Origin of the sequence: Marinimicrobium agarilyticum DSM 16975 (genome assembly GCF_000423345.1) — a bacterium.
Classification (GTDB): domain Bacteria; phylum Pseudomonadota; class Gammaproteobacteria; order Pseudomonadales; family Cellvibrionaceae; genus Marinimicrobium; species Marinimicrobium agarilyticum.
In genome coordinates this window covers 57,672-115,342 of record NZ_AUHU01000008.1, presented here as the reverse complement: position 1 = coordinate 115,342, position 57,671 = coordinate 57,672, and the positions used below count along the sequence as shown (strand labels likewise).

General features: G+C 58.9%; 41 protein-coding genes (2 of these 41 cut by a window edge). 29 read left to right on the top strand and 12 right to left on the bottom strand.

Annotated elements, in window-relative coordinates; translation table 11 throughout:
• From atpG to G547_RS0110100, 9 genes are all read left to right on the top strand, one after another.
• Positions 1-220, top strand: partial view of a F0F1 ATP synthase subunit gamma gene (gene atpG, locus G547_RS0110140; RefSeq protein ID WP_027329766.1) — the final stretch only. It extends 647 nt beyond the left edge of the window; the window shows 220 of its 867 coding nt (coding positions 648-867); the start codon falls outside the window, past its left edge; its stop codon occupies positions 218-220.
• A 123-nt stretch (positions 221-343) separates the two neighbouring features.
• Positions 344-1,729 carry a F0F1 ATP synthase subunit beta gene (atpD, locus tag G547_RS0110135; RefSeq protein WP_027329765.1) on the top strand — a complete coding sequence of 462 codons (1,386 nt, stop codon included), beginning with the start codon at positions 344-346 and terminating at the stop codon, positions 1,727-1,729.
• 55 nt (positions 1,730-1,784) lie between these two features.
• Positions 1,785-2,216: a F0F1 ATP synthase subunit epsilon gene (locus tag G547_RS0110130; protein ID WP_027329764.1), complete on the top strand. Its 432-nt coding sequence runs from the start codon at positions 1,785-1,787 to the stop codon at positions 2,214-2,216.
• Positions 2,217-2,331: 115 nt separating this feature from the next.
• On the top strand, positions 2,332-3,702 hold the full coding sequence (gene glmU, locus G547_RS0110125; protein ID WP_027329763.1) for a bifunctional UDP-N-acetylglucosamine diphosphorylase/glucosamine-1-phosphate N-acetyltransferase GlmU: 1,371 nt from the start codon (positions 2,332-2,334) through the stop codon (positions 3,700-3,702).
• 153 nt (positions 3,703-3,855) lie between these two features.
• A complete protein-coding gene (locus G547_RS0110120) occupies positions 3,856-5,184 on the top strand; it encodes a phospholipase D family protein (RefSeq protein ID WP_245573458.1) in 1,329 nt (442 codons plus the stop codon).
• A gap of 80 nt (positions 5,185-5,264) precedes the next feature.
• On the top strand, positions 5,265-7,364 hold the full coding sequence (locus tag G547_RS0110115) for a glycoside hydrolase family 9 protein (RefSeq protein WP_036188002.1): 2,100 nt from the start codon (positions 5,265-5,267) through the stop codon (positions 7,362-7,364).
• Between the two features lie 154 nt (positions 7,365-7,518).
• Positions 7,519-10,086, top strand: coding sequence for a family 20 glycosylhydrolase (locus tag G547_RS0110110; RefSeq protein ID WP_027329760.1), 2,568 nt, complete (start codon positions 7,519-7,521; stop codon positions 10,084-10,086).
• Between the two features lie 261 nt (positions 10,087-10,347).
• Positions 10,348-13,437 (top strand): TonB-dependent receptor, encoded by a 3,090-nt coding sequence (locus G547_RS0110105; RefSeq protein ID WP_027329759.1) that lies wholly within the window; start codon positions 10,348-10,350, stop codon positions 13,435-13,437.
• Positions 13,438-13,577: 140 nt separating this feature from the next.
• Positions 13,578-15,098, top strand: a complete 1,521-nt coding sequence (locus tag G547_RS0110100) for a tryptophan halogenase family protein (RefSeq protein ID WP_027329758.1) — start codon at positions 13,578-13,580, stop codon at positions 15,096-15,098.
• Here the strand turns inward: G547_RS0110100 and G547_RS0110095 are convergent.
• Positions 15,067-16,560, bottom strand: coding sequence for a tryptophan halogenase family protein (locus G547_RS0110095; RefSeq protein ID WP_027329757.1), 1,494 nt, complete (start codon positions 16,558-16,560; stop codon positions 15,067-15,069). The genes G547_RS0110100 and G547_RS0110095 overlap by 32 nt on opposite strands.
• A gap of 298 nt (positions 16,561-16,858) precedes the next feature.
• Between G547_RS0110095 and G547_RS23960 the strand changes: the two genes are divergently transcribed.
• The gene (locus tag G547_RS23960; protein ID WP_027329756.1) at positions 16,859-19,582 is read left to right on the top strand and encodes a rhamnogalacturonan lyase family protein; all 2,724 of its coding nucleotides are present in this window, start codon (positions 16,859-16,861) and stop codon (positions 19,580-19,582) included.
• 67 nt (positions 19,583-19,649) lie between these two features.
• On the opposite strand, the gene G547_RS0110085 is transcribed toward G547_RS23960, so the two are convergent.
• Positions 19,650-20,114 carry a hypothetical protein gene (locus G547_RS0110085; protein WP_051235207.1) on the bottom strand — a complete coding sequence of 155 codons (465 nt, stop codon included), beginning with the start codon at positions 20,112-20,114 and terminating at the stop codon, positions 19,650-19,652.
• 213 nt (positions 20,115-20,327) lie between these two features.
• Between G547_RS0110085 and G547_RS0110080 the strand changes: the two genes are divergently transcribed.
• The 3 genes from G547_RS0110080 to G547_RS0110070 all read left to right on the top strand — a co-directional run bounded on the left by G547_RS0110080 (position 20,328) and on the right by G547_RS0110070 (position 24,447).
• Complete coding sequence (locus G547_RS0110080; protein WP_027329754.1) at positions 20,328-21,092, top strand: DeoR/GlpR family DNA-binding transcription regulator; 765 nt, start codon at positions 20,328-20,330, stop codon at positions 21,090-21,092.
• A gap of 358 nt (positions 21,093-21,450) precedes the next feature.
• A complete protein-coding gene (glmS, locus tag G547_RS0110075; protein ID WP_027329753.1) occupies positions 21,451-23,280 on the top strand; it encodes a glutamine--fructose-6-phosphate transaminase (isomerizing) in 1,830 nt (609 codons plus the stop codon).
• Between the two features lie 159 nt (positions 23,281-23,439).
• A complete protein-coding gene (locus G547_RS0110070) occupies positions 23,440-24,447 on the top strand; it encodes a GNAT family N-acetyltransferase (protein WP_027329752.1) in 1,008 nt (335 codons plus the stop codon).
• Positions 24,448-24,460: 13 nt separating this feature from the next.
• Here the strand turns inward: G547_RS0110070 and G547_RS23800 are convergent, their stop codons facing one another.
• Entirely contained in the window at positions 24,461-24,628 is a 168-nt protein-coding gene (locus tag G547_RS23800; RefSeq protein ID WP_245573457.1) for a hypothetical protein, read from the bottom strand.
• 4 nt (positions 24,629-24,632) lie between these two features.
• Here G547_RS23800 and G547_RS0110065 point away from each other — a divergent pair, with 4 nt between their 5' ends.
• The 7 genes from G547_RS0110065 to G547_RS0110035 all read left to right on the top strand — a co-directional run bounded on the left by G547_RS0110065 (position 24,633) and on the right by G547_RS0110035 (position 33,037).
• A complete protein-coding gene (locus tag G547_RS0110065) occupies positions 24,633-25,442 on the top strand; it encodes an EamA family transporter (RefSeq protein WP_245573456.1) in 810 nt (269 codons plus the stop codon).
• A gap of 98 nt (positions 25,443-25,540) precedes the next feature.
• A complete protein-coding gene (locus G547_RS0110060; RefSeq protein WP_027329750.1) occupies positions 25,541-26,332 on the top strand; it encodes a 3-keto-disaccharide hydrolase in 792 nt (263 codons plus the stop codon).
• 499 nt (positions 26,333-26,831) lie between these two features.
• Complete coding sequence (locus G547_RS0110055; protein ID WP_211224539.1) at positions 26,832-28,880, top strand: TonB-dependent siderophore receptor; 2,049 nt, start codon at positions 26,832-26,834, stop codon at positions 28,878-28,880.
• A gap of 153 nt (positions 28,881-29,033) precedes the next feature.
• Complete coding sequence (locus G547_RS0110050; protein ID WP_027329748.1) at positions 29,034-29,999, top strand: zinc-binding metallopeptidase family protein; 966 nt, start codon at positions 29,034-29,036, stop codon at positions 29,997-29,999.
• A gap of 73 nt (positions 30,000-30,072) precedes the next feature.
• The gene (locus G547_RS0110045; protein ID WP_027329747.1) at positions 30,073-31,671 is read left to right on the top strand and encodes an L-lactate permease; all 1,599 of its coding nucleotides are present in this window, start codon (positions 30,073-30,075) and stop codon (positions 31,669-31,671) included.
• Between the two features lie 46 nt (positions 31,672-31,717).
• Positions 31,718-31,990 (top strand): TFIIB-type zinc ribbon-containing protein, encoded by a 273-nt coding sequence (locus tag G547_RS0110040; protein ID WP_027329746.1) that lies wholly within the window; start codon positions 31,718-31,720, stop codon positions 31,988-31,990.
• A gap of 132 nt (positions 31,991-32,122) precedes the next feature.
• Complete coding sequence (locus G547_RS0110035) at positions 32,123-33,037, top strand: TlpA family protein disulfide reductase (protein ID WP_157209832.1); 915 nt, start codon at positions 32,123-32,125, stop codon at positions 33,035-33,037.
• A 68-nt stretch (positions 33,038-33,105) separates the two neighbouring features.
• Here G547_RS0110035 and G547_RS0110030 read toward each other — a convergent pair whose 3' ends face one another.
• The 7 genes from G547_RS0110030 to G547_RS0110000 form a co-directional block, all read right to left on the bottom strand.
• Positions 33,106-33,456 carry a DUF3325 domain-containing protein gene (locus G547_RS0110030; protein ID WP_051235205.1) on the bottom strand — a complete coding sequence of 117 codons (351 nt, stop codon included), beginning with the start codon at positions 33,454-33,456 and terminating at the stop codon, positions 33,106-33,108.
• On the bottom strand, positions 33,456-35,102 hold the full coding sequence (locus tag G547_RS0110025; protein WP_036187999.1) for a PepSY-associated TM helix domain-containing protein: 1,647 nt from the start codon (positions 35,100-35,102) through the stop codon (positions 33,456-33,458). The genes G547_RS0110030 and G547_RS0110025 overlap by 1 nt, the downstream gene beginning before the upstream one ends.
• Positions 35,103-35,106: 4 nt before the next feature.
• Positions 35,107-35,376: a hypothetical protein gene (locus G547_RS0110020; RefSeq protein ID WP_036187996.1), complete on the bottom strand. Its 270-nt coding sequence runs from the start codon at positions 35,374-35,376 to the stop codon at positions 35,107-35,109.
• Positions 35,377-35,483: 107 nt separating this feature from the next.
• Entirely contained in the window at positions 35,484-37,643 is a 2,160-nt protein-coding gene (locus G547_RS0110015) for a TonB-dependent siderophore receptor (RefSeq protein WP_027329741.1), read from the bottom strand.
• Positions 37,644-37,794: 151 nt separating this feature from the next.
• Positions 37,795-39,123 (bottom strand): glycoside hydrolase family 5 protein, encoded by a 1,329-nt coding sequence (locus tag G547_RS20900; RefSeq protein ID WP_245573455.1) that lies wholly within the window; start codon positions 39,121-39,123, stop codon positions 37,795-37,797.
• A gap of 103 nt (positions 39,124-39,226) precedes the next feature.
• Positions 39,227-39,682: a hypothetical protein gene (locus tag G547_RS0110005; protein WP_027329740.1), complete on the bottom strand. Its 456-nt coding sequence runs from the start codon at positions 39,680-39,682 to the stop codon at positions 39,227-39,229.
• A 190-nt stretch (positions 39,683-39,872) separates the two neighbouring features.
• Positions 39,873-41,048 (bottom strand): helix-turn-helix domain-containing protein, encoded by a 1,176-nt coding sequence (locus G547_RS0110000; protein ID WP_027329739.1) that lies wholly within the window; start codon positions 41,046-41,048, stop codon positions 39,873-39,875.
• A gap of 244 nt (positions 41,049-41,292) precedes the next feature.
• Between G547_RS0110000 and G547_RS0109995 the strand changes: the two genes are divergently transcribed.
• The gene (locus G547_RS0109995; protein WP_027329738.1) at positions 41,293-42,588 is read left to right on the top strand and encodes a hypothetical protein; all 1,296 of its coding nucleotides are present in this window, start codon (positions 41,293-41,295) and stop codon (positions 42,586-42,588) included.
• A 63-nt stretch (positions 42,589-42,651) separates the two neighbouring features.
• Here G547_RS0109995 and G547_RS0109990 read toward each other — a convergent pair whose 3' ends face one another.
• Together G547_RS0109990 and G547_RS0109985 are read right to left on the bottom strand one after the other, a co-directional pair.
• Positions 42,652-43,737 carry a transporter substrate-binding domain-containing protein gene (locus G547_RS0109990; protein WP_211224538.1) on the bottom strand — a complete coding sequence of 362 codons (1,086 nt, stop codon included), beginning with the start codon at positions 43,735-43,737 and terminating at the stop codon, positions 42,652-42,654.
• A 61-nt stretch (positions 43,738-43,798) separates the two neighbouring features.
• Positions 43,799-44,020, bottom strand: coding sequence for a hypothetical protein (locus G547_RS0109985; RefSeq protein ID WP_027329736.1), 222 nt, complete (start codon positions 44,018-44,020; stop codon positions 43,799-43,801).
• Between G547_RS0109985 and G547_RS0109980 the strand changes: the two genes are divergently transcribed.
• The 8 genes from G547_RS0109980 to G547_RS0109945 form a co-directional block, all read left to right on the top strand.
• Positions 44,019-45,020, top strand: coding sequence for a metal-dependent hydrolase (locus tag G547_RS0109980; RefSeq protein ID WP_027329735.1), 1,002 nt, complete (start codon positions 44,019-44,021; stop codon positions 45,018-45,020). The two genes, G547_RS0109985 and G547_RS0109980, sit on opposite strands and share 2 nt — an antisense overlap.
• Before the next feature lie 8 nt (positions 45,021-45,028).
• Entirely contained in the window at positions 45,029-45,784 is a 756-nt protein-coding gene (locus G547_RS0109975; protein WP_027329734.1) for a TlyA family RNA methyltransferase, read from the top strand.
• Between the two features lie 187 nt (positions 45,785-45,971).
• Positions 45,972-49,469, top strand: a complete 3,498-nt coding sequence (locus G547_RS20895) for a HEAT repeat domain-containing protein (protein WP_051235204.1) — start codon at positions 45,972-45,974, stop codon at positions 49,467-49,469.
• A gap of 187 nt (positions 49,470-49,656) precedes the next feature.
• Positions 49,657-52,065, top strand: a complete 2,409-nt coding sequence (locus G547_RS20890; RefSeq protein ID WP_051235200.1) for a putative bifunctional diguanylate cyclase/phosphodiesterase — start codon at positions 49,657-49,659, stop codon at positions 52,063-52,065.
• Positions 52,066-52,121: 56 nt separating this feature from the next.
• Positions 52,122-53,147: a response regulator gene (locus G547_RS23995; protein ID WP_027329733.1), complete on the top strand. Its 1,026-nt coding sequence runs from the start codon at positions 52,122-52,124 to the stop codon at positions 53,145-53,147.
• On the top strand, positions 53,144-54,106 hold the full coding sequence (locus G547_RS0109955; RefSeq protein ID WP_027329732.1) for a GGDEF domain-containing protein: 963 nt from the start codon (positions 53,144-53,146) through the stop codon (positions 54,104-54,106). Before G547_RS23995 ends, G547_RS0109955 begins: the two co-directional genes overlap by 4 nt.
• A gap of 116 nt (positions 54,107-54,222) precedes the next feature.
• Positions 54,223-56,421 carry a DNA helicase II gene (uvrD, locus tag G547_RS0109950; protein WP_027329731.1) on the top strand — a complete coding sequence of 733 codons (2,199 nt, stop codon included), beginning with the start codon at positions 54,223-54,225 and terminating at the stop codon, positions 56,419-56,421.
• Positions 56,422-56,535: 114 nt separating this feature from the next.
• A protein-coding gene (locus tag G547_RS0109945) for a TRAP transporter substrate-binding protein (RefSeq protein ID WP_036187989.1) crosses the window boundary here: on the top strand, positions 56,536-57,671 show its 5' portion. 28 nt of this gene lie beyond the right edge of the window; the window shows 1,136 of its 1,164 coding nt (coding positions 1-1,136); the start codon lies at positions 56,536-56,538; its stop codon lies off the right edge, out of view.

The window sequence follows — 57,671 nt, the reverse complement described above, 5'->3', positions numbered from 1 at the left end:
CGGGCTGTTGACTCGCTATATCGAGTCCCAGGTTTATCAGGCCGTGGTTGAAAACGGTGCCTGTGAAATGGCCGCGCGGATGGTAGCGATGAAGAGCGCCACCGACAACGCGGGCGATTTGATCAGCGATCTTCAGCTGGTATACAACAAAGCACGTCAGGCAGCGATTACCCAAGAGCTGTCGGAAATCGTGGGCGGTGCCGCCGCTGTGGCGAACTGATGATTCAGTGGCCAACGTTGGGCCTAAGCTGAGCAACCTTTTTTGAGTTAAAACCTTCAGTCCCAGGCTGTCCTCAGTGTCTCACTGACAGTCGGCCGGATCTGAAACCAAGAGGAACCGGAAATGAGTAGCGGACGTATCGTACAAATTATCGGCGCCGTGATCGACGTGGAATTTCCGCGCGACGCCGTGCCGCAAATCTATGATGCACTGAATGTCACCGAGCAGAACCTGACTCTGGAAGTGCAACAACAGCTGGGCGACGGCGTGGTACGGACCATTGCCCTGGGCTCCTCTGAAGGTCTGAGTCGTGGTCTGGATGTGACCAACTCCAAGGAGCCGATCAAGGTTCCGGTGGGCGCCAAGACTCTGGGCCGCATCATGAACGTATTGGGCGACCCCATCGACGAAGCCGGTCCCATCGGTGAAGACGAGCGCATGCAGATTCACCGCGAAGCGCCCGCCTATGAAGAGCTGGCCGCCTCCAACGAACTGCTGGAAACCGGCATCAAGGTGATTGATCTGGTGTGCCCGTTTGCCAAGGGCGGTAAGGTTGGCCTGTTCGGCGGTGCCGGTGTGGGTAAGACCGTCAACATGATGGAGCTTATCAACAACATCGCCAAAGAACACTCCGGTCTGTCGGTATTCGCCGGTGTGGGTGAGCGGACCCGTGAAGGTAATGACTTCTACCACGAAATGACCGACTCCAAGGTTGTGGACAAGGTAGCGATGGTTTACGGCCAGATGAACGAGCCACCGGGCAACCGTCTGCGTGTGGCACTGACCGGTCTGACCATGGCGGAAAAATTCCGCGACGAAGGCAAAGACGTACTGCTGTTCATCGACAACATCTATCGTTACACCCTGGCCGGGACCGAAGTATCCGCCCTGCTGGGTCGTATGCCTTCAGCGGTGGGTTACCAGCCCACGCTGGCGGAAGAGATGGGCGTTCTGCAGGAACGTATTACCTCGACCAAGACCGGCTCCATTACCTCCGTACAGGCCGTATACGTGCCCGCGGATGACTTGACGGACCCGTCTCCGGCGACCACCTTTGCGCACTTGGACTCGACCGTTGTACTGAGTCGTGACATTGCCTCCAAAGGTATCTACCCGGCGATTGACCCGCTGGACTCCACCTCCCGTCAGTTGGATCCGCTGATCATCGGCCAGGAACACTACGGCGTGGCCCGCGGCGTGCAGACCGTTCTGCAGCGCTATAAAGAACTGAAAGACATTATCGCCATTCTGGGTATGGACGAACTGTCCGAGGAAGACAAGCTGACCGTGGCGCGCGCCCGTAAAATCGAGCGCTTCCTGTCTCAGCCCTTCCACGTGGCGGAAGTGTTTACCGGTTCTCCCGGTACCTATGTATCGCTGAAGGACACCATCCGCAGCTTCAAGGGCATTCTGGAAGGCGAATACGACGACTTGCCGGAGCAGGCTTTCTACATGGTGGGCACGATTGAAGAAGCCATCGAAAAAGCCAACAAGGCCAAGAAGAAGTAAACCCGCCGGCCCGGCAATGCCGGGCCACTGACCCTGAAGCGTTAGAGGCAGATCTATGGCTATGACAGTTCACTGCGATATAGTCAGTGCAGAGCGGGAAATCTTCTCCGGACTGGTGAAGATGATCGTGGCGACCGGTTCCCTCGGGGACCTCGGTGTTACCTACGGTCACGCTCCCCTTCTGACTGGCCTGGAGCCGGGTCCGGTGCGGATCGTCAAAGACAGTGGCGAAGAGGAGATCTACTACGTCTCCGGTGGCTACCTGGAAGTTCAGCCCTACCACGTCACCGTCCTGGCCGACGAAGCACTGCGAGCCGGTGACATGGACGAGGCCGCTGCCCTGGAGGCCAAAGAGGCCGCTCAAAAGCAGCTGACCAACCAGTCCGGCGAAATCGACTACTCCAGAGCCGCCATCGAGCTGGCGGAAGCGGCCGCGCAGTTGCGCACGCTGCAGTCGATCCGCAAGCGCCTGGGCAGCAACAAGTAATTGTTGTGCCCGGTACCGGCAACGAAAAAGGGTGGCTGAACGGCCGCCCTTTTTTGTGTTCATACCCCTGTGTTTTTAAGATGCGACATTCGTGCATCCTTGAAGGAGCATTCTCATGACCGCCCCCCTCGATATCGTCATCCTCGCCGCCGGCAAAGGCACCCGCATGCGTTCCGATTTACCCAAGGTTCTGCACCCTATCGGCGGTCGGCCGCTGGTCCAGCATGTGGTGGACAGTGCCCGCGCCCTGGGGAGTGATCGCATCATGCTGGTGGTAGGCCATGGCGCCGAGAAGGTCGAAGCCCGTCTGGCGGCCGACGACGTTCGTTTCGTCCCTCAAACCGAACAGCTGGGCACTGGTCATGCGGTTCAACAGGCGCTACCCCACTTTCGGGATGACGCCACCGTCTTGATTCTCTATGGGGATGTGCCCCTGACCAGCGCCGACACTCTGCGCAAGCTGGCGGAGGCAGTCACCGATACCACCATCGGCCTGCTGACGGTCGATTTGCCTGAACCGGGCGGTTACGGCCGCATCCTGCGGGACGCCAACGGCCGGGTGGAAGCGATTGTCGAACACAAGGACGCTACGGAGGCTCAAAAACGCATTACCGAAATCAATACTGGCATCATGGCCGCCAAGGCCAAGCATCTGCAGCAGTGGCTGCCTACCCTGAGCAACGACAACGCCCAGGGCGAGTACTACCTGACCGATATTATCGCCATGGCCCGCCGTGATGGCCTGGGTGTTCACGCCGCCCATCCGGACCACCCGGAAGAAGTCGAAGGCATCAACAATCGCCAGCAGCAGGCCGCTCTGGAGCGTTATTACCAGCGCCGCCAGGCCGAGCAACTGATGGTTCAGGGCGTCACCCTGATGGATCCGGCCCGCTTCGACTGCCGAGGCCGACTCACCACCGGTCGGGACGTGGTCATTGATGTGAATTGCGTGTTCGAGGGGGAAGTCATGCTCGAAGATGGCGTGACCCTGGAGCCCAACTGCTACCTGAAGGACTGCGTCATCGGCGCGGGCACCCAAATCAAGGCCAACTCGGTGATCGAAGGCGCCCGCATCGCCTCCGGCTGCGCCGTGGGTCCTTTCGCCCGGCTGCGTCCCGGCACCCAACTGGCGGACGGCGCCAAGGTGGGCAACTTTGTGGAAATCAAAAAAGCCACCATCGGAGCCGGCAGTAAGGTCAATCACTTGAGCTACATCGGCGACAGCAAACTTGGCGCTGGTGTAAACGTCGGTGCGGGGACAATCACCTGCAACTACGACGGCGTCAACAAATTCCTGACCGAAATCGGCGACAATGCCTTCATCGGCTCCAACACCGCGCTGGTGGCGCCGGTCAAGTTGGGTAATAACACCACCATCGGCGCCGGCTCGATCATCACGAAGGATGTGCCCGACGAAGAACTGGCCATCGCCCGGGGTCGCCAGCGCAACATCCAGGGCTGGCAGCGTCCCACCAAAAAATCCTGACGATGGATAAGACCCAAAAAGGACTGATTCGCTATGGTAAAAACAAAAAGGCCTATTCTCCGCTACGGTCTGGCACTCCTGGGATTGCTGTTTGTTGTCCTTTTGGGGACTGGCCTTTACGGTGTTTTTAAGCCCTTGCCAGAGGGTGTTGGCATGGAAGCGCCACCAAGACCCGCCACTGATGTGCGGTTCTTGGCAGATCGGACCTATGTGGATGAACAGGGAACACGCCACACCGAACAGGTAATATTTGACGAAGTGTTTCGGTTGATCGGTCAGGCCGAACGGTTCGTGTTGGTGGATATGTTCCTGTTCAACGCTTACCTGGGACAGTTGACGGACACCCACCGAGCCCTGTCGTCCGAATTAACCGATCGGCTGATCGCCCAGAAAAAGCGCCACCCCGAACTGCAGGTTCTGGTCATTACTGACCCTCTGAACACCCTCTACGGTGGACTGCCCTCCCCTCATTTCGAGCGACTGAAAGCGGCCGGCATTTCCGTGACGCTCACTGACCTGACCCAGCTTCGGGACAGCAACCCGCTTTACTCATCCTTATGGCGCCCCTTTGTTCAACCCTGGGGCAATTCGGCGGGCAATACGCTTCCCAACCCCTTTGGTGAGGGTCGGGTGTCTTTGCGCAGCTATCTGACGCTCATCAATTTCAAAGCCAACCACCGCAAGCTGCTGATGGTGGATGAAGGGGGCGACTTAACCGCTCTGGTTACTTCCGCCAACCCCCACGATGGCAGCAGCGCCCACGGCAACGTGGCCCTTCGCTTCAGCGGCCCGGCGACGGGGGATCTGTTGCAGAGCGAGGCCGCGGTTCTGGAGTTTTCCGATGGTCCGGCGCCCTCACAGGCGCCGGACCCCGCCGGCGCCCCTGTTTCATCCGAGCTGACCGTGCAGGTAGTCACGGAGCGTGCCGTAGAGCGCGCGGCGCTTGAACTGATTAATGGCGCGGATGCCGGGGAACAGCTGGATATGGCCATGTTCTACCTGTCCGATCGGCATCTGGTACGAGCACTGCAACAGGCCGCCGAGCGGGGAGTGAACGTGCGAATACTGCTCGACCCCAACAAGGATGCCTTCGGTCGAGAGAAAAACGGCGTCCCCAATCGTCCCGTCGCCCACGAATTGGTCAGTACCGGAGTGGCGGTCCGTTGGTGTGACACCCACGGTGAGCAATGCCACTCCAAATGGTTGATGCACCGCGATGCCGATGGTACCGCGCGTATGCTTCTGGGCTCGACCAACTTCACCCGCCGTAATCTGCACAACCTGAACCTGGAGACCAGTGTGGTGCTTCGGGGCCCGCTGAGTACGGAACCGTTGACCAGCGGCGCCCAGTGGTTCGACGAGCGCTGGCACAATCGCCTGGGACGCCAATATAGCGTGGACTACGAGGTCTACGCGGATGAAAGCCTCTGGCCCCGAATCCAGTATCGTGTCATGGAGGCGACGGGGTTGAGCACTTTTTAACCGTTGTAACCGTTTACAGTACCAGCGAAATTGTTTAGGCTGCATACCTTCAAATACAAAAAAATAATTGAGGTATGAAAATGCGTTCGACGCTCATTACCCGTTCTCTATTGGCAATGTTACTCGGTGTTGGTTTAAGCGCCTGCGGCGGCTCCTCTTCCGGCGGCGAGACAGGCGGCTCAAGCCAGAGTAGGGTTGCTCAAAGCAGCGCCAACTCCAGCGAGGCCGACTCTGAATCTTCCTCCGAATCGAGCGACCTCTCCTCTGCCGCGAGCAGCACCTCGAGTGCGCAATCGAGCAGCGAACCCGACACCGCGCAGGTTTGCGACCAGTCTCCTCCCGAGACTCTGGTGGCCGCCGAGGTGGAAAATGCCCCAGTGGCGGTCTGCCTTGTGGTGGACCAGTTTGGTTATCTTCCCTCTGCTCAAAAAGTCGCGGTATTGCGCGACCCGCAGGCCGGATTCGATAGCGGTTTGAGCTTTGCGCCCGGTGAAGACTACGCTCTGGTTAATGTCGATTCCGGCGAAGTCGTCCACACCGGCTCGCCCAGTACCTGGAACGAGGGCGCCATCAGTGATATTTCCGGTGACAAGGCCTGGTGGTTTGATTTCAGTGCCGTGACCGATCCGGGTCGCTATGTGGTGTGGGACCGAAGCCAAAATGTCCGCTCTCCCGCGTTTTCCATCGGAGCGGATGTGTATAAACCGGTCCTGAAAGACGCGGTGCGCACCTTCTTCTACCAGCGCGCGGGCGACGAAAAGTTGGCCACCCATGCCGGTACCGGTTGGGCCGACGGCGCCAGCCATTTGGGCGAGGGCCAGGATCCCGCTGCCCGCCTCTACGGCTCTGAAAACGACGCCAGTACCGAGCGTGACCTTCGCGGCGGCTGGTACGATGCCGGTGACTACAACAAATACACCAACTGGCACGCTGACTACCTGGTGGTGCTGATGCACACCTACCGGGAAAACCCCGGTATCTGGACCGACGATTTCAATATCCCCGAATCCGGCAACGGCATCCCCGATTTGCTGGACGAACTGAAATGGGGGATGGACTGGTTGATCCGGATGCAGGAGGACGACGGTTCGGTGCTCTCGGTCATGGGGCTCGCCCATGCCAGCCCCCCATCGTCCGCGACCGGTCCCAGCGTTTACGGGCCGGCCACGACCTCCGCGACCCTGACCAGTGCTCAGGCGTTCGCCTTTGGCAGCGTGATCTTTGCGCAGGTCGAGGGTTGGGAAACCTACGCTCAGGAACTGGCCACCCGCGCGGAAAACGCCTGGGACTGGGCCGACGCCCACCCATCGGTGACGTTTGAAAACAGTGGCAAAGTGGCTGCCGGCGAGCAGGAAGTGGACGACGATGGACGGGCGATGAAAAAACGCATTGCCGCCCTCTATCTGTTTGCCGCCACGGGTGAGAGCGACTACAAAACTTTCGCCGAGAACGAATACAGGGATCACCCTATCACCTGGGTCGGTCCCTGGAATGAACCGGAAACCACGCATTGGCTCTACTACGCCTCCCTCCCCGACGCGACCGATTCGGTCGTGAACGACATTCGGACCGCTTACACCAACGGTATGAATGGTCACTGGGAGGCCGTGACCCAGGCCCAAGACGCCTACCGGGCCTACCTGGGAGAAAGCAACTTTACCTGGGGCAGCAACCGCACCATGGCCCGCCAGGGTCTGACCTTTACCAACCTGGCGGTGCATGGCCTGGGTGATGCCGGTGAGCAGGCAATCGACAACGCCGCGCTGGGCTACCTGAATTACCTGCACGGCACCAACCCCCTGGGTAAGGTCTACCTGTCCAATATGTACCATCTGGACGTCCACAATTCCGTAGACAGCTTCTACCACAGCTGGTTTTCCGACGGCAGTGCGAACTGGGACTCGGTGAAAACCTCGAACTACGGTCCCGCCCCGGGCTACCTGGTGGGAGGCCCCAACCCGTCGTACAGTTGGGATGCCTGCTGCCCTGACAGCTGCGGTGGCTCGGAAAACAATGCCCGCTGCGGGGCGGAGGAGCTCTCGCCCCCCGCCGATCAGCCCGCCGCCAAAGCCTACCTGGACTTCAACACCAGCTGGCCGGTCAACTCCTGGCAGGTGACGGAAAACCACAACGACTACCAAGTGGCGTATATCCGTCTACTATCCCGGTTTGTGAAATAAATCCTCTTCAAGGACGCCGGATGAGTTGATCCGGCGCCCCTTTTGTTTAGATGCCCAAATACCCTCGATAAAGAGAATTTCTTGGAAAGATTAGACAACGTTGTCTAGTGTAGGCTATGCTCTCCCGGGTTGTATCAAACGCAGGAGTCCAATAATGAAAACCCTGGCCACCTTGGTTGTATGTTGCCTCAGCATCCATTGCTTCGGGCAAAACCTCACCCAGACACAATTACAGCAGTTTGGCACTGACGCCGAGCTGCGTTTTGGCGTGCTCAGCAATACCGCAGAGGCAGGTCCCCTGGCCCGGTTGACGCTCGATAATCAGTCTTCCGTGGCATTGCCGGCCGGCGACGGTGACTGGCGCCTCTACTTTCACTCGGTTCGCAAAATCGATGATACCCGGGACCAGGGCTTGCAGCTCACCCACATTCAAGGGGATTTGCACAAGCTGTCACCGACCGCGGCGTTCGAAGGCCTCAAGCCCGACCAGACCCTCATCTTCCGTTACCGCCCTTCGTCGGCCATGGCGGCCTACACCGACTTTATGCCCCGTGCGTTCATTACCGCCAAGAATCGCGAGCCGGTGATTTTTGCCAATACCGACACAGAGCAGATAGCGAACTTTATCGAGGCCTTCGAGCGACCCGAGCAGCGCCAGCGCAACGCTCAGGACCAGGTGCCCACCGCCACGGCCGAGCGTCGCTTTGTCCGGAACGCCGAGGTTAACGCTCAGCGGGTCTCCGACGAGGCGGTGCGCCAGCGCATCATCCCCAAGCCGCTGTCTCTGAAAACCCAGTGGGGTGAGACTCGGCTTTCATCGGATTGGACCATCCATTACGCCGGCCGCCTCGCCTCGGAGGCCGACTACTTATCAGAACAACTGACGACGTTGTTTGCGGCGCCTTTCGCCACCGTTCCGGATCACGAGCCGTTGGAAGGCCCCCGTATTCATTTGGTGGTTGATCCTGACGTCGCCGCCTTGCCGGACAAAGCGGAAAGCTATCACCTGGTGATCGACGATGAAGAAATCACCATCACCGGTCGGGACAACGCCGGCGCCTTTTACGGCCTGCAGAGTCTGCTGAAATTGCTGCCCGCCTCACTAGAGGGCGAAGTCGTGACCCTGCCCAACCTGACCGTGGTCGATGCGCCCCGAGCCGGTTGGCGCGGCATGCACTACGACATGGGTCGCAACTTTCACGGCCAGGCGGTGACCCTGCGTCTGATCGAACAGATGGGCCGCTACAAGCTCAACAAGCTGCACCTGCACCTGACCGAGGACGAAGGCTGGCGCCTGGAAATCCCGGGTCTGCCGGAGTTGACCGATGTGGGCGCCGAGCGCTGTTTCGATCTGGATGAAACCGACTGCCTGCTCACCCAATTGGGTACCGGCCCCTTCAAAAGCGGCAGTGGCAACGGCTATTACACCCGGGAAGACTTTGTCGAAATCCTTCGGTACGCGGCCGCCCGCCACATCGAAGTGATTCCGGAGATCGATATGCCCGGCCATGCCCGGGCTGCCATCAAATCCATGGATGCCCGCTACCAGCGCCTGATGGCCGCGAATCAACCGGAGGCGGCGCGCCAATACCTGCTCTCCCACCCCGAGGACACCTCGGAGTACATCACCGTGCAGAACTACACCGACAATTCCATCGACGTCTGTCTGGAGTCCACCTACGCCTTTGTGGACAAGGTGATGTACGAGCTGCAGCAGATGTACCGGGACGCCGGGCTGAAACTCGACATCTTCCACATGGGGGGCGATGAAGTCGGCAAGGGCTCCTGGACCGGTTCGCCGGCCTGCCGCGCACTGATGGCCGAGCGTGAAGGCGTGGCCGGGGTGGCGGATCTAAAACCTTACTTTGTCAGTCGTATTGCCGAGCTGGCGGATCGACGGGGTATGGCCCTGGCCGGCTGGGAAGACGGGCTGATGTATGACTCAAACAACCCTTTCAATCGCGAACAGTTCGACAACGAACGGGTGATCGCCAATGCCTGGGACAACATCTGGGAATGGGGTGTCGCCGACCGGGCCTACCGGCTGGCCAACGCCGGCTACGAAGTGGTCCTCTCCCATGGAACCCACCTGTACTTTGACCACCCCTACGAGGCTCACCCCGAGGAGCGCGGCTATTACTGGGCCACCCGCTTTACCGACACCCGCAAAGTGTTCAACTATATGCCGGAGCACCTTTACGCCAATGCCGACTCGACCCGCAGCGGCGCGCCGATCGACGACCTGGAAGCGCTGGTCGGTCGTGCGCTACCTTCACTGAAAAAGCCGGAGAACATCCTCGGTATTCAGGGCCAGGTATGGACCGAAACCATCCGCACACCGGAACAGCTCGAGCCCATGCTCTACCCGCGGCTGCTGGCCTTGGCCGAGCGTGCCTGGCACCGGGCGGACTGGGAAGGCACCTCCCCCAATTCGACAGTGCGGGAGCGCGAGTTCGCGCTCTTCGCCCGAACCCTGGTTGAGCGGGAATTGCCGCGTCTGGCCGCCGCCGGAGTGGATTTCTATCTTCCCCCGCCCGGTGCTCAATGGGAAGCGGGGCAGCTGCAAGTGAATACCGCGCTGCCCGGCCTCCCTGTGGAGGTCAGCACCAATAATGGCGTGAATTGGAGTGCTTACAGCCCCTCGGTCAATCGCGAGCAGGCGCCCGTTCTGTTGCGCGCTCGATTGGGCAATACCACCAGTCGGGCCACGCCGCTGAAGTAAGGCATCGTTCAAAAAAGCAACAAAAAGGCACCAAAAGCTATTGACAACGTTGTCCAGGGGGGCGTAAAAAGAGAATGGCATGGATGCCCGCAATGCACCCGAACGATGGCTGAGACCCCGAAAGGTGCCAAAAACAATAACGCTTGGGTCGCGCTCACCGACCGGCATCGAACACCGGCGAGTGCCGCCTTGGCTCTCTGAGAGAGACACGAACCCAAACCACAACACTACAACAAGATAAACACTCGTTAGGAGGTAGTCATGGACACTCGCACGAAGGGCTTTAAGAAAACACTGCTGGCTTCCAGCATATCATCACTGCTGTTGGCACCCGCTCTGGGGCACGCGCAAGATGAGCCGATGCTGGAAGAAATCGTCGTCACCGGCGTCTACGCGTCCCAGTTGAACGCGGTCAATACCAAGCGTGATGCCGCATCCGTCGTGGATGCGATTTCCGCTGAAGATATCGGCAAATTGCCGGACGTTACCATCGCGGACTCGCTTCAGCGCATCCCCGGCATTCAGGTCGAACGCACGGCCGGTGAAGGCGGCCCGGTTCAGATTCGCGGTCTGAGCAACGTTGCCACCTCGCTCAACGGTGAGACCTTTTTGAGCGCCACGACCATCGACAGTTCCGGGGCCGACTTTGGTGACTTACCCTCTCAACTGTTCTCCGGCGCCGAGGTTTACAAATCCCCCCTGGCCACCCTGACCACGCTCGGTATTTCCGGTACGGTTAACCTGAAAACCCGTCGTCCGTTTGATCTGGACGAAGGCTGGACCTTCTCCGCCTCCGCCGAAGTGGACCAGGGTTCGATCAGCGAAGAGACTGATCCCACCGTCAGCGGCCTGGTTGGCTGGACAAATGACAACGTTGGCTTTCTGCTGAGCGCGGTCACCACCGAGAAGAACCTCGCGACCGACTACAATGGTTACTTTGACACCTCCGAAAACGGCGGTATTGGTGCGGCGAACAACAACCACACCTGGAGTACGCCCCCGGTTAATGCGGATGTTTACCACGTGGTGCCCCAAGGCTTCGCGGCCTTCAACAAAGTGGAAGAGCGCCACCGCGACGGTATCAACGCCTCTTTCCAGGCTGAAATCACTGACGGTGTGGAGTTTGTCGCCGACTGGTTTTACAGCAAGCAGGAGCGCTGGAACCGTCGCGCCGGTTTCTCCCACAACAACCGCTGGCAGACCTTCAGCAACTACGCATTCGCCACGGAGGAAGATGGCTTCCTCGGACCGCAGTTCACCTACACGCCGGACGGTGGTGATACTCAGCAATGGCGCACTATCAACAGCTTTGAAGCCCTTCCCTACCGTATGCAGTCTTTTGCGCAGGTCAACTACAACGAAGAAGAGTCCAACAATTTCAACGCTGAGTTGAACTTCGACAACGGCGGCCCACTGACGGGGCAGGTTCGTTTGACCCGAGCTACCGCCGAAGCCAGCATGCGCCACGGCTATGTCGAGGGCGATATCATGAGTATTGATCAGGGTACGCTTGTAACGGGTCCGGGCACGTTGCGTCCGGAGGAGGATTGTACGGGTGATAACGTGATCCCGGGGACACTCCGCGGGGAAGATGGGGGATGTTACATTCAGTATTCACCCGGCGGTATCGAAAACGATGAATTCCGTATGGGTTACGATGCTTCCGGCGAACATCCGGTGTTCAGTGGTTTTGATCAAGTGGTTGACGGCGGTCAGGGCGAAATGACCGTAGCGGATTACATGGCCAGTGTTGATTCCTATCACGTTGGCGCCATGTCTTCGGAAAACAACACCGATGACGACGGTGAACTGAACACCTTCAGTACCCAGTGGAACTATGCCTTTGACGAAACGCCTTTTGTCACCAGCGTTGATTTCGGTGTGCGTCAGAGCGAGCGCACCGTAGATCATGCAGTGTTCTCCTACTTTGCGACGTTCCCGGAAACCGGTTGTCAGGCGCAATGGAAAGCGGTCGACCAATTCGCCGGCACGGCCGAATGTGACCCCGATCTGCAACAAGGTGAATACATCGTTGATGAAAACGGTGATCGGGTAATGGACCCGGTCATGGAAGACGGGGAGCCCACCGGTGAAATGGTGGAGCGTTACGAAGCCTACACGCTGATTCCACCGATTCGTATCGACCAGTACAACGACGTGGTTTGGGTAGATGATTTTGGTCCGGTCTCGGGCATTCCGGGAGTATGGGCCGTTGACCCCCACGCGCTGGATGACACCTTGGCCTACCAGGAAAGCGTGTTCGGTCCGCAAACGAAGTTTGAACAACCGGGCCAAAGCTATAGTGTCGGCCTTGACGAGTTGAGTTATTTTGCCCAGTTGAACTTCGAACACGGCGATCTGACGGGTAACGTCGGCGTGAAGGTCGTGGAGACCGATCTGACGGTTATCCAGAACGTCACGGGTGGCAGCGTGCCCCACTCTGGTGTCAACTATGATGCCGGTGACGAAGTGACCCAACGAAGCTATACCGATGTGCTTCCCAGCCTGAACTTAGCCTACAACCTGACGGACGATCTGAAATTGCGCTTTGGCTATGGTGAGACCATGCAGCCTCTGGACCTTCTGCAATGGGGCGGTGCCAAGAGTGTCGGTCGAGTCTTTAACGACGATTGCGGGTGTATGCGTGTTGCCAATGGTACCCTGAACGGTAACCCGGATTTGGATCCGACCCGGGCCAATAATCTGGACCTTTCGGCCGAGTGGTACATGGGCGAAGCCTCAATGCTCAGCGCCGCGCTGTTCCGGATTGAAATCGACAGCTTCATTCAAACCGGTACCGTCATGTTGGACGAACCGGATGCGGATGGTATCAACCGCGGTCCACATCCGTTCAGCGCTCCGATTCAAGGCAGTGGCGGCCAAGTGGAAGGTGTTGAACTCGCCGCTAAAGTCGCATTCCGGGATCTGACCGATGGCATTCTCAATGACTTCGGTTTCGATGTGAACTACACCATGTCCGAAAGCTCTCAGGACGCACGCGGGATCAATGGTGACGAATTACCGTTTGTAAACAACTCGGAAGACACCTACAACATCGTGGGTTGGTACGAGAACGGTACGGTATCGGCACGTTTGGCCTATAACTTCCGCTCGCCCCGTTTGGTCAGTGTCGGTGGCAGCACGCTTGCCGGTCAGGCTCTGTATCAGGACGACTACGGCCAGCTGGACCTGAACGTCACCTGGGACGTCACCGACGAGCTGGCGCTGTACGTCAATGGCTCCAACATCACCGAAGAGTATCAGCAGACTTACCTGGAGTTCGAAGAACAGAAAGCGTTCCAGAACATCTACGAAGCGCGCTGGGCTCTGGGGGCTCGCTACACCTTTTAAAGTTTAGTGGGATCATCTGGCTCTCCAGCCGGGGAAAGGACGCCCAACGCTTGTACCGCCGTGAACTGCTCACGGCGGTTTTTTCTGTTAGGCTTTCAGCCTGTGCACAGGGCTTCCAACAATAACGCGAGCGCTTTTCCATGGAACAAAACCCGGTCAACACCATAGTCATTGTCGGCGGTGGTACTGCGGGCTGGATGACGGCCGCACGCCTGGCCAAGCACTTTCGCAAAACCTCGATCAACATCCGGCTGGTTGAATCCTCTGAAATCGGCACGGTAGGTGTCGGTGAAGCCACCATTCCGACACTACGCGAGTTCTATCGTGAACTGGATCTCACGGACGATGATGTGATGCGCGCGACCCAGGCGACCTGCAAGCTCGGCATTCAGTTTGAAAACTGGCACATGCCGGATTCGGCGTTTATCCACCCCTTTGGGCTGTTCGGGCAAACAGCCAACGGCATTGATTTTCATCACTACTGGTTGAAACTGCACCGGGCGGGCGATACCAGTGAGCTTGCCGATTATTCTCTGGGAGTTCAGCTGGCCAAGCATCATCGTTTTTTGACCCCCTCGCCCCACCCGCCCTCGGAACTGTCGGTATTCGACTGGGCCCTGCACTTCGATGCGGCGGCCTTTGGCCGCTTGATGCGCGACAGCGCCGAACGCCAGGGAGTAGAGCGCATTGACGCCAAGATCGAAGAGGTATTGCAACACCCCGAGACGGGCTTTATCGAAACCTTAAAACTGGATAACGGCAACACCGTATCCGGCGATCTGTTTATCGATTGCTCTGGATTCCGCGCCCTGTTGATGGAGCAGACGCTGAACACCGGTTATTGCGACTGGAGCGAATGGTTGCGCTGTGATCGGGCCGTGGCCGTCCAGAGTGAGCGCCTGGGCGAGGCGCCGCCCTATACCGTGAGCCTCGCTCACCGGGTGGGCTGGCAGTGGCGGATTCCTCTGCAAACGCGCCAGGGCAATGGCTACGTCTATTGCAGCGACTACGTCAGCGACGACGAAGCCACCAATACGCTCAAGCGCCACATCGATGGACCCCTGATTACTGAGCCCAAGCCGTTCCAATTTACCCCCGGGCGTCGAGAGAAGGCATGGAACAAAAACTGTATTGCCGTGGGCCTGGCTTCGGGCTTTCTGGAGCCGCTGGAAAGTACCAGCATTGCCCTGGTGGAAACCGCGATCCACAAAATACGCCACGCGTTTCAGCGGCCCGGGTATACCCAAAAGCAGGTCGACGAATTCAATGATCTCACCGCGCAGGAATACGAACGGGTGCGAGACTTCATTATCCTGCACTACAAACTCAATGGACGCACCGACTCAGATTTCTGGCGTGAATGTCGGAACATGGCGATTCCAGAGACGTTGGCCCGAAAAATCGAGGCCTTTACGCAACAAGGGGAGCTGATCCGCTACCCCATCGAGATTTTCGGTCCCGCCAGCTGGCTCGCCATCTTCTCCGGTTTTGGCGTTTACCCGGAGCACTATCATCCGGCCGTGGATAAACTGGATGTGGGATACCTGGAACAGGCGTTGGGAGCCATGCGCCAGTCTGTGGCGGACGCCGTGGCGGAAGCCCCCACCCACGAAGAGTATCTCGCCCGTTTTACCGCTTCTCCGAACAATGGCGGGCGATAAAGTCCTTATGTGACATTGCCTGCTCGGAAGCCTGGGTGATCATCCCGCGCATCTTTTCCAGTTCTTTCTGCAACACTTCCGAGGGCACTTTGTCCGCGCGCGGGTCGTAGTGGTCGGGCCGGATACCCATGCCCCAGTAAACCGCCAGCCAGCTGTCCGGTTCAAAGGCCTCGGGTTCATGCTGAACAATATGCCCGCGATGCGCGAATAGCGCCATTTTGTGGACGAGCGAATCCGGTACCGGCATATTCCGGCAGTAGCGCCAGAACTCGGTGTCATCGCGTTGGGTAGCTTTGTAGTGCAACACCAGAAAGTCCCGAATGCGCTCGAACTCGTGCCAATGCTGGCGGTTTACCTCATCGCGGTCGTGCTGGTTGAAACCCGATTCCGGGAAAAAGCTGAGCAGTTTGCTGATCCCGGTCTGAATCAGGGAAATACTGGTACTTTCCAGCGGTTCCAGAAAGCCCGAAGCCAGGCCCAGGGCGAAACAGTTTTTCTCCCACACGCTTTTGCGTGGCCCGGCGATAAAACGGAAGTGTTTCGGCTCGCTCAACGGTGAAGGAACACGCTCCAGCAAGGCCTCCGACGCCCGCTCGGCGGAGCAGAAATCGCTGCTAAAAACATAGCCGTTGCCTGTGCGCGTCTGCAACGGAATGCGCCACTGCCAGCCTGCTTCCAGGGCGGTACAGCGGGTGTAGGGAGTGGGTTCATCCATTCGTTCGGCTTGCACCGCCACGGCGCTGTCACAGGGCAGCCACCGGCGCCAATCTTCGTGGCCGGCACCGAGGGTCTGTTCAATCAACAGGCCACGAAAACCGGAACAGTCGATAAATAGCTGCCCTTCCACGGTTTCGCCAGAGTCCAGTTGCAGCGACTCCACAAAGCCACTATCGGCGTTCTGGGTCACGTGCGCGATTTTGCCTTCGATGCGCTTCACGCCCTTTCTTTCGGCGTAATCCCGCAAAAACTGAGCGTAGCGCCCGGCATCAAAGTGATAGGCGTAGCCGTAAGCCGCCAGTGGCGTGGGCGGGTCACTGTGGGGTTGAGCAAAGCGCCCGCGGCGCGCCAGCTGAATCGCAAAGCAGTAATCTTCAAGGTTGTCGGTGTTCAACCGATTCAGATAGTGATGAAACGCCACGCCGTTCACCGGCTGACCGAAGTCGGCAAAGGGATGAAAAAAGTGTTCGCCGGGCTGGCGCCAATCGACAAACTCAATCCCCAGTTTGAAGGTGGCGCCGGTGGCGCGAATAAACTCGAGTTCGTCGATTCCGAGAGAGGCATTGAAATCCCGAATGCTGGGAATGGTCGCCTCTCCTACGCCCACGGTCCCGATGGTTTCAGACTCTACCAGTGTGATCGAGGCGCTGCGCCCCTCGAAATAGCGAGCGAGGCTGGCGGCCGCCATCCACCCGGCGGTACCTCCGCCAACAATGACCACTGAATTAACATTATTGTTGTTCATTTTTTGCGCCCCCGAATTGCGGCTCGGACTAAAGGCCGACAACGTTGCCTCAAAGAGATCATTGTGACGTTTTTTCGTGGGAATGTCAGGCAGCTTTGAATCAGAGGCGTGCGTCTTGACAGGAAGGTCGAAAAATCGGCGTCTGAATTTCTATGAGGAATGATTTATACGTTAAATCGCATAATTTTCCAGTAAGTTGAGATCTGTTTCGCGGAATTTACAGGGCGTCGGCGTAGCATCCTTCCGGCCCCTCTCGGGCACTCACCGACAATAACGTGCATAAACAAAGGAGAGATGTATGAAGTTTACCCAACGAGCGGTCGCCAGAACTCCGCTTCATCGCGCGCTTCAGCGGGCACTCAAACCGGCCCTTCTGGGGGGCCTCTGCCTGGGTGCCGCGAGCGCATTCGGTCAATACGCGGTGGAAAACCTGGATCGCGGCCTGGTGGCTGTGGACCGGGGTGATGGCTCGGTCTTTGTCAGTTGGCGATGGCTGGGGTCGGAGCCGGAGAACACCGCTTTCAACGTCTATCGCGATGGTGTTCAACTCAATAACGCCCCACTCACCGAGCGTACCAATTTCCTCGACAGCGGTGGCAACGCCGGCGCGCAGTACAGTGTGGAAACTCTGATTAACGGTCAGCCTCAGGGCCAGGCGAGTACCGACGTCTGGGGCGAGCAGTTTCTCAGAATTCCCCTGCAGCGCCCCGCGGCTGGCGATGGTTACAGCTACAGTCCGAACGATGCCAGCGTGGGGGATTTGGACGGCGACGGCGATTATGAAATCGTCGTGAAATGGGACCCCTCGAACGCCAAAGACAATTCGCAAAGCGGTTATACCGGCAACGTTTATCTCGATGCCTACGAGCTGGACGGCACTCAACTGTGGCGCATCGATCTGGGCCGCAACATACGAGCCGGTGCTCACTACACCCAGTTCCTCGTGTACGACGCCGACAGCGACGGCCGCGCCGAAGTCGCGGTGAAAACCGCCGACGGTACCCGCGATGGTCAGGGCAATGTCATCGGCGATGCCAATGCCGACCATCGCAACAGCGGTGGCTATATTCTCTCGGGCCCCGAATACCTGACCGTGTTCGAAGGCAGCACCGGGCGCGAGCTCGATACCGTCAACTACGTTCCGGGGCGGGGCAACGTGTCGAGCTGGGGCGACAGCTACGGTAACCGGGTGGATCGCTTCCTCGCCACTATCGCTTACCTGGACGGGCAAAACCCCAGCTTTGTTTTTGCCCGCGGCTATTACACCCGATCGGTCCTGGCAGCCTGGGACTTCGAAAACGGCCAGCTGCAACAACGTTGGGTGTTCGACAGCGACGATAGTGGCAATGGCGGCTACGCTGGCCAGGGCGCCCACAGCCTGACTGTGGGGGACGTGGACGAAGACGGCCGCCAGGAGATCGTCTATGGCGCCATGACCGTGGATGATAACGGCACCGGTCTGTACACCACCGGCCTGGGCCACGGCGACGCTCTGCATCTGTCCGACATGAACCCGGATCGCCCCGGTCAGGAAGTGTTTATGGTGCACGAATGCCCCTCCTGCTACGGCCAGCACGGTATCGAGATGCACGATGCGGGCACCGGGCAGATTCTGTGGAGCGATCCGGGCGGCAATACCGATATCGGCCGGGGCGTCGCCATGGACGTGGACCCGAATTCCCGTGGCTACGAAGCCTGGGCCTCGCGCGGCGGCCTGTTCAGCGCCACCGGTCAGACTCTGTCTTCTTCCCGCCCCGGGCCCATCAATTTCGGTGTCTGGTGGGACGGCGACCTTCTGAGGGAAACCCTGGACCGGGAAATGATCGACAAATGGAACCCGGCCACCAACAGCACCGAGCGACTGCTCACGGCCTACCAACTGGGTGCGGCGTCCAATAACGGCACCAAAGGGAACCCCGCCCTGAGTGCGGATCTGTTGGGCGATTGGCGGGAAGAGGTGATTTGGCGCCACAGCGACAATAACGCGCTGTTGCTGTTTACCACTACCGCACCCAGCGATCATCGCCTGCGCACCCTGATGCACGACCCGCAATACCGGGTCGCGATTTCCTGGCAGAATTCGGGCTACAACCAGCCGCCCCACCCCTCCTTCTATCTGGGCAGCGGCATGACCGAGCCACCCGCGCCGGACATTACCGTTGTGGGCGATGGCGGTGGTTCATCTTCGTCCAGCCAGTCCTCCAGCGCGCCGGGTGACCGCCTGGTGTTGCAGGAACAGGACGTCTGCACCCACGACGGCACCGTGGACAGCAACCACAACGGTTACACCGGCGGAGGTTTTATCAATACGACCAATGCTGTGGGTAGCGGTATCGAGTGGCAGGTGGATGTGTCCGAAGGCGGCAATTACGAGCTATCGTGGATCTACGCCAACGGAGCGAGCGACGACCGCAGCGCCGGCTTCTGGCTCAATACCTCCGACGCCCGGGTGAGGGTCGGCTTCCCGGGAACCGGTTCCTGGGACAGTTGGCAGCCGGCCTCGACGACGGCCTATTTGCCCGCCGGTAGCCACCGAGTATCGCTGGAAGCTTCTACCGACGGCGGTCTGGCGAATATTGACCGCCTGGAAATCGCGGGTGATCCGGTCGCGCAGGTGGGCAACTGCGACAGCGCCTCTTCCTCGTCGGTTTCCTCAAGCGCGTCCAGCGTCTCTTCGGTGGCCTCCTCCGCCGTCAGTTCGGTGCAAAGCAGCGTGGCCCAGAGCAGCAGCGCTCCGGGTGGCGAACTGAGCTGTACCGCAGATACCAATGACTGGGGCGGTGGTTTTGTTTCCGAGTTTACCGTCAGCAATAACACCGATTCACCCGTCGATGGCTGGGCGGTAGATATCACGTTCGGGCAGGCTATCAGTGTGGGCAACAGCTGGAGCGCCGACCTCGACGGCTCTGGCACCCAGTACCAGGCCAGCAACGTCGATTACAACGGCGCTTTGGCTCCGGGTGAGAGCGTCAGCTTCGGCCTTCAGGGCTCACCCAGCCCCGGCAGTATCGACTGTCAGTAGTGGGCAAACCCCTCGACCCCGAGCGTTCTGCTCGGGGTCTTTTTCTGCTTATCCGGCTTCTCCCGCCTTACAGTTCCTGAGAACGCTCGGCACCGAAGCTGATCAGGCGACTTTCACTGCGTTCGATATCGAGCAGCTGCTGGAGAACCTCCCGGGCGGTGTCGCTCTCGGCCCGTTCGTGCAGGTGCCGGTAAAGATCGACCAACTGATTGTGCAACCCGGCAATTTCCCCCGTTATCTCGTCATTGCTCATACGGGTGAAGGGGATCTCGTGGGGGTCCCGGTGGATGATCTTGTGGCGGTCGGTGTACTCGTAAAACCAGGTATTCAGGGCCTCTATATCGGCGTCTCTCTGGAAGTACTCAAGCGTCTGCGCGAGTTTATGCTCGTGTTCAGACAGGTACTCCAGCAACATATCGTTCCGCTCGGACCCGGTCTCGTCGGCACTGCTGTGCAGATGCTGGGAGAGCTGTTCGTGCCAGCGGCGGGTCAATTCGAGCACATCGCTCATGGTTTTCGGTTCCATTGCCATCTCAGGCTCCTTCTAACGCTCGGATTCAATGAGTTGGACAGGAAAACCCCCGGGATGTTGCCGCCGGGTTGAGCGCTACGACCGGAGATTTTCGTTACCTACTACACAGTATGGACTCAAAGTGGCCAAAACCAAGGTGGCAGAAGAGATCGGTTTACTTTTGCTTTCGTTTCGATACAATAGCTTTCAAATCGAAAGCCGGCAGGCATGGAAATGAACAAACGCAACACTCAGCAGCGCCGCCGCGCCATTATCGACATGCTCACCGACGCCGGTGAAGTCAGTGTTGAGCACCTGGCGCAGCACTTTGGCACCTCCGAAGTCACCGTCCGCAAGGACCTGGCCGCCCTGGAGAACAACGGCCTGCTCCTGCGCCGGTACGGTGGCGCCGTTCCGTTGCCCCAGGAAATGATCGTCGACCCGGGCACCGAGAAAATTTCGGAACGAAAGCAAGCCATGGCCCGCGCTGCCGCCGACCTGATCTTGGACCATAACCGGGTCATCATCGACAGTGGCACCACCACCGCCGCCATTCTCCCGGAACTGTCGCGCAAACAGGGTCTGGTGGTGATGACCAACTCACTCAACATCGCCAATGCTCTGCGAGAGTTGGAAAATGAGCCTACGCTGCTGATGACCGGTGGCACCTGGGACCCGCAATCCGAAGGCTTCCAGGGTCAGTTGGCCGAACAGGTGTTGCGTTCTTACAATTTTGACCAGCTGTTCATCGGCGCCGACGGTCTGGATCTGGAGCGCGGCACTACGACCTTTAATGAGCTTTACAGTTTGAGTCAGGTCATGGCGGACGTGGCACGCGAAGTGGTGGTCATGGCGGAGTCGGACAAGCTCGGGCGCAAGATCCACAATCTGGAGTTACCTTGGGAGCGGATTGCTTACCTGGTGACGGATGCTGAATTTCCCGATGACGCCAAGAAGCATCTGGAGTCTTTGGGTGTGGAAGTGATTCGGGCTTCTTGACGTTGTAGGTCGTTGCGGGGTGGGGATCGGGTATACCGGTCCAAGACACGCCGTAAATACGTCCCTGTAGGCTCGACTGCTGCTCCCTGCAGCAGACGGTCTTGGACCGGTATACCCGATCCCCGTCACGGTTTGCGGCTAAAGAACTGCCTGTAAAGAAGGCGTGAAAAGGCGGTTACCCAGAAGCGTTAAGTACACCGAAACGTGAAAGGAGTTGTGTCTATACCCACGGGACCGTCTGCTGCAGGGAGCAGCAGTCGAGCCTACAGGGACGTATTCACGCGCGTGTCCCGTGGGTATAGACACAACTCCTACCCCAACAGTCAATTAAGAACTTTCAATCTAAAGGAGCAAAACCATGTGTGGCATTGTAGGCGCGGTCGCGCAGCGGGACGTCGTGGACATTCTGGTCGAAGGCCTTCGGCGCCTTGAATACCGGGGGTATGACTCCGCCGGTGTAGCAGTAGTGAACAACGGCGAACTCAAACGCCTGCGCCGGCTCGGCAAAGTCAAAGAACTCGCTGACGCCGTCGACGCCAGCCCTACCCCGGGCGGCACCGGCATTGCCCACACCCGCTGGGCCACCCACGGCGAACCCAGTGAACGCAACGCCCACCCGCACGTCTCCAACGACCAGCTCGCCGTGGTCCACAACGGCATTATTGAAAACCACACTGCCCTCAAAAAAGAACTCGAAGCCGCCGGTTACCGGTTTGATTCCCAGACCGACACCGAAGTCATCGCTCACCTGGTACACAAAATCCGCCAGGAAAGTGATGACTTGCTGAGCGCCGTGCAACAGGCCGTAAAAAAACTGGACGGCGCCTACGGCACCGTCATTATGGACACCAATGACAGCGACCGCCTGGTGGTCGCGCGCTCCGGCAGCCCGCTGGTGATTGGTTTGGGCATCGGGGAGAACTTCATCGCCTCGGACCAACTGGCCCTGCTGCCGGTCACCCGCCGTTTTGTCTTCCTGGAAGAAGGCGACGTGGCTGAAATTACCCGCACCAGCGTGCGCGTGTTCGATAAAGACGGTAACCCGGTCGAGCGGGAGGAGCACGAGTCCACCATCAGCTACGACGCCGGTGACAAAGGTCAGTACCGTCACTTCATGCTCAAGGAAATCCATGAGCAGCCCCATGCCGTCACCAATACCCTGGAAGGCCGACTGGGCAAAGACTCGGTGCTGGATGAAACCTTCGGCAACGGCGCCGCCGAGTTGCTGAAAAAAGTGAAACACGTGCAGATCGTTGCCTGCGGCACCAGTTACCACTCCGCCATGGTGGCCCGCTATTGGATGGAATCCCTGGCGAACGTTTCCTGCAATGTGGAAATTGCCAGTGAATTCCGTTATCGCAAATCCGTAGTGCAACCGAACAGCTTGCTGGTCACCATCAGCCAGTCCGGCGAAACCGCCGATACGCTTGCCGCCCTGCGTCTGGCCAAAGATCTGGGTTACCTGGGCAGCCTCACCATCTGCAACGTCGCCGGTTCCTCCCTGGTGCGTGAATCCGACCTGGCCTTTATGACCCGCGCCGGTGCTGAAATCGGCGTGGCCTCCACCAAGGCGTTTACCACCCAGCTGGTGGGTCTGGCTATGCTGGTCTTGTCATTGGGCAAACATAATGGCCTTAGCGCCGAGCAACAGGCGGACATGGTCCAGGCACTGAAGAGCCTGCCCGCCAAGCTCGAAGAGTCTCTTTCACTGGCCGAGCGCATCGAGGAGCTGGCCGAAGAATTCGCGGACAAGCACCATTCCCTGTTCCTCGGTCGAGGCGACCAATACCCCATCGCGATGGAAGGCGCGCTCAAACTGAAGGAAATTTCCTACATCCACGCCGAGGCCTACGCCGCCGGAGAACTCAAGCACGGCCCCCTGGCCCTGATTGACGCGCAAATGCCCATTATCGTGGTCGCGCCCAATAACGAGCTGCTGGAGAAACTCAAATCCAACGTCGAAGAAGTCCGCGCCCGAGGCGGCATTCTCTACGTGTTCGCGGACGTTGAAGCCAATTTCGAATCCGACGAGAACATGCGCGTGATCGACGTCCCCCACTGCCACCCCTGGCTGGCGCCTATTCTCTATACCCTCCCTCTGCAGCTGCTGAGCTATTACGTCGCCATCATCAAAGGCACCGACGTGGACCAGCCGCGCAACCTGGCGAAGAGTGTGACAGTAGAGTGAGCGACTTTTGTGAAGCCTTGGGAAAGGCACGATAGGCAGAATCCTCAAAAGTGACGACGGTATAGATATCAAGCGTTACGGTCGGGTCGGGGCGTGCTGGCGCATCGGACCCGAATTCCGTATCGTTAGGAGCCGGTCTATATAGAGGTTAGAAATATAATGATTCACATTCGTCGAGCGACGTACGAGGACATACCCGCTCTGCATGCTTTGGCAGAGCGTTTTCTGCTCAAAAACCTGAAAAATCCGGAGAACACCGGGTTCCTGATTTCCAACTTCTCGCCCGAGGTCTACAAGGAATATGTGGACAGTGCGGAATACTTCTGGGTGGCGGAGGAGGATGGAAAGCTTGGCGGCTTCTTGCTCGCCTATAAGAGTGAATCCATCAAACCTGAAGAAGTGATCAACTCCTGCCTGCGGTATTCGGTGATTCAGCCGTTTACCTTGATCAAGCAGATCTGCGGCAGTGGCGACGTCCGCGGAGCCGCCACCGCGCTGTATACCAAACTTTTCGAAGAAATGGACACGGACCTGGCGCTGGCGGCGGTGGTGAACGAGCCATTGAACACCAAGTCCATTGAATACCACCGCAAGCAGGGGTTCTCCCATCTGTGGGATCTTCACCCGCCCGCTGATTACGACGGGGTTACCCGGGCCCGGTCAATCTGGTTCTATTCGAAAACCAATACGCGGCCCCAAACCCGAATGGCTCAGGTGGATCGTCCCGAGCTGGTGCAGCATCTGATCGAGAAAGAGCAAGGTACGGTCAACCTGTACATGCACGAGGATAATTTGAACTGGACCAAGCTCGGTATGTTGGTCAGTTTTATGACGGCGATTCTGACGGCCTTCGCTTTCCTGCTGGAGCGCGACCCCACCACCACCAATAACTGGATTGTCAGTGTGTTGGTGGTCTTCGGCTTTGTCGTAAACATTATGTTCTATCTGAAACTGAAATCGGGGCTTGGGTTCTTGAATCATCACAAGAAGAACCTCCGGCGTTTTGACGATGCGATTGCAGGTATGTTGCCCTCCATTCCGTCCTATCTGGATCGAAACACGGGCAAACGCTCGGTGACCGTGCGGGTAATGATTGCGCTGCCCATTTTCAGTTTGATGCTTTGGACGGTCTGTGCCGGCTTATTGCTTCATCGATACTTTTTGTAAGTGGATAGCGCACCTATGCTACTGGACTGAAGCCGATAGTGGGTCGGCAGGGATTTTGAATGGTTTTGAGCTCTCCCCGTAACAGCAAATCGACACCCTCGGCCACAATGGTAAAGTTGAGCACGGCGTTCGTGGCGATGGCGGCGCTGTGTTGGGGACTGTCGGGGGGGATCGGCGCCATTCTTATGACCGAAGGGTGGAGTGCCTTCGTCGTGGCGTTCTATCGTGGCGCGATCGGGTTACTGTTTGTGCTGGCTTGGCTGGCGCTGCGTCCCGGTGGCAGTGGATTGGCAAACCGGCGATTGTGGTTTTGGTCCGTGGTGGCCGGTCTGGGGGTCGCAGGCAACTTCTCGTTCTATTTTCTGAGCATTGCCGAAGGCAGTGTCGCCGTGGCGGCGACGTTGATGTACTGCGCGCCGGTGTTTGTCTATCTTGTCTCCTTCGCCCTCAAGCTCGAGCGCCCCGCTCCCATCAAGTGGGTGGCCATCGTCATGGTCATCGTCGGGATTGTGCTGCTGACCGGTATCTACGACATAAGCCCGGGCGGGGTCACGCCGTTTGGTGTCGGTGCGGGGCTATTGGCGGGCCTGTCCTATGCGATTTTCATTTTTGGCTTCAAATATGCCGCCCCGCACGGGAGTCCCCAGGCGATTCTCGTTATCGCCTTTGCCGTACTGAGTGCCATACTCGGTTGGGTAGGCGGTTCAGGGCAGATTGTCGCGGTACTGAGCTCTTCGGCCTGGCCGCTGTTTGCGGTTCTCGGTGTGGTCGGTGCGGGGCTATCCTTCATCTTTTACATTGTGGGCCTCAACTACACCGCGCCCGCCGTGGCTTCCATCGTGGCGATGGTCGAGCCTGTTACGGCGTCACTGTTTGGTGTGGTGGTGTTGGAGGAAACCCTGGGACCCTTTCAGGTCGCGGGAATGGTGGTCATTTTACTGGCGGTCACCGGTCTCAGCGTATACTCGAGTGTGCAGCGAACCCCCGTCGACTGAAGCCGGGTTCGAGACACACCCGATAATCATACTGGCAGCTGGGGTCGGGGCGCCGGCTTGACGCTTCAGTTTTATCAACCCCCTGTGTAGGGAGAACCATGAAAATTTCAAATAAAATCATACCGCTATCGGCCGCCTTGGCCCTTGTTGCATGCACCTCGCCCAGTCAGACCGCTGACGACGGACAATGGCAGTCGCTTTTCAACGGAAAGAACCTCGATGGCTGGATCGCAAAATTCCATCACCACGAGATGGGCGATAACTACGCCGAAACCTTTCGGGTTGTTGATGGCGTCATTCAGGTGAATTACGACAACTATGACGGTTTTGGCGAGCGCTTTGGCCACCTGTTCTACAAAGAGCCGTTTTCGTCCTACCACCTGAAGTTTGAATATCGCTTTACCGACCAATGGCTCGAGGATGCGCCGAGCTATGCCTACCGAAACAGCGGCATCATGTTTCATTCGCAGGCGCCTGAGACCATCTTGAAAGAGCAGGATTGGCCGATTTCCGTGGAGTATCAGATGTTGGCGGATCGGGATGATGGCAAGCCCCGGCCAACGGGCAATATGTGCTCTCCCGGTACCGACGTCGTTTATCAAGGTGAGCTGGATGACCGCCACTGCATCAACTCCTCCTCCGACACCTATGCCTGGAACGAGTGGGTTGAAGGCGAGTTGATTGTCCACGGTGACTCAAAGGTGATTCACAAGGTGAACGGCGAAACCGTACTGGAGTACACGCAACCGCAAATGGGTGGCGGCGTAATTAATGGCTATGACCCGGACCTCTGGGTCCCCGGCAAACCCCTGACCGAAGGCTATATCGCGCTTCAGGCCGAAGGCCACGGCATTGAGTTCAGGAATATCAGAATAAAGACACTGGAATGAGCGGTTGAGCAGGCCCCGGGAAAAAGCAGATAACGCGATGGTTTCTTAGCACAGCATGGGCGTGGCTGTTAGTGCTGCCCTCCCTGGCATTGACGATCGTCATGACGTCAGACCCGACTCCCCCTTCTCCCGGCTCGCGTTACCTGCGCCGTCAGTTCCAGCTGATTGAGGCGCATATTGTCCCCGCTTTCCGCTAGCAGGTGGTCTCCGCCAGCGCTTGGCCGAGGGTTCGTCTGGAACAGCCCGGCAACTGATATCCGCCCGCTTTTGCTCCCCTGCTTTTCAGGCTCCTGGGGCGAACGGCAACTGAAAACAAATGATAATTGTTATTATTTGTGTTATTGTGCCGAAAATCGCGCCACTCACCCTTAGGAGCCCATTCGTGAATTGTAAACTTCTACCCCTTTCGGCCGCCGTTCTATTTGGCCTACACCCGGCACTGGGTCTGGCGCAGGGTTCGGCTAATGACACGGCATCACAAGCAAATCGCGGGGCTAGCGTGATTGAAGAAATCACGGTCACTGGTAAATACAGCGTGGCCCAGACACTGAACACGGCCACCGGCCTTGGCCTGACTCTCCAGGAAACGCCTCAATCGGTGTCGATCCTGACCCACGAGCGCATGCAGGACCAGGACATCACCACCATCCTGGGGGCGGTCAATAACGCCGTGGGCGTGGCCTCCGAGGAGGTGGATAACGTTCGCAACAGCTTCTACGCCCGAGGCTTTCGAATCGATAGCTACCAAATTGACGGTGTGCCCACCTCCTGGAGTCTGGGCGGTGATTCCGGCGAAACCGTCGCGGATACGGCCATTTACGAACGCATCGAATTCGTGCGCGGTGCAACCGGGCTTCTGACCGGCGTTGGTGACCCCTCGGCTTCCATCAACCTGGTTCGCAAGCACGCCGAGAGCGAAGCGCTGACGGGTTTCGTGGATGTGGCCACCGGCAGCTGGAACAAAAAACGACTGACTACAGATATTGCGTCCGGTCTGAACGAGAGCGGGAGCGTGCGCGGCCGTTTTGTCGCCAGACACCTGAGTGGCGAATCCCACGTCGATTATTACGAAGACGACAAAAACGTTCTTTACGGCGTCGTGGACACAGATCTAAGCGCCAACACCCTGTTGCGCGTGGGTGCAAGCTATCAACACAGCGATCCGAAGGGCACCGTGTGGGGTGCGCTGCCCACCTTCTTCTCTGATGGCAGCAAAGCCGACTGGGACGTTTCCAAAACCACCGCCATGGACTGGAACCGTTGGGAAACCACCAACACCAATTATTTCGCCAGCATTAACCATATGTTCGGAAACGGCTGGGAACTGCTCGCCAACTACAACAAGCTGTTGTATGAAAAAAATACCAAGCTGTTGTACGTGTACGGATCTCTGGATAAAGAAACCGGCGAAGGCCTGAATGCCCAGCGTTACCGCAGTGACGGTGAATCTCAGCAGGACAGCGTCGACGTTCAGCTCAAAGGCGACTTCGGGCTATTCAATCAGACGCACGACTTTGTCTTGGGCGCCCTTTACAGCGAGCAGGCGGCCGAAACCTTTACCCAAGCCCCGCTCGGTGGCGATATGAGCGGCGGTTTCGATCGAGTCGATGTGGGTAACTTTTACGAATGGGGCAATTTGCAGGAGCCCGAGTGGGCCGACGAGCGGGTTCAGTCTCAGGATATCGAGACCGAGCAACGCGGTTACTATGCCGCGACCCGCTTGTCTGCGTCGGATAGCCTGAAGTTTATTCTGGGTGGCCGGGTCGCCACCTGGTTGCGCACTGGTTTCGACTGGAGTGGTAATGTCGATTATGGCAATGAAGATGAATTCATTCCCTATGCGGGTGCGCTCTACGACCTGACCGATACGCACCGGGCCTATGTCAGCTATACCGAAATTTTTAAACCCCAAAGTAACCGGGATGCCAATGGCGAGTTCCTGGACCCGTTGGTGGGCAAGAGTTCGGAAATCGGTTTGAAGAGCCGTTTCCTGAACGACCGCCTGAACACCACCATCGCGCTGTTTGATATCGAACAGGACAACCTGGCCCAGTTGGATACCGATTTTGAGGAAACGGCGGATCAAAAGTCCGCTTACATTCCGGCCCAGGGCACGCAGAGTACCGGTTTTGAAATTGAAGTGGTGGGCCAGCCCGTCGACGGTTGGAATATCACTGCGGGTTACTCGCAATACAATGCAGAAGAGGCAAGCGGCGAAGATGTGAACACGGATCTTCCCACCAAGCAGTTCAAGCTCTTCACCTCGTATCGCCTGGATGACCTCACGCTTGGCGGTGGTCTGAACTGGCAAAACGAAACCTACTCCGAGGGAACCAATCCGGCGGGCAGCTCGGACCGGTTTACCCAAGAGTCCTATGTGCTCGCAAACCTGATGGCGCGCTACGAATTCACAGATGCCCTTAGCGTGCAGTTCAACGCGGCCAATATTACGGATGAAAAGTACTACTCACAGGTCGGGCAGTTCAGTTCGTACCGCTATGGCACGCCCAGAAACTACACTCTCAGCCTGAATTACGCGTTCAACTAAAGCCACCGCTTCAATGGGCCTGCGCGTCGTGCGCGGCCCATTGGCGATCGCCCGTCCCGCCTCGACCCCGAACAAGTTTTTCTGTGGTACTTGTAAACCACCGGCTTCCTCCCGCACCATGGAATTTCCTATCCTTTTTCGGGAGCGTCCCCAATGCGCGTCTTCGCCAACCCGGTGGGTGCCGGCTCTCTGTGGTTCGACAACCTGGCCACAGCCGATGGTACGCCGGTCGCTTATGATCCCCAGGCGCGGGCCTTTCTGCCGATGCCCCCTTTCTGTGCCAACCGGGAGCGAATCGGTTGTAACTGGATCGCACCGGAGGAAGGGGCCTTCTGCCGTTCCTGCGCCATGACGGCGTTGGCGCCCGACCCTTCGATTCCCAATGCCATTCCCAACTGGGCGCAGACCGAGGCCGCCAAACGTTGGGCCCTGGATAATCTGGGCCGCTGGCACTGGTTCCGCCCGGAAGACCCCGGCGCGCGGCCGGTGTTCCATCTGCTGGCCGAAGGCCCCACCCCGGTGCCCATGGGCCACGCCGAAGGCGTGGTGACCATCAGCGTGGCGGAGGTGGACCCGGTTCTGCTCACCACCCGCCGGGAGGCGTTGGAAGAGCCCTACCGGACCATGATCGGTCACATGCGCCACGAAATTGCCCACATGCTCTGGTGGCGGCTCAGCCTGCGCGAGGATTTTCTCGATTCATTCCGCGCCATGTTTGGCGATGAGCGGATTGATTACCCGGCGGCCCTTCAATATCACTACGAGAACGGCCCCCCGGCCCAGTGGCGCGAGCACTATCTGACCAGTTACGCCTCCGCCCACCCTCATGAAGACTGGGCGGAAACCGCTGCCCATTTGCTCCATCTGACGGACATCGCCGACAGCTTCGTGGCGACCGGTCTGTCATCGCCGCAGGTACCGCACCCGGGCTGGGACCCCTATTCCGAGCCGGATGCCGAGCGGCTGATCCAGATTGCGGCGTCGCTCACCGTGGGCGTCAACCATGTCAATCGTTCCATGGGGTTCTCGGACCTCTATCCGTTCGTGTTGTCGAACCACGCGCGTCACAAACTGGCGTTTGTGCACAATTGGCTGCGCCGGGGTGCCCAGGGGCTATAACACCGCCCCAACCCGATGACACCAAGGCTGGGCCTGAGTAAGATTGACGGATTATTACTGAGGACGCTGCACCATGACGCTCTGGGAACTGTTAACGGCATTGATGCCGATATTGGCGGTCTTCTTGTTTTTGGTGGTGTTGCGCCTGCCCGCGAGCCGGGCCATGCCCCTGAGCCTGTTGATTGTCGGCGCCCTGGCGGCGCTGGTGTGGCAGCTTCCCGCCCGGCAGATTGCCGCTTCAGTACTCGAAGGCTGGGTGATTGCCAGCGCCATTCTGATCATCGTCTTTGGGGCGATTTTTCTGCTCAATACCCTCAAGGCCGGGGGCGCCCTGGATGCCATCAGGGCGGGTTTTTTCCATATCTCGCCGGACCGACGGGTCCAAGTCATCATTATCGCCTGGCTGTTCGGCGCCTTCTTGGAGGGCGCCAGTGGCTTCGGCACCCCAGCAGCCATTGGCGCACCCTTGCTCGTGGCGTTGGGCTTTCCCGCCATGGCGGCCGTCACGTTGGCGCTGATTGCCGACAGCGCGCCGGTGTCGTTCGGCGCTGTGGGAACGCCGTTGGTGGTAGGTATTGCCCAGGGCGTGCCCGATATCGATGAGGCCGGGATCCAGGCCGTCGGCGCCACGGCGGCGGGAATCGACATTCTGGTGGCCAGTTTTTTGCCACTGGTGATGGTGGCGTTGCTCACACGGTTTTTCGGGGGCAACCGGCGTTGGCGCGAAGGGTTGGCACTCTGGCGCTTTGCCCTTTTTGCGGGCCTGGCCTATACCGTGCCCGCCTGGATCGTCGCTCACCTGTTGGGGCCGGAATTCCCCACCATTATTGGGAGCCTGGTGGGGCTGGCGCTGGTGGTGACGGCCGCCCGCCGGAACTGGCTGCTCCCCGCTACCCCCTGGCGCCTGCCGAATGACCCGGAGAGGGGCACCGAAACCCCGAACGAACCTGCCGCCATGCCTTTATGGTTGGCGTGGTCCCCTTATCTGGTTGCGGCGGGGCTGCTTATCCTCACACGTTTAAACAGCCTGCCTTTCAAAGCCTGGTTGCAGGGAATCACCATGGAATGGCCGGCGTTGTTGGGTACGGACATTTCAGCCAGTCTGGCCCCGTTTTACCTTCCCGGCACCGTATTCGCGGCAACGGGCCTGATCACCCTCGCCCTTCATCGGTTGCCTCTGGTCACCGCCGCTCGGGCCGCCCGGCAAACCGTTGATAACCTGCTCCCGGCCGCCATTGCCTTGGGCACGTCCGTACCGATGGTGCGCATTTTTTTGAACTCCGACGTGAATGACAGCGGCCTCGCTTCCATGCCTTCCGAGTTGGCGCATCTGGCGGTGGCTCACCTGGCGCCTATCTGGCCCCTGACTGCACCCGTCATCGGTGCGCTGGGTAGCTTTGTCGCCGGCTCCGCGACGTTTTCCAATATGATGTTCGCGGGCTTGCAACAGGAAGCCGCTCTTGCCGCCGGCCATTCACCCAGGCTGGTGCTCGCTCTTCAGGTGTTGGGAGCGAATGCGGGCAATATGATCTGCGTGATGAACGTGGTCGCGGCGGCGGCCGTTGTTAACCTGGCAGGTAAAGAGGGACAGATCATCCGGCTGACACTGGGGCCGATGCTGTTCTATGCTTTGGGTGCTGGCGCCATTGGCTTGTTTATGGCGTCGGTGTAATATCGACCACAGAATGTGACAGTGATAAACCTGCTGAGAGTGAAATATGAAGTGCCCGATTTGTACCGATGAAAATCTGGTAATGGCCGACCGCCAGGGAATAGAAATTGATTATTGTCCGAAATGTCGCGGCGTCTGGTTGGATCGCGGGGAACTGGACAAGATCATTGAACGCAGCGCGGTCGCGGTACCGCAGGGCCAACCCCAGTCACAATCTCAACCCAGAGGAGACTACCGAGAGCCGCCGAGACACTACAGCAACCAGGGTCACTACAAAAAGAAAAAAGGCGGCTTGCTCGGCGAGCTGTTCGATTTCTGACGAGCTGATGCTAGCCCAGCCATTCCATCGTTCTTCTCCGCCCACCTCAGACGTGCTGCGTAGCCCCCACAGGGGCTTGGGCGGCACGCCGGTAATTTCATAAACGATCGGTCAAACCGTTAAGGAAGGATTATGCTGAAACAATGGTGTTTGGCAGTGGTGGTTTTGCTCGGCCTGTCTGCGCAGGCCCAAGAGCCCCCACTCGGTGATATCGAGTTGAGCGAATTTAAAACCGGCGAGAGTGTCACCCTCTCAGAACTGGACAGAACCCAGCCGACCTATATCAAGCTGTGGGCTACCTGGTGTAAACCCTGCATGGAGCAGATGCCTCACTTTGAGACGTTGTACCAGAGGTTTTCAGATGACGTGAACATCGTGGCGGTCAATATCAACATCAATGAAAACCGTGAGAATATCCAGAACGTTATTGAACGGCACAAGCTCACCATGCCGGTATGGCTGGACCAGGAAGGGAAGTTGGCGCAGGCGTTGGGGCTGGTTGGCACACCTTACAGCGTGCTGATCAATGCCGATGGTAACGTCGTTTATACCACTCACGACTCCGATGATAACCTTGAGCGCTTTCTACAGATGCTGGCAGACGGACAGACGCTGGAAAGCGCCGACACTGACGCGCTTGATGAAACGCAGAGAAAAGCGCTGCTTGAACCCTGGATGGAAGGAGAGCATCTTCTATTCTTCACCGCTACCTGGTGTGACTGGTATCTGAAAGACTCCCGCCCTGAAATGGCTCAAAAGTGTCAGCGCGTTCAGACAGAATTGAATGCGTTGCAAAAGCGGCTTTCCGAGAAAAACTGGCAAGGGGTGGTCAACCACCTGTGGACCGATGAAAAGGCTCTGGCGGAGTTTATCCAGTTGTATGAACTCGATATGCCCTTTCGCGTCGATACCGGCGGGGTGCTCTTCTCTGCCTTCAATGTCAGAACCCTGCCGACACTGGTCAGCGTCAAGGACGGAAAAGTACAGGCAAGGATTACGGACTTCAGTGATGAAGATGCGGTTGTAGGGCGGTTGTCGGAACAGTAATGTCTCAAACGGTACCGCCGCTTAAGCGGCGGTACCGTCAATTCAAATCGGAAGGTAGTTGCGAGACTTCAAACGTAAAGCATGGCGCTTAGCGTCCCCAGTCCCAGCAACAACCCCGCCCAAGTGACCGCCTTTAACCAAGTCGGTCGATAAGTGGCAATGAGCACCACGGTCACCGCCGCCAGGGTCAACGCACCGAACCATTCCACCAGCCCCAGGCCCCAGCCGCTACTGATGACCGCAGTTGTTAACGCGGCGGTCAGTACACTCCATCCCACCCAGCGCAGCGGTGTTCGCCACTGTTGTGGCCTTGAAGTCTTCAGCCGCTGAATGTGGCGCGGCGTGGCCAGACACAGGCTGGCGAACGCGGCAAGCGTGAGCAGGCATTGAGCGAGAAGTGGCAGCGCAGTCTGGGTCACTAGGTTTCTCCCAAAGAGAGGTTAGCGCGTTGAGTTTGTGAGGGTTGGCTTTCCTCGGCAATGCGCCGTTTCCTCTGGGCACGATGCATGCGCCAGGCGGTGGCGCCGAGGGGTACACCGATGGCCAGTACGGTCAAATCAAAACCGGCGAACACCCAGTCGCCCGTCGTCAGGCTCTGAACCAGATGCCGGTCGGTGGTCAATGCATTTAAAATCGGTAACGCCGAGAAGGCCAGCGCGGCGACCACCAACTGTTCGGTCCAGGCCCGCTGGCGCGGACGGATGGCGGCATGGACCAACATCACCAGCCAGGTGAGGAACATGGCGTGCGCTTCCCAACTGGCTCGCGTGGCCAGGTCGACCGGCAATAAACGGTTGGCCCAGAAGTAGGCTGCCACACCCACGGGCAGGCCCACCACGGTGCCGACGTTCAGCTTCTCCACCAGCACCACGCCGAGCGGAGCGCTGCCCCGTTTGCGTTCGGCGTTCTGTCGGCGTTTGACCGCCCACAGAATCAGGCCTGTCCCTACCATGCCGGTGCCGAGAAGGCCGGAGATAAAGTAAAGCCAACGTACCACCGGCGGTGCAAACAGACCTTCGTGCAAACCGAGAAAGGCGTCGCGTACGCCTTTGGCCGGTGACGAAGCGGAAGGGGCATTGTGCAGCAGCTCACCGCTCACGCCGTCGAAGACCAGGCGCCCGGCCCCGCTGGCAATGGTCTGATCGATGTTTTCAGAGACGACGATGCGTGCGTTGGCATCGCCCGGGTGGCGAACATCGATGCGGCGAATGCGCCCCTCACCCCAACGGCTTTCGGCCTGGTCAATGAGAGTTGTGAGCGGAATCAGCGACGCGGACTTTTCCGCCGGCTCCGTCAGCCCCGGCGTGCTGAACACTTCGCCGTAAAACTCGGTGCGGCCCGCGCCGTCGGCGCCATAATTGGCGGCAACGATCAAGGGCATATAGGAAAAGCCCAGGAAAATGAGCCCTGAGTAAGTGATCATCAACTGAAATGGCAGCGTGGTGACGCTGAGCACGTTGTGGGCGTCGAGCCAGGAGCGCTGACCTTTGCGGGGACGAAAGGTGAAGAAGTCCTTGAAAATTTTACGGTGAATGATCACGCCGGTAATCAGTGCGACGAACATAAACAGGGTGGCGGTGGCGACAATCCAGTCGGTATACGCGCGGCTGGTGTAGTGCAACAGCCAGTGCATTTGATAGAGCTTTTGGCCGCCACCGGTCTCCCGGGCTTGCAGCGTTTCGCCGGTGTTCAGGTCCACCAGCCGCTCGCCTCGCTCGGCGCTCGCGCCCGCCTCGGTATTGGCACCGCGCCAGAAAAGTTGGGCGTAGGGCTCGTTGCGATCGACTGGCAGTGTGAAGAGCCACTGCTCCGCGCCGGGCGCTTCTTCTCGCGCTTTGTTCAGCAATACCGAAGCGCTCTCGTGAACGTTGTGCCCGATGGGCGCGGGCGGCAGTTCCGGCTGCATCCAGCGGTCGATTTCGGTATCGAAATAACCGGCGGTGCCGGTCACAAACATAAAGAACAGCAGCCAGCCAAAGCTCAATCCCGCCCAGGTATGCACCCAAGCCATGCATTGACGAAAGCCGCCTTTGGGTAAGTCATCGACCGTTGTGTGTTGTGCCATTGCCCTACCCTCGCAATCCCATACCGGCTACTGAAAAGACGATGCTGGCCACAGAGAGGTACAACCAGGCTTTGCCGGGTCGGCGCACCGCAAACACCCAAAGAATGGCGACGGCGTAGAATGTAAAACCGAGCAGATGCCCAATGAGCGTTGCTTCACTGCGCCCTACCGGCAAAAGTTGGCCGAGGAAAAAACTGACGGCGGTTGCCAGCGCGTAGCCGCCTACAAGCGCTGCGCCAATCAGGGAAGCCAAGCGCCAACCGTGTAAACCCATGGTTTTGATACCCGAATAATGGTGTTGTTATCAACGACTTGGCCCCCGCACCGGATTTCCGGGCAGGGGCCGTTGTGCTACAGAGTGCTGTTTCGCCGCCGGGGCGATCAGAACTCGTAGTTCAGCGACGCGGTAAAGTTACGCGGCTCGCCGTATTCCAACTGCCGGTAGAAACCGATCTGGCTGTAGTAGGTTTCATCCAGCAGGTTTTTCACGTTCAACTGGGCAGAAAGTTGATCGGTAATCTCATACCGGACCATCAGGTTTGCCAAGGCGTAGGCGTCCTGCTCCAGTCGTTCCGTTTCTTCGGTCACCAGGTTTTCGGCGTCGGTGTAACTGCGACCTTCCCAGTTTACGCCGCCGGCAACGGTCAGGCCTTCGAGCTGGCCTTCAAAGTAATAGGTGGTGAACAGCTTAAACAACTCGTTCGGATTTTCGGTATTCACCGGGTTACCGTTGGCATCTTCCACGTCGAAGTTGGTGTAGCTCAGGCTCAGATCCCAATTGGGGTTGAGTTCACCGACAATTTCCAGCTCGAAGCCCTGGCTTTCGGCACCTTCGGCCGCGATAGAGGCCTGACTATTTTCTTTGCCGGGGATGGGAACGCCAATAAGGGGCTGTGCCAGGTTGTCTTGCAGTATGCTGAACACCGCTACGTTGGTCTGCAGAGCACCGTTGAAGAACAGGCTCTTCAGGCCCACTTCTTTGCTCTTGCCGCGGATCGGGTCCAGAAAATCGCCTTCGCTGTCCTGTGCGTTCTGCGGTTGAAAAATGTCGGTGTAGCTGGCGTACAGCGTGTGCTGGCCATTGAACTCATACAGGGCGCCGACATAGGGAATAAAAACGTTGTCATCGCCGTAGTCGCGGGGCGATCCGTAGTACGGGCCACTCTGCTCCCAGTCGGCGAGGCGGCCACCGAGAATCACTTTGAACGGATCGGAAATGGACAGACGGGTCGCGGCGTAGACGCCGAACTGGTCGGTAGTCTGGTCGATATCTACCTTGTTCTCAAGCCAAGTCGGTTGAGGGTAGCTACCATCCCATTCGTTGAAGTTGCCAACGGGGGCGACGGTGTCGTCGTCGCGGACGTAAGAGGTCGCGAGGCTGTCATCCTGGTGGTCTACCACCCCGAAGGTCAGCTCATGATCGCGACCCAACAACCCATATTGGCCGCTCAACTGGAGGCTGACACTGGTTTGCTCGCGCTCGGTTGCAGCGTTGCGGGGGGAGGCGCTCATGCCCAGGCCAGTTTCTTTGTCCGGAGTACCAGAGAGATACAACAACATCTGGTCCGATGCGTTGACGTTGTTGTTTACGCTGAACTTGGCTTCCCAGTCACCAAATTCCTGAATCAGGTCGAGGTAGTAATGCTCTACCGTTGAGGACCACGAAGTCCAGTCCGCAGCAATGGTTTTGCTGCGATCCCAGTCGGTGCGGCTGCCATCGGCGTGCCACACGGGCAGACCACCCCAGGTGGAACCTTCCGGTTCGTTTTCCTGACGGCTGGCGCCCACACGCAACAGAGTGCTGTCGGTCAGATCGGCGTCTATGGTGCCGTAGAAGACGGTGGTGCTCTCTTCGGCCAAGTCGCGGAAGGATTCGCCCTGCTCAACGTGACCCACAAAGCGGCCGCGAACGGAGCCGGTATCGTTCAGCGGGGTACTGACGTCGGCAGTTGCGCCATAGGTGTTCCAGCGTCCGGCGGAGAGGTCCACCGAGCCGGTCAGCACCGGGCTGTCAGCGTGTTTGCGCACCAGATTGATAGAGGCGGAGGGGTTGCCGGCGCCGGTCAGCAGGCCCGTCGCCCCGCGCACGATTTCCACCCGCTCGTACAGGCTCATGTTTGACTGGGTTTCCCCGGCGTTACCGCCCGGTTCCCAGTAAATGGGGATGCCGTCAATCTGGTAGTTGTTGATTGCAAAGCCACGGGCGGAAAAGGTGTGGCGGGTGCTGTCCTGGGCGCGGGCGGAAACGCCAGCGGCGCTGTTGACCACATCGGTCAGGGAGTCCAGGTTCTGGTCGGTGATGCGCTGGGCGGTCATCACGGTCACCGACTGAGGGGTTTCGTAGAGGGTAAGCCCCAGTCCGGTGGCGGTGTTCAATTGTTCATTGGTGGTGTAGCGGCTCGTGACGACGATTTCGCTGACGGCTTTTTGAGCGTCGGTGGTGTTTTGAGCATGACCCAGCGGGCTAATGGCGAGACTGGTGATGGCGAGCACGAGCCCTTTGCGGGTGAATCGTGCCCGTGAATTGTCTTGAGCGTACATGAGATAACCCTTCGGCTGACATAGAAAACAACAATAATAATGATAATAGTTGTCATTTACAAGATATAGCTTATGTCAGCCTTTGAATCGCACCGCAGTGGCCCGGCGGGGTCTATATCCCGCCGAGGCCTCTGCGTCGCTAAACCACCCGCTAGTCGTTATTTTGCCAATAATGTGAGCCCGAGGCTCCTTTCATTAACGCTTCCAGGGCCTGTTCATCCAGCACGCTGTTGTTGTGGCGGTCCAGCAAACTTCCCGTGTCCCAGAAGAACGGCAGCATGCCGTTGGCCAGGGCCTGTTGGGTCAGGTACTGAAAATAGTAGGCTCGCCCGTCCAAGTGTAGTTGCAGATTTTCACCCTCTAGGTGATCGCGCACGCCGGTGCCGTACTCCCCGAGAATGACGGGAATGCCGTTGTCCACGAACTGGTGTTTCATCAGGGCAAAGGTGGAATCCACATAGTCCTCTTCGCCCCAGGTGGGATTGTGCTCCGTGTCTGTGGTGGAGTGAAAACCCTCCCCCCAGTAGAAAAAGCGGTTGCCCCAGGGTTCATCCTGTTGCATGCCGGTGTAGTTCCAGGGGGAGTAGTAGTGGATTTCCACCATCATTCGGTCGGAATGCGTGTCGGTGGGTAACGAGCCCATGAGTTCGTGGGTTTGTTCGATGTCGGTATTGGGACCCTGCACCAGCAGTACGCGGTAGGCGTTTTTACCACCGGTGGCGCGCACGGTGTCCACGAACGTTTGGTGGTACGACTGCAGCACGGCCATTTGCTCGGCGTTGTCGACATTGGGCTCGTTGGCGCTGGCGAAAATTACTCGATCATCGAACTCCCGTAAATGAGTCGCGATTTGTTCCCAATAAGCCCGTTGCCGGTCGTTGTTTTCGGCTTGTTTGGCGGGGGTGACGTTCTCTTCCAGCCAACCACCATCCCAGTGAATGTTGACGATGACGAACAGATCGTTCTGGATGCAGTAGTCCACCACTTCTTTGACTCGGGCCAGCCAGTCGGGGTCGATTTCAGCGGTATCCGGGTCGGCATACTGGTCCCAGGACACCGGCAGCCGGATGGCGTTAAAGCCGGCTTCTTTGGTGAAAGCCACGAACGCTTCGGTAATTTCCGGATTGCCCCAGTAGGTCTCCGACTGGGCCCCGTAGGCTTCCAACGTGTTGCCGATGTTCAGGCCGATGCGAATCTCAGCGGCCAACTCTGCGGCGTTGCGCTCCATGCCGGCGGCGTTCGGTGCCAGTGGGTTGGTGTTATAGCTCGGTAGTTCGGAGGAGCTCGAAGACGATGACTCCGAAAAGGCCGACGATGAAACCGTTGACGAAACGCTGGAGGATTCCGCCGTGCTAGAGGATTCTTCCGAAGATGACGACGACGTACTCGGTTCGGGCGCGGGGGAGTTTCCCCCTCCTCCTCCGCATGCCACGAGAACGAGGAAGAGGCCAAGGTAGGTCAGTTGTACGAGAGATTTCATAGCGGTTCTCTACTTTTACTTGTTATATGAATGGCTTTTTGGGTTCTGTGATCGAGTCTTTTGACGTCGACACCGTCGAGGTGGGCGCTTGGCTTTTGTGACGTCAGGTGTCAAAGCCTTGCAGTAAAGTGCCTTGGGAATCGGCCATCGCCACGCTTCGCCCCTTCTCAAGAGCGTGAAAGTCACAGTGGTACGTCACGCATTCTCTGTGAACAGCGACGATCTGGACGGCAACGAGCAGTGTGCTGGCTTCGGATGGGCGGTAAGTACGCAGCTCCCACTCGGATAAATGGCACGGGCCGAGGAATGGCCTGGCGACCAACCGGGCCGCGTAGTCCACTACACAACCCAGTGCGGCCTGGGCGGCGCCCCGGGAGCTGGGGTCGGGGTGCCGCCAGTGCAGCTTCAAGGCGAGGTTGCCGTGGGAAGCGTCCAACACCCTGTGGGTGAACAGGAAGCGTATAGGGTGGCCGCGCGCCAAGTCCTCCGGTTCGGATTGTTTGAGGTTCTGGGTACTTGTGGGAGAAAGCGCTTGTGCGGACGAACTTATTATTCTCATGGCTGACCTCTGACTGCTTTGCCGAAACAGGAATGACACGGATCAGGTTTCAGGCTATTCAAGTTGGCGGTCAAGCCACTAACGCTTTTCCTAAAAAGCGTACCAGAGAACAAAAAGTTGAAGTTTTTTTCGCAAAAGTTGAAGTATTCAGTTCCGTGCTTGCGTGGGCATGGCGCGGCTTTCCGCTTTTTTATTGGGTTGTGTTGTTGGAAGAGGCTTTCTCATAAATGCCTTTGAAGGACTTGGGGGTGCAGCCATACTCTTCTTTGAACAGTTTGTTGAAATAAGAGACATTTTTATAGCCCACTGAGTAGGCAATTTCCGAGACACTGGTCTCGCCGGTCTCCGCCAGTAGCCGAGCCGCTTCGGTGAGCCGGATTTTCTTCAGGTAACCGGAGAAGGTGAAACCCAGCTCGGCCTTCAAAATGTCATTGATCTTGGTGCGGCTGACGCCAATGGCGCTAACCATGGCATCCAGATTGAGATCCGGGTTGGCGTACTCGGTGGCCATAAAGCGTAGGATGGCGCCTTTATCCTTGTCCCGCCGAGGTTCTACGGAAAGTTGCTGATAGGCCACCAGCGGTCGGTCTTTCTGGATTTTATGCCGCAGGTCCCGAATCAGTGCTTTGTTGTGCTCGCGAAATAGCCAAATGCCGCAGGCGCTCCAGGTGAGAAAAATAAAAATGCCCAACAGGTACAAGTAGCTCCAATCACGGCCGGTCAGAGTCAGACCGGTGATTTGCATTCGAGCCTCCCGGCCCATGGGGGTCTGATGCGTGGATGAGAACATCAGCCGCGGCACCTGATCGAGCTGGTAATCCCGCATGGAAAGTTTGAGATTGAAGTGTTCCAGCCACCACTGGGGAATTTCCAGGCGGGTCAGGTCCAGCGTTACAGAGCGCCACTGCTCATCGCAGGAAAAGAAAGTGGCGGGCCCGCGGTAGGTCAGGTAATCATCCAGCTCGGTGACTTGGTCATCCACGGTATACGCCGTGAAATTCAGCACGTTGGCGGGCGAACATTTGACGTCGAAAGTCGCACCGTCGAATGCCGACAGGTCCACCAGTCGTCGCTGGCCCTCCTCGTCATGGAACATCAGGGAAACCGAGGCAAACGGGTACTGGGTTGCGTCCTTGACGGTGAACTCCGCATCCAGGCTGTAGCTCTCGTCCTGGACGGTGACCGCGGATTGGCCACCCATGCGTTGGTCGGTTTCTATGGCGGCGTGCCAGGGCAGTGGGCTGGCCCCTTTGGGCAGCAGAGGCAACTCCAGGAACGTACGGTCGATGGCCACGTAGGCGGCCAAGGCACAGGTCACCACCAAGCCGAGGAGCAAAGAGAGCGCTTTTTTGTAAAAATCCAGCATGATGCGGTGTTGTGCCCTTTTATTTTGGGTGTTTTGTGCGTTGGAGTCGGGCCAAATCGAGGCTCATTATTTCCTGAAGGCGGTAGGGCGTCAACGCGCTCGACAATTAAAGAAGGAACGTTTGCCTGCCGGATGACGTTGGACAACGAATATGCCTTACAATGGCACACTGATATCTTCTTCATAAGGCCGGCGACCGGAACTGTTCTAGGGAATTGGCCACTCAAAAATAGAGAGGGACACGATGAAACGCTTTTTAGTCGGACTGATCATTCTGGTGGCGGTTGTGCTGCTCGGCGGTCACTATTTTTACGCCAAGCAAATCGGCAAGCGTCTGGATCGGGCCGCCATGGTTGTCAGCGGTATGGGGGGGGAACTCGACTATCGCGATATCAAAATTACCCTGGACGGTGAGGTTCGCATCGAAGGCCTGTTCTTCCAGGTGCCGGGTATGGGGGGCGCGCTCAATGTCGACCGAGTGGCGGTTCACACCGGCGGACCGCTCGGGGTCCACAGCCTGGCGATGGATATTCGCGACCAGCAATTGCCCAAAACGCTGGGCGTGTCTTTTGAAGGGGTACGTTTCCCTCTGTCCAGTGGTGCCGCCATGAGCCCGGTTGGCTTCGGGGCGTTTACCGCCGCTGGTTGCGGCGACCGGAACGGGTTCGGTACCTCCGAGCTGGTGCAGATGGGCTATTCCGGCTTGGTCATGGACGCTCGTGTCGACTATCGGTTCATCGGTGGCGGTCAGTTGTTGAACGTAACGGTCGACAGCCTTTTCCGGGACATGCACCGCACGGAAGTGTCGATGGAACTGTCGCTCGGCGCATCGTCCCTGAATGCCATGGCGGTCGGCATGGCCGCCAGCAATGCCGAGCTGCTAGGGCTCACTATCGACTATCAGGATATGGGCTACGCGAAACGGGTGTTTGAGTTCTGCCAGAAGGAAACGGAGCTGGACCGCCAGGCTTTCATTGCCCAGCACCTCGAGGCCTGGGAGCAGATGTGGCAGCGCCTGGGCTTTGTCGCCGGCCCCACCATGACCCAGGGCTACCGCAACTTCCTGGCTGAGCCGGATCAGTTGAGCCTGTCCATCGAGCCTAATGGCGAGCTGAGTATGGATGAGTTGAGCCGCTCCTCTCCAGAAATGATGTTGTACCAACTGAGGACCACGCTATCGGTCAATCACGACGAGGTCGGCCGGTTGGATCTGTCCGTGCGCGAGGGCGGCCCGCTGGTGGTGGAGAGTGAGGCCGAAACGGCAACTGGCGGCGACTCAGCCGCCGTCACCGGCACAAACACCGGTGGTTCCTCGACCGGTATGCCTTCCGGGGATCAGCGGATTGCGCTGGACAATCTGGACCAACACCTGAACCGGGACGTGGAATTGCACCTACAGGATGGTCGGGCGCTGGAAGGTCGCGTAGAGGAAGTCCGAGAGACATCCGTGCAATTCAAACGTTTCCACGGTGGTGGCTACGTGATTCAACCGATCCCCTACGATGACATCGAGGCGGTATACCTTCGCGACAACCGCTAGCTGATTCCCAAGGGGCCGGGAAAATGGAAAACCGCACGGGCTCAGAGCCCGCGCGAACGCGGCTCAGTTGCCGTCTTCCCCCAGATAGCGTTGAAGGGTGTTGCTCCAGTCATCGTCTTCGATGATGGTGAGCAGGGTGCGGTTGAACAGGTCGCGCCGTTCACTGCCCTCGGGTAGCGCGATGGCGTAGTCCTGACGTTCGAAGGTGCTGGGCAGAACCTGCAAAGGGAACTGCTGACGACTCAGATACTGGAGAATGGGCCGGTCGTAGACCACGGCATCGAAATCACCGTCTGCGACTGCCTGGAGTGCCGTTGGCAGGTCCGCCCGGGTACTGAAGCCGATACCCCGCTCATCCAGATACTGAGCGCTCGCCGAGCGATCGACCGTCACCACGCGTGCATCCGGTAGATCCCCTGGCCCCTGAACGCTGGTTTCCAACTGGCTGACCGTCAAGCTGGTGGCGATGGCGGCGGTGAAACTGGAGATCAGGATGATGGCGGCAAACATCCAGACCAGCGCCACCAACCGGCCCGCGAACGTGACCGGGGCCTTGTCGCCGTAGCCCACGGTGGTCATGGTCACCGCCGCCCACCAGAAGCTGGCGCCAATGCCCTGGGCCGGTGTGCCGCCGAACATGTCGGCGTTCTTGCGCCGCTCGGTCAGCCAGAAGACAAACCCTACCGCCAGTAGCAGCCCCCCTAATGCCACAATGGCCACCATGAACTCCCAGGAAAACAGCCGTTTGACCGCGATCCAGACCGGGTTGCCGGCCTGCGGAACGGCGATCGCCAGGCCGGTGGTGTGAAAGGGGTGGGTGAAGTCCACCACCGCCTCGCGCCCGGCGGTGACGGTCAGTGCCGCTACCGAGGCGTCTAGGGTGCCGTCTTCCAGCCCACGGATCAGGTCAATGAGCTCCACCTCCTTAAATTCGTAGGTCAGGTTCTGGCGCCGGGCCAGTTCTTCCCATAATTCGATGCTGATGCCGGAGAACTCTCCGTCTTCTTCCTTGATCACGAACGGTGGTGCGATTTTGGTACCCACGATCAGTGGTTCGTTGGGGGTGGGCTCGTCAGTTTGGCTCAAAGCAGGCCAAGCGAGGGCCAAGAGTAGGAAGAAAGCGCCGGTTCGCAGCATCGGGAGGGTCACAAGTGAGGCTCCAGTCAGTCAGTGGGTCCTGCCGAGGGACAGGGCGGTTCAGAGTTTGATACTATTCCGTCGCCATGCGCCAGCGGCCAATCCCCACTGATCCGCGGACGAGCGGGTTGTCCGGTAGGTATCGGGTCTCCCGGCGCTTGCCAACAGAATACGGACGATACTCGCTGGCGTTGATAAAAAACGCTGTACGAATTGTAGCGTAGTCCAGCCGCGGTAGCGTGGCGTACTGCTTCTGGTGGCCCTCCCTCCTCAGTTGAACCGGATTACGAATCATGGATTCACTCACTCAAATGGCCCTGGGCGCGTCGGTCGGCGTGGCGACCATGGGGAAACGCGTGCCGGTCTGGCGTTCGGCCCTGGCGGGCGCGGTGGTTGGCACCCTGCCGGATCTGGACTCGTTTGTAGACTACGGGGACCCGATCCGCAACGTCACCTACCACCGCGGTGTCACCCACTCGCTGCTGTATCTGTCCCTGCTCTCGCCTCTGCTCGCCTGGCTGGTCACGCGTTGGTCCCCTGCCGGTGGATTTCGGCGGTGGTGGCTTGCGCTGTGGCTGATTCTGATCACCCACGTTCTGCTCGATACCATGACGGTATACGGCACCCAGTTGGGCCAGCCGTTTACCGATTACCCCTTCGGGGTGGCCAGCCTATTTATCATTGACCCTCTCTATACCTTGCCCCTGCTGGTGGGGTTGGGGTTTGCCTTCACGGGGCGACGACGGGGCAATAGCGTGGCACTGGCGTTGACTACCGGCTACCTGGTCTGGAGCGTGGCCGCCCAGGCGCATGTGTCCGACCGGATAGAGCAGCAGCTGGCTCGTACGGACTGGCCGGTGCATTCCGTGCTGGTCTCCCCGACCCCCTTCAATACCGTGTTGTGGCGGGTATTGGTAATGACACCGGAGCATTATTACGAAGGCTTCTACGCTTTGGCCGATGGCGATACCCCCATCGATTTTGACCGTTTTGATCGCCACCCGGAGCTGCGTGAGGCTTTGGCGGACGACTGGGGCGTTCAGCGGGTGGCCTGGTTCAGCAAAGGCTTTTTCGCACTGGACGAGGTGAATGGTCGAGTGCGCATCACCGACCTGCGCATGGGTCAGGAACCCTACTACAGCTTTAACTTCGTGGTGGCCGAGCGTAGCGAAAACGACTTGCAGACCTTGTCACCCGAACTGGAAATAGAACGCCCCGATATCGCCGCCAGCCTGCGCTGGCTCTGGCAGCGCGCCTTGGGCGAGCCTCTGTCTCCTCCTCGGGATAAACACTAGGAGCCTCTGTGGATCGACTCGATAAAGTACTGGTAGCACGGGGCCTCGTGCAGACGCGCACTCAGGCCCAACGGCTGATTGACGCCGGGCGGGTCAGCGCTTTTGTGTCCGGCACCTGGCAGGTGGTACGCAAGCCTGGGCAGAAAATCTCCGAGGACACGGAGCTTCAAGCCGAGCCGGGAGAGGAAGAACGCTACGCCTCGCGCGGTGGCCTCAAGCTCTGGGGCGCGCTCGAACGCACCGGCGTGTCGGTCGCCGACCGGGTGGTGCTTGATGTGGGCCAGTCCACCGGCGGCTTTACCGACTGCGTGCTGCAGGCCGGGGCAGCCAAGGTGGTGGGCGTGGATGTGGGCCGGGACCAATTGAATCCGGCGCTGCGCCAAGATCCGCGAGTCGTATGCCTGGAAGGTATTAACGCCCGCGACTTGCCAACTGAAATTTTGTTGAAAGAGGCGCCTGAGGGCTTCGAGCGGGTGGTGATGGACGTGTCGTTTATCTCCCAAACATTGATCCTGCCCGGCCTACCGGCCTTGATGAAACCCGGGGCCCATCTGTTGAGCCTGGTCAAACCCCAGTTCGAGGTGGGTCGTGACGGCATTGGCAAGGGCGGTATCGTCCGGGATGAACGGCTTTACGCTGAAGTGGAAGCCCGCATTTGCGACCTCTGTGGCGAGGTGGGACTGGTGGTCGAAGCCTATTTCGATAGCCCCATCAAAGGCGGCGATGGCAACCGGGAGTTTTTTGTCAGTGCAGTGCGTTCATAGTCCGATGGGAGCGCCGGGAATGCCACCACCTCTGAACACTTTTTAGCATATAAATCGTAGGAATCTGACGACAGCTCCCCTATACTCGGCCATTGGTCAAAACCACACCAGTCTGGCTGTGGCGTACCTGACGGTCAATCGGTACCGTTACAAGCAGTCACTACAAGCATAAAGATGTGAGAAGGCAATGAAACCACGAGTGCAAGCAGTCAGTCGCCCCCTGGTGGCGGCTTCCCTCATCCTTCTGCTCGCGGCCTGTGCGCCCGAGGAGAGCCCCGAATCAACAGCCTCCGCCCCTACCGCGTCGTCCTCCGAAGCCCCGGGCAATGCCGTGGCGCCTCTGAGCGAAACCGACGCCGCCGTCGTGGCGTTGAGTGATGCCGAAGTGCAATCCGCGGCCGAGCGGGTGGTCGGTCAATTGAACCTCAAGCCCGCGGAGGGCCTGGGAGTGAAGCTTTGGGCGCCGGAAAAACTCCTGGCGGACCCGGTAGCAATCAATGTCGACTATGAAGGTCGCGTTTGGGCAGCCATTACCAACCGCAGCAACAACTCCGAATTCGACATCCGTGGCTACCCGCATTGGGAATTCCCCTCCATCGGCTTTGAAACCGTGGAAGATCGACGCGAGTTCCTGCGTCAGGATCTGGCCCCGGAAAAGAGCGCGCAGAACGAGTGGCTGCCCGATCGGAATGAGGATGGCTCTCACGACTGGCGGGACCTGGCCGTCGTAAAAGAGGAAGTCGTTCTGCTGGAAGACACCAGTGGCAACGGCCAGGCCAACCAGAGCCGCCGGTTTCTGAAAGACTTTCACAGCGAAGTCACCGACGTGCTCGGCGGCATCTATTACCACAACGAGCTGGATGAGCTGTTCCTGGCCGTGGCGCCCAACGCCTGGCGGGTGAAAGACACGGACGGTGACCTGCAGGCCGATACCAAGACCGCCATCTCCGAAGGCTTTGGCGTGCACATTGGCTTCAGTGGCCACGGTATGTCTGGGGTTACCCTCGGTCCCGATGGCCGGATTTACTACGGTATCGGCGACATTGGCGGCCATATCACGGACGTAGACGGCAATGAATATGCCTATCCCAATCAGGGAATGATTGTGCGCAGCGAGCCCGATGGCAGCCACTTCGAAGTGTTTGCCCGGGGGGTTCGCAACACCCACGAGTTCACCTTCGACAAATACGGCAACCTGATTACCGTGGACAACGACGGTGACCACGAAGGCGAATATGAGCGAGTGGTCTACCTGGTAGACGGCTCTGATTCCGGCTGGCGCACCAACTGGCAGCTGGGCAAATATAAAGACCCGAAAAACAATCGCTACAAGGTCTGGATGGATGAGTCGTACTTCACTCCGCGGTTTGAGGATCAGGCCGCTCACCTGTTGCCGCCGGTGGCTCCCTATCATGCCGGCCCGACCGGAATGGTCTACAACCCCGGCACGGCACTGAATGACAAGTGGCAGGACCATTTCTTCGTGGTGGAGTTTGTCGGCTCCGCCGCCCGCTCCGGAATCAACGCCTTTACCCTGGAGCCCAAGGGCGCCGGCTTTGAAATGACGACCGACCAGAATATTTTCCGCGGCGTTCAGGCCACCGGCCTGGACGTCGGCCCGGACGGCACGCTGTACATGAGCGACTGGGTTTCGGGCTGGGGAATTAATGGCAAAGGTCGCATCTGGAAGCTGGATGCTACCGAGGGCGTAGACAGCGACCTACGGGCCGAGACCCAGGCCCTGCTGCAAGCGGATTTTACCGAGAAGAGCACCGCCGAGCTGAGCGAGCATTTGAGCCACCCGGACATGCGGGTGCGCCAGCGCGCGCAACTGAACCTCGCCGCTCGCGAGGACGAGGACGCCCTTCTGGAAGTGGCCACCACAAGCGAGCACCAGTTGGCCCGCATCCACGCTATCTGGGGCCTGGGTCAGCTGATGCGTGCCGATACCACCCGCTCCGCAGTACTGCTGCCCCTGCTTGAGGACACCGACCCCGAGATTCGGGCACAGGTGGCCAAGGTGCTGGGCGATGTGGCCTACGCCGAGGCCCGGAATGACCTGGTGCCCCTGCTCTCAGACGACAGTGCGCGCGTGCGGTTTTTCGCCACCCAGGCACTGGGCCGTATCGGCAATGCCGAGGATATGGCAGCCGTGGTCGACATGCTGGCAGCGAATGCCGATGAAGACGTTTACCTCCGCCACGGCGGCGCCATTGCCCTGGCCCGGATGGGTGATGAAGCGGCATTGGGCGAGCTTGAAAACCATGCCTCAGAGGCGGTACGCGTAGCGGCGGTGGTTGCGCTCAAGCGACTGCGCAGCGTCGAACTGACCCGCTTCCTGGATGACGGGAGTGAGTACGTCGTGACCAACGCCGCCCGCGGTATCAGTGACGACCGGTTTGTGGAAGACGCCCTGCCGGCGTTGGCGAAGCTGCTGGAAACCACGACCTTTACCAACGAGCCCCTGCTGCGCCGCCTGATCAATGCGAACCTCTACGCTGGTGGTGATGAGTCGGTCGAGCGGCTGCTGGACTTTGCCCAACGTGCAGACATTTCTGGAACGCTTCGGGCCGAAGCCCTTGACACCCTGGCGACCTGGTCTGCTTCCTCCCAGTTTGATCGGGTGACCGGTCGGGTCCGGGGGGTGATCACCCATCCATTGGCCCAGGCCGCTGAGCCGCTGAGCGCCCGGGCGGGTCGTTTGCTGGAAGATGGCAGCCCCGAGGTGCGGGCCTCGGCCGTGAATGCCCTGGCGGCACTGTCTATCGAGGAAGCGACGCCCGCTCTGGTCAGAGCGCTGAGCGACGACGCCAGTGCCCAGGTCCGGGCGGCCGCGCTCCAGGCCCTGTTTGAGCTGGAGTACGCGCAAATGGGCCGGGCGGCAATGACAGCCACCAACGACGCCGATTCTGACGTGCGTATGGCCGCGCTGGCCTTGTTGCCCAAATTGAGTCTTCCGACAGACGAAGTGGTGGAAATGCACCGCTTGCTACTGGTGAATGGATCGGTGGATGAGCAACAGGCAGCCTATCGCTCGCTGGCCAATGTGGACGACCCGAGTGCTCACGCCCTGCTGGGTGAGTCATTGCAGGCTCTGCGCGAGGGTGAGCTGGCGGGTGCGGTGCAACTCGATGTGATCGAGGCCATCAAAGCCACCGAAAACCAGACGCTGCTGGCGGAACTGGAGGCCTACGAGGCGAACAAGAATCGTAACCAGCCGATGGAGGTTTTCCGCGAGGCGCTTGAAGGCGGCGACCCGGCGGAGGGTATGAACCTGTTCCGCTACAGCAATCAGGCTCAGTGCATTCGCTGCCACATGATTGGCCATCGAGGCGCCCGTGTGGGACCGGAGCTGACTCGCATCGGAGAGACCCTGACCCGCGCGCAACTGCTCGAGGCGCTGGTGGACCCCGGTGCCCGGGTACCGCCGGGCCATGGGCGGGTGTCGGTGACACTGAAGGACGGCGAGACAATCAGTGGCTTCTTTGAGGCGGAAACCGAGGACAGCATGACCATTGTCGATGGCGACAACACCGTGGAAGTGGCCCGCTCGAATGTGGTTAAAACCGAGTACTCCGGCTCGGGCATGCCCCCCATGGGCATGCTGCTGGACCGCGGTCAAATTCGCGATATCGTGGCGTACCTGGCCACACTCCCCACCGAAGAGGAGCAGGAGGGACACTGATTCCTCCACCACCGTGCTTCCTGCACGGTTTCCCCTCCCCTGCAATGCCGCCTTCGGGCGGCATTGTTAATTTTGACGACAAATCCCGTGGCACTCGCCCCGTTTTACTGCTTAACTGACTAAGGTCGGCCTATTAAATTTTCAGGGATAGGGCCGGTATTTATTCGCACTTCGTCAGGAGTCGTTTGTGTCGTCGACCTCGTTTAACACTCCAGAAACCCGTTGGCGTCTTGAGTTGTTGGCACCCATCGCCGGATTGCTGGTATTGGTCGCGACGGCCGTAGGGTTTTCCCACACCGCGGCGAAAATCCAGTTCGCCACCGCCGCTTATGTCAGTGGCCAGAGCATCTGGTCCCGGGGTCAGTTGGCCACCGTCTACTATCTCGACCGCTATTCCCTGACCGGCGACCCGAGCGACCTGGTCAGGGCGCGCGAGTGGTTGGCCATCCCGTTGGCTGATCGAAAGGCACGCTTGGCGATGGAGGCCTCCCCCATTCGGGTCGAAGAGGCCAAAGCCGCCATGATTCGGGGTGAGAATCACCCTGAGGATGTGGCTGGTATGGTCTGGCTGTATCGTCATTTTTCCGGCTGGGGCCCATTGCGCAAGGCGGCCGCCGCCTGGGAAGCGTCGGATGAACCCATATTGCGGCTGCAATCGCTTACAGAGCAGATGGCTCAGGCCGAGGAGCCTCGGGCGTTACAAGCCCGGCGCGAGGAACTCTCGGCACTGAACCGACAACTGAACGACCAAAGCGAGCGCTTTCGAGCTGCCATGGTGGAGGCGTCCCGGTGGGTTACCTGGTTTCTGTCCACCGTCAGCGTAGTTTTCCTGGTAGTGGTGATCATCCTCGTCGCTCTTTTGAGCGCCTGGATTCTGCGAGTGCTGCGTCGCTCCGAAAGCCGCTTTCGCGCCATTTTCGAGCAGGCGGCGGTGGGCATTGCCCAATTGGATCGAAACGGCATCATCCGTGATTCCAACCCCGCTTTTGGCCAGATACTCGGGTTGCCTCGGGAGCAACTGGTGGGAGGGCTGTACCGGGAGCTGATTCATCCGGACGATGTGGCCAAGGGCGATGAGTTTCGGGATCAGCTGCACCGACGTGAGCGCTCCTCTTATACCCTGGATTTGCGCTTCAACTGCGTCAATGGCAATACGATTTGGGGGCGGGTCACTGCCTCTGTGGGCCAGGGCCGGGAATTTGTGGTGATTCTCGAGGACATTTCCGAATCCCGGCGGCTTTCCCTGGAGTTGAGTCACCAGGCCACCCACGACGCTCTGACCGGATTGTTCAATCGCCGCGCCTTTGAGCATCGTCTCTTAGCGACCTTGGACCGCGCCCGAACCGAAGGCTCCAATCACACGCTGGCCTTTATCGATCTGGATCAGTTCAAGGTCATCAACGACACCTCCGGGCACTTCGCCGGCGACCGCTTGCTGCAGCAGGTAGTGACGATCTTCCGCCAATGCCTGCGTGAGGGCGATATGCTCGCGCGACTGGGCGGTGATGAGTTCGGGGTCGTATTCGAGCATTGCGACCCGGGCCTGGCAGTTCAGGTGGCGGAGAAACTGCGCGCTGCCCTGGATGAGACACCCTTTGCCTGGGAGGGAAACAGTTACGGCATCAGTTGCAGCATCGGCCTGGTGCCTATCAGCCCTGACACGCCGGATGTGGAACACCTGCTCAAAAGCGTAGACATCGCCTGTTATATCGCCAAGGAAAATGGGCGCAACCGCGTGCACCTGTCCAGCGACAAAGATGAAGCCCAGCGTGAACGGTTGGGACAGATGCAATGGATCCACCGGGTGCGCTCGGCCCTGGCTGAAGACCGCCTGTTCCTGGAGGCTCAGCGCATTGTTCCGGTCCGCGAGGGGGAATCGGCGCTGTGCTACGAGGTGTTGGTCCGGCTGCGCACCGAAACCGGGGAAGTGGTGCCCCCGGGCGTCTTTCTGCCGGCGGCCGAGCGCTTCGGCGCAGTCCACCAGATTGACCGTTGGGTAGTACGAGAGGTCATGCGGCAGCTGGCGCGGCATCCGGCTCACCTGGCCGAGCTGCAGTCCTGCCATATCAACCTCTCGGGCGGGTCCCTCGACCAGGTGGATTTCGGCCCTTTTGTCATCGACGCGCTTCGGGAATTTGATATTCCGCCGGAAAAAATCTGTTTTGAAATCACCGAAACGGCGGCGGTCAACAACCTGGCCGAAGCCCTGAATTTCATGGAATTACTGGGGGATCTGGGGTGTCAGTTTGCTCTGGATGACTTCGGCACGGGATTGTCCTCGTTCAGCTATCTGCGGCGGTTGCCAGTGCACTGCCTCAAAATCGATGGCGTGTTTGTGCGGGATATTGTGGAAGACGAAACCGACCGGGCCATGGTTCGCGCCATTAACGAGATTGGCCAGACGCTGGGGAAACATACCGTGGCCGAGTTTGTCGAGACCGATGAGGCTCTGGAGTGGTTGCGCCGCATCGGGGTAGACGGCGCCCAGGGTTATGGCATTCACCGGCCCTGCGCCTTCGAGATTCTGCTGGCAGAGACCCAAGCACCAGAAGCCGTCACGACTGAGTCACAAGATGATGATTTTAGTGCCAAATAGCCATAAAGAATCTGTAACATGAGAGGGAAAAGCCTCGATACCATCGGAACCGAACCATGACGACGCCGTTGTTAATCTGTGACGACTCCCTGGTCGCCCGCAAGCAAATGCTGCGCAGCCTGCCGCCCGACTGGGATGTGCGGGTCAGCTTTGCCAGCGATGGCGAGGAGTGTCTGCGTTATCTGCTCGAGGGGCGGGGCGATATTCTGTTGCTCGATCTGAATATGCCGGTGCTCGATGGGTATTCAGTATTGCAGGAGATTCGTGCCCGGGATCTGCCCACGCTGGTTATCGTGGTCTCAGGGGATATTCAGCCTGAGGCGGAACAACGGGTGCTCGATCTGGGTGCCATGACGATGATCCGCAAACCCACGGAGCCGGCGACACTGCATCGAGTGCTAAGGGAGTTCGGCCTCTATACGCCTTCGGAGCACAGCGAAACACTGCTTGAGACAGAGGAGTCCCTGCCCAACACCACCTGGCACGACGTCCTCCAGGAGCAGTCCAACATTGCCATGGGTCAGGCTGGCGATCTGCTCGCGCGACTGTTGGGGGTGTTTGTTGAACTGGCGGTGCCGCGGGTCAGCATGCTGGCGGCGAGTGAGTTGACCATGGCGCTCAGTGCCGGCAGCAGCCACCATAAATGGTCCGGGGTCTGTCAGGGCTTCATTGGCGGTGGACTCGCCGGGGAGGCGCTACTGCTGTTCAGTGACAGTAGCATCGATGATATGGCGGACCTGTTGGGCTATGCCGAGAACGACGCGGACCAGCGGGATCTGGAAGTGTTGATGGATCTGTCGGGTATTCTCGCCGGGGCCTTCCTCAAGGGCTTGGGTGAGCAGCTCCACCTCTCCCCACGGATCACCCCACCCGCGGTGCTCGGCACCCACGTCACCATAGATGACATGATCAATCACAACAGCCACTTTTGGGAGCAGATGCTGACCATTGAGGTGTCATTTGCGGTCGAGGGACGCGATATCCTCGGCAACCTCCTGCTGTTGTTTACCGAAGACTCCATTCCCCGCCTGCAGGAAACCCTGGACTACCTGCGGCCCGACCCCGAGGACAACCCGTCGTGAATCACGTCCCGTTTACGCTCAGCGATGTCCATTGGCTGATGGAGCTGCTGCAGACCGTCGAGGTCGGCATTGTGGTGCTCGATAACGACAACCGCGTGCGGACCTGGAACGGCTTTATGGAAAATCACAGCGGCATCGCCGCCGGTGAAGCTCAGGGGGAGGCGCTGTTCGGGCTGTTCGACGATCTGCCTGAGGATTGGCTCAAGCGCAAGCTCGACACCGTGCGCCTGTTGGGCGTTCGAGCGTTCAGTGTGTGGGAGCAGCGCCCCTACCTGTTTCGCTTTCGCAATCGTCGCCCGGTCACTGGCACCGAGCCCTACATGTTTCAGAACATTACGTTTTTCCCGCTGACCGATCGGCGTGGCGAGGTTGATGCCGTCTGTCTCTTGGTATACGACGTGACCGATATGGCCAGTAACCGTCGCCAGCTCGAGCGCACCAACGCCCAGCTTAAGCGGCTGAGCCAGACCGACGGCCTGACCGGTCTGTTCAACCGGGCGACCTGGGAGGCCTTTCTCCATACTGAATTTGAGCGCCATTATCGCTACGGCTCGGAAGCGGCTCTGGTGATGCTGGATATCGACCATTTCAAGCCAATCAACGACACCCATGGCCACCAGGCGGGCGATGAGGTGATCCGCCAGATCACCAGCCTGATCAAGTTCAACCTGCGCCAACCGGATATCGCCGGGCGCTACGGCGGCGAAGAGTTCGCTGTGATCCTGCCGGAGACCAATGTCGCTGGCGCGGAATGTTTTGCCGAGCGTATCCGGGCGGCGGTCGAACAGCAGCCGGTGCAATGCGTCGCGACGCCCTTGAACATTACCGTCAGCCTGGGAGTGGCCCCCTTGGCCACGCGCTGCGCCAGCGCTGACGATTGGCTTAAAGCGGCGGACGAGGCACTCTATAGCGCGAAGGACCGTGGTCGCAACCAGGTGGTCGTCTCGGCGTTCCCTTGACAGGCTCCGCCGAAAAGCTGTACGTTCATACATACCACAAAGCGGGGCGACCTGAAAGCCGGGCCAAAACGGAGTACACTGTCGCGCCCCAAACTCACTGACGCCGCGACCAGCCAATGGATGTATCAGCCCTGCTCAACGACTTGAACGACGCCCAGCGCGAGGCCGTTTCGGCCGAGCCCGGTAACCAGTTGATTCTGGCCGGGGCCGGCAGCGGCAAAACCCGTGTACTGGTGCACCGGATTGCCTGGCTGATTCAGGTGGCCCAGGTCTCGCCCTACTCCATCATGGCGGTAACCTTCACCAACAAGGCCGCCCGGGAAATGCGGGCCCGCCTGGAGCTGTTGCTGTCGGACACCGGTCAGCCGGTCAACACCCGCAGCATGTGGGTCGGGACGTTTCATGGCCTGGCCCACCGCCTGCTCAAGGCGCACTGGCAGGACGCGGGGCTGCCCCAGAACTTCCAGATTCTCGACAGCGACGATCAGCTGCGCCTGATCAAACGGGTCTACCAGCGCCTTGAGCTGGATGAGTCCAAATGGCCCTTCCGCCAGGCCCAGTGGTTTATCAACGGCCAGAAAGACGAAGGGCTGCGCCCCCAACACATTGTCGACAACGGCGACCCGTTCATCCGCACCATGCTGATGATTTACCGCGCCTATGAAGAAGACTGCCAGCGCAGCGGTCTGGTGGACTTTGCCGAACTGCTGCTGCGGGCTCACGAGCTGTGGTTGCACAAGCCTCACATTCTTGAGCACTACCGGCGGCGTTTTCCGTTTGTGCTGGTGGATGAGTTTCAGGACACCAACAGCATTCAGTACGCCTGGTTGCGCGTACTCGCGGGGGATAGCTCCCGGGTGACCGCCGTGGGCGATGATGACCAGTCCATCTACGGCTGGCGCGGCGCGCGAATCGAGAACATTCAGCGCTTCACCGATGACTTCCCCGGCACCCACACCATCCGCCTGGAGCAGAATTACCGCTCCACCGGCACCATCCTGCGGGCGGCCAACGCGGTGATTTCCCATAACTTCGGGCGCCTGGGCAAAGAGCTCTGGACCGAGGGTGTTGACGGCGACCCCATCTCACTCTACGCCGGCTTTAATGAGCAGGACGAAGCCCGTTTCATCGTTGAGCGAATTCAGGAGTGGGTTAAGCAGGGCAACACCTACTCGAGCAGCGCCATTCTCTACCGCTCCAATGCTCAGTCCCGGGTGTTGGAAGAAGCGCTGCTGCGCGAGGGCATTGCCTACCGTATCTACGGGGGTCAGCGTTTCTACGAGCGTCTGGAAATTAAAAATGCCCTGGCCTATATGCGCCTGATTGCCAATCCTGACGACGACACCGGTTTTGAGCGGGTGGTCAACACGCCCACCCGCGGTATCGGCGGAAAAACGGTGGACGCCATTCGCGAATGCGCCCGGGAGCAGAACCTGTCGCTCTGGCAGGCATCGGCCCAAATCGTCGCCAACGGCGCCCTGCCCGCCCGCGCCAACAACGCGCTGAAAAGCTTTATGCAATTGGTGGATTCGCTCGCCGACCACGCCACGGAAAAGCCCCTGGATGAAGTGGCTCAGTTGGTGCTGGATGAAACCGGCTTACTGGAATTTCACAGCAAGGAAAAAGGCGAGAAAGGCCAGGCCCGGGAGGAAAACCTGCAGGAACTGGTTAACGCCTGCCGCTTCTTCGACGCGCCCGAAGAGGACGAGCTGACGGTATTGCAGCAGTTCCTGGACACCGCGGCACTGGATGCCGGGGAAACTCAGGCCGATGAATTTGAAGACGCGGTGCAACTGATGACGTTGCATTCGGCCAAGGGCCTGGAATTTCCATTGGTGTTCCTGGCGGGTGTGGAGGAAAACCTCTTCCCGCACAAGATGTCCATGGAGGACCCGGACCGGCTCGAAGAGGAGCGGCGCCTGTGCTACGTGGGCATTACTCGCGCCATGGAAAAGTTGTACATCTGCTACGCCGAAACCCGCCGCCTCTACGGCAGCGAGACCTTTAATGCCCTGTCCCGGTTTGTACGCGAAATTCCCGCCGAGCTGATTCAGGAAGTGCGACTGAAAACCTCGGTCTCGCGGCCCATGACGTATGGGGGTGGCAATTACGGCCACAGTGGTAACGCCAGTCTGACCGACTCCGGTGAGGAAACCGGCTTTCATCTGGGCCAGCGGGTCAGCCACGGCGTGTTTGGAGAAGGTGTGATCCTGCACTTCGAGGGCCAGGGCGCGACCGCCCGGGTGCAGGTCAACTTTGACGATGATGGCAGCAAGTGGCTGGTGCTGCAGTACGCCAAGCTGGTCCCCATGTAGCGCTGCAGTCGCGCATGGCACGGGGGTGTGAGCAAGAACGGTCTTGTTTATACCCTCCGGGATCGGTGGCATACTGTTTGGTTCTACCTGACATCGCTTAGAACAGCCGTGCTTATGACAATAAAAGAATCTCGTCTCAATATTTATCCGCTGATCATACTGGTGCTCGTGGCGGCGCTGGTGAGCGTTTTCGCTCTGCTGGTCATGGAGCGAGCCGACAGCTCACCCTCACAACAACAGGGTCCGCTTGGCGAGCAAACCATCTACCGCTGGCGCATGGTGACCACCTGGCCCAAGGATTTTCCGGGGTTGGGCACCACCGCGCAGCATTTTGCGGACATTGTCGAGCAGATGAGCGGAGGCCGAATTACGATTCGCGTTTACGGTGCCAACGAACTGGTGCCCGCCATGGGGGTGTTCGACGCCGTCTCCGACGGCAGCGCGGAAGTGGGCCACGGTGGCAGTTACTACTGGCGCGGTAAAGCTCCCGCGGCGCAGTTTTTTACCACCATTCCCTTTGGTATGAACGCCCAGGAAATGAACGCCTGGTTACATCACGGTGGGGGTCTGGAGTTGTGGCGGGAAGTGTACGAACCGTTCAATATCATTCCCTTTCCCGGTGGCAATACCGGCATCCAGATGGCCGGCTGGTTCAACCAGGAAATCGACAACATTGAGGACCTTAAGGGACTGAAAATGCGCATCCCCGGCTTGGCCGGTGACGTCTTCAATCGGGCGGGCGGCAGCTCCGTCAATATCCCTGGCGGTGAACTTTATACCTCGTTACAGACTGGCGTCATCGACGCCGCCGAATGGGTCGGTCCCTCCAATGATCAGGCCTTTGGTTTTGACCAGATCGCCCAATACTATTATTACCCCGGCTGGCAGGAGCCGGGCTCCACCCTGGAGCTGATTGTCAACAAAACCGCCTATGAGTCTCTGCCGGAAGACCTGCAGGCCATCGTGACCCACGCCGCCCGCTCCGCCAATCAGGACATGCTCGATCAGTACACCGCCCGCAACCCCGCCGCCTTGAAATCCATGGTCAGCAAAGAAGGTACCGAACTCCGTCGCCTGCCGGATGATGTGTTGCAACGGCTGTACGAGATTTCACGGGACCTCTTTGAAGAGCAGGCCAGCCAGGACCCCATGTTCAAAAAAGTGTGGGATTCTTATCGGGGCTTTCTGGCTGATGTGAAGGATTACCACAAAATTACCGAACACACGTACTACGACATTCGCGAGCAGGT

Excerpts from the sequence above, each read along its gene's own strand:
- G547_RS0110035 (WP_157209832.1), top strand. The coding sequence starts at position 32,123 with ATGCTGAAACAATGGTGTTTGGCAGTGGTGGTTTTGCTCGGCCTGTCT.
- G547_RS0110065 (WP_245573456.1), top strand. The coding sequence starts at position 24,633 with ATGACCGAAGGGTGGAGTGCCTTCGTCGTGGCGTTCTATCGTGGCGCG.
- G547_RS0110070 (WP_027329752.1), top strand. The coding sequence starts at position 23,440 with ATGATTCACATTCGTCGAGCGACGTACGAGGACATACCCGCTCTGCAT.
- G547_RS0110020 (WP_036187996.1), bottom strand. The coding sequence starts at position 35,376 with ATGGGTTTACACGGTTGGCGCTTGGCTTCCCTGATTGGCGCAGCGCTT.
- G547_RS0110110 (WP_027329760.1), top strand. The coding sequence starts at position 7,519 with ATGAAAACCCTGGCCACCTTGGTTGTATGTTGCCTCAGCATCCATTGC.
- G547_RS0110005 (WP_027329740.1), bottom strand. The coding sequence starts at position 39,682 with ATGAGAATAATAAGTTCGTCCGCACAAGCGCTTTCTCCCACAAGTACC.
- G547_RS20900 (WP_245573455.1), bottom strand. The coding sequence starts at position 39,123 with ATGAAATCTCTCGTACAACTGACCTACCTTGGCCTCTTCCTCGTTCTC.
- uvrD (WP_027329731.1), top strand. The coding sequence starts at position 54,223 with ATGGATGTATCAGCCCTGCTCAACGACTTGAACGACGCCCAGCGCGAG.
- G547_RS0110130 (WP_027329764.1), top strand. The coding sequence starts at position 1,785 with ATGGCTATGACAGTTCACTGCGATATAGTCAGTGCAGAGCGGGAAATC.
- G547_RS20895 (WP_051235204.1), top strand. The coding sequence starts at position 45,972 with ATGAAACCACGAGTGCAAGCAGTCAGTCGCCCCCTGGTGGCGGCTTCC.
- G547_RS23995 (WP_027329733.1), top strand. The coding sequence starts at position 52,122 with ATGACGACGCCGTTGTTAATCTGTGACGACTCCCTGGTCGCCCGCAAG.
- G547_RS0110040 (WP_027329746.1), top strand. The coding sequence starts at position 31,718 with ATGAAGTGCCCGATTTGTACCGATGAAAATCTGGTAATGGCCGACCGC.
- G547_RS0110085 (WP_051235207.1), bottom strand. The coding sequence starts at position 20,114 with ATGGCAATGGAACCGAAAACCATGAGCGATGTGCTCGAATTGACCCGC.
- G547_RS0110045 (WP_027329747.1), top strand. The coding sequence starts at position 30,073 with ATGACGCTCTGGGAACTGTTAACGGCATTGATGCCGATATTGGCGGTC.
- G547_RS0110060 (WP_027329750.1), top strand. The coding sequence starts at position 25,541 with ATGAAAATTTCAAATAAAATCATACCGCTATCGGCCGCCTTGGCCCTT.
- G547_RS0110115 (WP_036188002.1), top strand. The coding sequence starts at position 5,265 with ATGCGTTCGACGCTCATTACCCGTTCTCTATTGGCAATGTTACTCGGT.
- atpD (WP_027329765.1), top strand. The coding sequence starts at position 344 with ATGAGTAGCGGACGTATCGTACAAATTATCGGCGCCGTGATCGACGTG.
- G547_RS0110025 (WP_036187999.1), bottom strand. The coding sequence starts at position 35,102 with ATGGCACAACACACAACGGTCGATGACTTACCCAAAGGCGGCTTTCGT.
- G547_RS0109985 (WP_027329736.1), bottom strand. The coding sequence starts at position 44,020 with ATGATTCGTAATCCGGTTCAACTGAGGAGGGAGGGCCACCAGAAGCAG.
- glmU (WP_027329763.1), top strand. The coding sequence starts at position 2,332 with ATGACCGCCCCCCTCGATATCGTCATCCTCGCCGCCGGCAAAGGCACC.
- G547_RS0110095 (WP_027329757.1), bottom strand. The coding sequence starts at position 16,560 with ATGAACAACAATAATGTTAATTCAGTGGTCATTGTTGGCGGAGGTACC.
- glmS (WP_027329753.1), top strand. The coding sequence starts at position 21,451 with ATGTGTGGCATTGTAGGCGCGGTCGCGCAGCGGGACGTCGTGGACATT.
- G547_RS0110100 (WP_027329758.1), top strand. The coding sequence starts at position 13,578 with ATGGAACAAAACCCGGTCAACACCATAGTCATTGTCGGCGGTGGTACT.
- G547_RS23800 (WP_245573457.1), bottom strand. The coding sequence starts at position 24,628 with ATGGCGCCGATCCCCCCCGACAGTCCCCAACACAGCGCCGCCATCGCC.
- G547_RS0110120 (WP_245573458.1), top strand. The coding sequence starts at position 3,856 with ATGGAAGCGCCACCAAGACCCGCCACTGATGTGCGGTTCTTGGCAGAT.
- G547_RS23960 (WP_027329756.1), top strand. The coding sequence starts at position 16,859 with ATGAAGTTTACCCAACGAGCGGTCGCCAGAACTCCGCTTCATCGCGCG.
- G547_RS0109980 (WP_027329735.1), top strand. The coding sequence starts at position 44,019 with ATGGATTCACTCACTCAAATGGCCCTGGGCGCGTCGGTCGGCGTGGCG.
- G547_RS0110080 (WP_027329754.1), top strand. The coding sequence starts at position 20,328 with ATGAACAAACGCAACACTCAGCAGCGCCGCCGCGCCATTATCGACATG.
- G547_RS0109995 (WP_027329738.1), top strand. The coding sequence starts at position 41,293 with ATGAAACGCTTTTTAGTCGGACTGATCATTCTGGTGGCGGTTGTGCTG.
- G547_RS0110000 (WP_027329739.1), bottom strand. The coding sequence starts at position 41,048 with ATGCTGGATTTTTACAAAAAAGCGCTCTCTTTGCTCCTCGGCTTGGTG.
- G547_RS0110050 (WP_027329748.1), top strand. The coding sequence starts at position 29,034 with ATGCGCGTCTTCGCCAACCCGGTGGGTGCCGGCTCTCTGTGGTTCGAC.
- G547_RS0110015 (WP_027329741.1), bottom strand. The coding sequence starts at position 37,643 with ATGTACGCTCAAGACAATTCACGGGCACGATTCACCCGCAAAGGGCTC.
- G547_RS0110105 (WP_027329759.1), top strand. The coding sequence starts at position 10,348 with ATGGACACTCGCACGAAGGGCTTTAAGAAAACACTGCTGGCTTCCAGC.